Here is a 57,671-nt window from a genome sequence, read left to right as displayed (position 1 = left end):
CGGACACCCGGCCCCGCCATTGTCGCCGCCCGCCCGGCCGAGTCCACCCGGGGACCTCGCGCAGCCGGCCGGGGGGCGCCGGGCGTGCAGACCGAGCTACGCGGCCGGCCTCGCGGCATGTCGCGGATCAGGGGGAGGGGCGGTGAGCCGTGCAGCCCCGCGCGGCTGTCGTCGGTCATCCGCAAGGTCCCGGCTCACGGACGAACCTGGATGACGGTCTTGCCCTTGGCTCGCGCAGTGGGGTTCAAGGCGGCAACCGCGTCGTCTAGGACGGTGACGGTGCCGATGCTCGGTGTCAGCCGTCCGTCGCGCACTCGCTGGACGAGCTCCACCAGTTGCTCGCGGTTCGCTTCGACGACGAAGTCGACGGCCAGGCCGTTCGCCGGCGTTGCGCTCACCGGGCCGACGACCGACACCAGGGTGCCTCCGGCACGAACGAGACCGGCGGACCGCTTCTGGATGTCGCCGCCGATGACATCGAAGACCAGGTCGACCTTCCCGACGTCCTCCAGGACGTCGTTGTCGAGGTCGACGAACTCAGCCGCGCCGAGATCGAGCGCCTTCCCCCGGTCGGCCGCGCGGCCGGTACCGATGACGTGTGCGCCGGCTTCGCGGGCGAGCTGGATGACGAGAGACCCGACCGCGCCACCGGCCCCGTGTGCGAGGACCCTGTGCCCCGCCTCGAGGCGCCCGTGCTGGAACAGCCCCTGCCAGGCCGTCAGACCCGAGATCGGCAGCGAGGCGCCTGTCGTGAAGTCGACGTCGCCCGGCAGAGGGGCGAGGTTCCGCGCCTCGACGGCCGCCAGCTCGGCCAGGCTGCCGTCTCTGTACCAGTCGGCGAGCCCGAACACCCGCTGTCCTACCGACAGCCCCGTCGTTCCGTAGCCGAGGGCCGCGACCACACCAGCCAGCTCGTGGCCGGGGATCGACGGTGTCCGGTCCCCTCCGCGTCGGTCGCTCCACGTCGACGGCCACTCCAGCTCCGTCGACACGAACCCGGCGGCGTGGACCTCGACGATGACGTCGTTGATCGACGCCAGCGGCGCAGGCCTGTCGACCAGCTCCAATCCCGCGGTTCCAGCATTCCGATCCGTGACCACAAGCGCCTTCATCCGGTGTCTCCTTCGTGCGGCCGATCGCGCCAGGTTGGGGAAGGTTCGAATCGACGAGCCCACCCGGTCGACACAGGCAGGTCCGCCCAGTCCACGACCCACTCTCGGGTGACTTGGAGGAGATGAACATGGGCGGAGTGTCATCCGACCGCTCACGTTCCTGAGCGCTGGCCGGTGGCCCTACCTCGACGGGCGCCGGAGCGCCTCGATCAACCCCGCTTGCGAGTGAACCCCTGCCTTCGCGAAGGTCGACGACAGATGGTTGCGCACGGTGCTCTGGGACAGGTGCAGGGCTGCGGCGATCGCCGGCACCCGGCGTCCGCGCAGCAGCAGGCTCGCGATCTCCAGCTCGCGGAATGTCATGCGGGACATCAGGGTTCGGTCGATCGTCATTTCGGGAAACCTGCGGTAGAGCGCGACAGCTCGGTCTGCGCGCGCCACGGAGCGCATTGCCTGCTGACCCTGCGGCAGCCGCAGCAGTGGGTCGGCAGACGGCATGAGGGCGAATCCGAAGTCGGGAGCTGGGTGCAGAGCCCCGCACACCATGAAATCCACGGGGACTGGCGGCGATCCAGGTCGCGACACGGCGGCGACACCTGTGGCCCCGGCGCGCGTCTGCAGAGCTTGGGCCATCACCCACAAGGCAGATGGAACGGTCTCTTGAGAGAACAGGCTCAGCAACTGCGTACCGATCAACTCGTGCGCGGGCTGGCCGCACAACGTCCCGATGTCGGCCGTCACATGGGTGATCGTCAGGGACCCGTCGCAGACGCCGAGCACCATCGGTGCTTCCGGGGCTGCCGGTTCTGGTAACGACCCTTCATGTCGATCAGGCTCCAGCCGCAGCACCATCAGGGCGTACCGCCACGGGCGTTCGTCACCGATGGCCCGCATCCACCCTCTGATCGGCTGCGGGGGTCGTCCGGTCAGCCTGAGGGCGTTTCCCGCCTCGTAACCGTCTATAGCGCCCCGCGCGATCATGTCCAGCCCGCCGCTCGGGCGATGCGACATGTAGTCGTAGACCCTCGCGCCGAGCGGGTCGTTGTGCCGACCGGGGTCCAAGAGCGCACCCAGGGGTTCGCTGACCGCGGCAATCGTCAGATCGTCGAGGTTCACGATCAGCGCGAGCCCGTCGGTCTGCATGACGAGGGACACCCAGCCTGCCGCTTCTCGCGACAGCGCTCGCGGCGTGCGTCGGACTACCACAGTCACCCGGCCGAAGTGGCTCGAAGAGCCAGCGACGCCAAACTATCGCCGAATGCTCCTCAGAGGAAGCGCCCGGATGGCGCACCAGACTGCGGGACTCGGACCCCTCGTCGAGGGGGCTTCGTGCCGCGTGACACGCCTCCGCATCCGATGCTCGCGTCGTCGGACGTCGCCACTGGACATCGTCCGAGCCCTGGTCCATGGCACCCTAGAGCCGCCTGTGGCGTGCGGAGAGCCTTCCGAGACGAAGGTCGGCCCGTGCGTCAGAGGCTCCGGTTGCTCCACTCGCGGTCGGTCTCGGACCTCGCGCCCGCCGACATGGCCCGTGAACAGGAGAACCGCAGATGGAGGGCTCGCATAGTGGCCGAGTGCGGCGGTCTTGAAAACCGCTGGGTGGCAACACCCCGAGGGTTCGAATCCCTCGCCCTCCGCTCACCCGCTCCTCGGTCGGCCCACCCACCACAGTCGGTCGGGACGTCGGCCGCGGCGTCGTCGGCACAGTGCGTGGCCATCCTGCGGCAGCCGTGCGTTCGCGAGCGCGTTGGCGTGCGGCACCGCGTGCGCGCACTGCTCTCAGGTGCGGGCGCACGTGTGCGATCGGGTCAGACGGGCGGTCGCTCCGGCGGGTCGGTCGTGCGTGGGTCGGGGTGGACGTCCGGGTCGCCGGTGTCGGGGCGTGCATCCACGACGCCGGGCGGGGCGGGCGGTTCGGCCGTCGGCGGTGTCGTCCGTCGTGGTGGCTCGAGGACAGGTTGGGCCGGGATGCGGATGCGTTGCCGCCATCGGGTGACCCAGGTGCCCGACCCGTCGGCCGCGCTGTCCTCGATGGTGGCGTGGCCTGCCGTCTTCACCTGGTGGCAGCGCGAGCACAGGCCGCCGCAGTTCGCGGTGTCGCTCGCGCCCTCGGGGAACGGGAGGGCGTGGTCCATCTCCTGGGCGCGGCGGGTGCAGCCGGGTCGTCGGCAGATGGGGTCACGGTGCAGGACGTGCTCCCGCAGGGCGGCGGGCAGGTACCGGCGGGTGCCGTAGTCGAGGAGGTGCCCGTCGACCGGGTCGACGACCACGCGTCGCCACCAGTCGGCGACCGCGGCGACCTCACGCGCGATCGGTGCAGGGATCGGCGTGCCGTTCACGAGCGCCAGGCCGTCGCGCTCGCCGCGGAGAGTGTCGAGGTCCATCACCACGTGCAGCTCGGTCTGCGTGCGCGACGCCTCGTAGACGAGTTCGCCGTCCTCGCCTCGTTCGCCGAGGACCAGAGCGGCCAGGGCGTCCGCGCGGCACGCACCCGATGCGGCGTCCTCGTTCCCCGCGCGCACGGCCTCGGCCCCACCGCGCTGCGCGCGCAGCGCCTTGCCGGCGGCTTCGATCGCGTCGAACACCGCGTCGATCACCGGCGCCCGGTGCGTGACGCCGAGGAACGCCATCCCGTCGCCGATCGGCTGCCGGTACACGTCGCGCGTGGCAGCAGCTCGGTTGGCACGGACGGTCGCGTCCGGGTCGTGGCGGGCGATGAGCTTGTCGAGCAGCTTGCGCAGCTCGGACGGGGTCGCGGTGCGCGCCTCGTCCAGAGCCGCCGCCTCGATGGCTGCCAGCGCGTCGACGTCGGCCACGAACCGGGTCTGGTCCACGAGGACCGCGCAGTGCCGCTCGGTGATCTCGCCCGCGGCCAGCGCCGCGCCGAACGACGGGAACGTCTCGGTCAGCGCCCGGGCGCGGTCGATCTCCTTCGCCGCGCCGTAGGCGCTGACATGGGTGGCGTAGGCGACCTCCTGCGCCGCGGCGGCGTCCTCGTACGAGTTACGGAGCGCGGAGTCCGGCCACGCCTTCGCGGCGAACGCGGCCTCGGCGGCGAGGCGCATCGAGGCCAGCCGGGCCTCGAGCCGGGCGGTCATCGCGAGGTAGTCGATCAGCTCGGCCGGCTCGGTGATCGCGTCGACGTCGATGTGGTCGAGCAGCAGGAGGTCGGTGGCATCCACCGGCTGCTCGAGCACTGCGGCCAGTGCGCTCGCATCGCCGCGGAGCCACGCCGGAGGCTGGTGGTACAGGGAGTCCAGGAGGAACGCGACGCTGAGAGGACGGAAGCCCGGGGTGGTGCCCGCGTCGTCGACGGCAGTCATCCGGGCACCTCCCACGGGTCGATCGGTCTCGGTCGTGTGCCGCGAGCCTAGCGTCGACCTCCGACAGTCGTGGTTCGCGATCCACAGCAGTACCAAGGGGTTTCGCCGATCAGCCATCCACACCCTGTGGACACCGGAGGAGTCACCAGGTGACGTGCAGCGCGGTCGGCGCGCGGAACTCCCAGCCGCGGAAGACCACGTCGTGCGACGGGTCGAGACGCAGCTCCGGCAGCGCGTCCACCAGCATCCGCAGCGCGATGCGCTCCTGCCCGCGCGCGAACGCGTGCCCGGCGCAGAAGTGCGGGCCGTAGCCGAAGGCCGCGTTCGGCTCGCGGGTGCGTCGTACGTCGAAGCGGTCCGGATCGGCGAACACCCGCTCGTCGCGGCAGGCGCTGGCCACCACGCCGGCCACCGCGGCACCGGCCGGGATCACGGTCCCCGCGAGCTCGACGTCGTGGGTGGCCTGGCGCGTCTGCGTGCCGATCGGCGCGACCCACCGCAGGCCCTCGTGGACGGCGTCGTCCCAGCGCTCGGGGTCCTCGCGCACCCAGGCCAGCTGCTCGGGATCGGCGAGCAGCGCGGCCAGCGTGGAGGCGGCGCCGTGGCCCGGCTCCTGCATGCCGCCGAGGATGATCACCTTGAGCGAGGGCAGCACCGCGTCGACAGCCCGCGGCCGGCCGACCGGGCAGCCGCTGGTGAGCATCGAGGCGATCGTGGAGTCGTCCGGATCGTGCGCGAGCCGGGTCATGAGCGGGCGCAGCTCGGCGTCGATGAGGGCCGCGGTCTCGTCGTTGACGCGCTGCTTCTCGGGGTCGTTCTCGAAGTTGATCGCGCCCATCGCCAGGCCGTGGAACCACTGCTGGAGCGTCGCCTCGCTCAGGTGCCCGAGGCCGAGCACGGCACCGAGGCTGAGCACCGAGATCGGCTCGAAGTACTCGGCGACGAGCTCGGCCCGGCGCCCGGGGGAGGCGAGCAGCCGGTCGAGGAACCGCTGCGCGATCGGCGCGACGAGGTCGTCGATGTAGGTGGCCACCGTGCGCGGCCGGTACTTGGTGTCGAGGCTGCGGCGCAGGTCGAGGTGCGCCTCGCCGTCCACGGTGAGGATCGTCGGTCCGCCGAACGAGCGGTCGAGCGGTGAGTCGGTCACCTGCGCGCTGAACAGGTCGGGCTTCGTCGTCACCGTCTCGACGTCGGCGGCGCGCGTCACCAGCCAGAGGTTGACGGCGGGCACCCACTCGACGGGCTCTTCGGCCCGGAGGCGCGCGTAGACCGGGTACGGGTCGGCCTCGAGGTCCTCGACCGTGATCGTCTCGGCGTACGTCATGGAGGACACCCTCCAGTCGTTCGCCCCCGAACGGCAAGCGGCCTCGGGCGGGTGCAGCGCGGGCGGCGGGACCTCAGCCGCCGGCAGGCCCGGCGTCGCGACGCAGACCGAGCCCCATCATCGGCGCGGTCAGCGCGACGCCCGCGGCGGTGAGCGGCGTCAGGCGCGGGTCCCACCGCGTGAGGGCCGAGCGGCTCTCGCGCTCGAGCAGGTAGCCCGCGGCCATCACCGCACCGAGCGCGCCCAGCACGCGCGACGCGGGCGCGCTCGGCCGGCGCATCACGACGGAGCCGGCCGTGGCCTGCGCGGCCATCATCACGAGCGGCGGCGTGATGCCGGTACCGATGAACCACGCGTCGCGCGCGATGTCGCGGCCCTCGCGACGCACGCCGAGGGCGTCCATGGACAGCTCCCGCTCGACGGCGTAGCGCAGCGCCACGAACGCCGTCGCCACCTGGAGACCGGCCACCACGCCGAGCAGGCGGTGGCGCGTCATCGCGTGCCCCGTGTGGCGGCCAGCAGCCGCACGCAGACAGCGAGCGCGACGACGGCGCCCACGGCCATGAGGAACGAGGCCCACCCGGCCTGGCCGTCGGTGCGCACCACCCGGTCGCCGCACGCGAACGCGACCAGCAGCGACCCGAGCACGACGGCGGAGCGCACCACCCAGTACCCGTCCCGCGCCCGGGCGGACCCCACCAGCAGCGCGATCGCGAGCAGCGTCGCGAGCGCACCCACCGCGGCGTGGACGTCGAGCAGCCACGCGGGCTGCGGGTCGCCCGAGGTGAGCGACACGAACGCGACGGTGGCCGCGCCCAGGACCAGCTGGGCCAGCAGCACGGCCGTCAGCAGCGTCGTCTCGAGCCGCAGCACCGGCCGGAACGGCCGGGGTGCCGTGGGCGGCTTGACCAGGCGCGGCTGCGCGGTGGTGACCATGTCTCCCCCTCGAGACCGTCCCGACCGGCTCTCGGTCGGTGACGGCTCGAGCCTGCGCCCGCCGCGTTACGGCCTCGCTACGACGCCGTCCGCGACCACGCTCACGACGACGCCGCTCACGACGACGCCGCTCACGACGACGCCGCTCACGACGACGCCGCTCACGACGACGCCGCTCACGACGACGCCGCTCACGACGACGCCGCTCACGACGACGGCGCTCGCGACGACGGCGCTCGCCACGACGGCGCTCGCCACGAAGGCGCTCGCCACGACGGCGCTCGCCACGACGCACCCGGTGCCGGCTCACCGAGCCAGGACGCGCCTCGCGACACCCGCGCCGCACGCCGGCTCACCACGCGACGAGCTTCCACACCTCCGGCCGCCGCTCGTCCTCGCGGTCGACCGAGGCGAACAGCTCGGCGGCGCGCGCGAGGTGCTCCATCGCGTCGTCGGTGCGGCCGTCGGCGTGCAGGAGGTCGGCGAGGTTGGTGTGCAGCGCGGCGAGCCGGTGCCGGTCGCCGTGCCGCTCCCCGAGCTCGAGCGCGTGCCGCTGCGCGTCGAGCGCGGCGGCGACGTCGTCGGCCGTCCACTCCACGCGCGCCAGGTTGTTCCAGGCGGCGACGGCGTACGACGGGTCCGCGAGGTTGGCGGCGTAACTGAGGCTGGCGCGCAGGTGCCGGCGCGCCGCGTCCGCGTCGCCGCCCGCGGCGGCGAGCACGCCCGCGACGTCGTGCGCCTGGGCCAGCGCCGCCGCGTCCCCGGTGCGCTCGGCGGCCGCGAGCACCTCGGACAGCTCGGCGTCCGCGGCGGCGACGTCGCCCTCGCGCAGCCGCAGCAGCGCGTGGTCGGCGAGGCAGCGCGCCCGGAGCACGGCGGCGTCCGGCCCGTCCGGGGCGGCACCGAGCAGGTCGAGGGCGTGCTCCACGTGGGCGCGCGACGTCGTCCACGCGCCCAGGCGGTGGTGCACGTCGGCGAGCCGGTGCTCGATGGCGGCCAGCTCGGGGCCCTCGGCGAGCTGGGCCGCGAGCTCGAGCTCGTCGATCGCGTCGCGGTAGCGGCCCAGCGCGATGAGCGCCTCGCCGGAGGCGAGGTGGCAGGCGGCGGGGTCGTGGCCGAGCGCGACCGCGCGCTGCAGGTGCTGCAGCGCGATGCCGTGGGCCCACAGGTCCCGTGCCTCCAGTGCCGCGGTCCAGTACCAGGCCGCGGCCTCGTCCTCGCGCCCGGCGAGCTCGAGGTGCGTCGCGACGGCGGCAGCCGACGCCGGCGCCTGGCGCCGTGCGGCGAGGGCGTCCGCGGCCCGGCTGTGCAGCAGCCGCTCGCGCGCCCGGCTGAGGCGGCCGGTCGCCGCCAGCCGCACCGCGTCGTAGGGGACGTCGTACTCGCCGCTGTCGGCCAGCTCGACCAGCAGCCCGCGGCCCACGGCCTCCTCGATCGCGTCGACCACCTCGACGTCGGCCCGGCCGCTCACGGCGCGCAGCAGGTCGACGTCGGCGGCCCGCCCGAGCACGGCCGCGGCGGAGACGACCTGCCGCGTGGTCTCGCCCAGCGCGGACAGCCGCGACTCGAGCAGGCCGCGCAGCTCGAGGGTGGGCAGGTCGTCGTCGGAGGACGACGCGAGCGCGAACTCGCGTAGCAGGCGCGGCGATCCGCCGGTGCGGCGCACGAGGTCCTCGAGCGCCTCCGGGCCCACGCTCACGCCCATCGCCGCGAGCAGCCGGCCCGCCTCGTCCGCGGCCAGCGGCGGCACGGCGAGCCGCTCCACCTCGGCGCCCTGGAGCGCCTCGACCGCGTGGCGGTAGACGAGCAGCAGCGCGACGTGCGCCGGCAGCCTGCGGGCGAGGTAGCCGACGAAGTCCGCCGACGCCTCGTCGAGCAGGTCGACGTCGTCCACCACGAGGAGCGTGCGCGCGGCGTCCGGCACGGGGGCGGGGAGCGCGAGCGCAGCGACCACGCTGTCGAAGAGCCGGGCCTGCGCGCCGGGGCTGTCCAGCGGCGGCAGCGGCGACTGGTCGGTCTCCGGGGCCAGCCGGCCGAGCTCGGCCCGCACGCCGAAGGGGAGGTCGTCCAGGGGCACGGCGTCGTCGGCGAGCAGCTGGCGCACGAGCGCCGTGACGGCGCCCAGCGCGATCCCGCGCTCCGCCTCGAGCCCGCGCATCGTGAGCACCCGGCCGCCGGCGTCGGCGCGCTCCCGGCACACCGCGGCGGCCACCGACGACCGCCCCGACCCGGGCTCGCCCACCAGGGCCACGGCGGGTCCGGCCTGCGGCCCGTCGAGCGCCGCGGCCACCCGTGCCACCAGCTCGTCCCGCCCCACGAGGTCGGGCAGCGGCGGGACGGCCACGCCGGCGGACGTCGGCGCGGGCGCGGGGCGCGCCACCGCACGTGGGCGCGGCTCGGGAGGGTCGAGGCCCTCGTCGCGGATGAGGTCGTAGAGCCGGTGCGTCTCGGGCAGCGGCCGCACGCCCAGCTCGCGGTCGAGGGTGCGCGCGCACACGCGGAACTGGTCCATCGCCGCGGAGCGGTCGCCGGTCCAGGCCAGCAGGCGCATGAGCGCCTGGTGCGCCGGCTCGTGCAGCGGGTCGAGCGCGAGCCGCCGGCGGGCGAGGCCGAGAGCGACGTCGAGCCTGCCGTCCTCGGTCTCCGCCGCCACCAGCCGGTCGAGCACCGTGCCCACCTGCCGCTCGTAGTCCGCGGCCGTCTGCGACTGCCAGTCGTCGAACTCCGGTGCGTCGCGCAGGGCGAGGCCGTCGAGGAAGCGCCCGCCCGCGAGCTCTACGGCACGGCGCCATCCCGCGGGGTCGTCGCCGGCGGCGAGGGCCTCGAACTCCCAGGCGTCGACGTCGACGAGCGTCGGGTCCACGCTCACGGCGCTGCGGTCGACGACGAGGCACGGCCCCACCGCGCCGGTCACCGACAGCGTGCGGCGCAGCGCGCTGCGCGCGCGGTCCGGGTCGGCCTCGGGCCACAGGAGCGCGGCCAGCGCGTCGCGCGACACCGGCCGCCGCGCCAGCGCCACCCGGGCGAGCACGGCGTACGACTTGCGCGTGTCGAACGCGACGGGCGCGCCCGCGCGCACCGCGCTCGGCGGCCCGAACAGCGTGAGCCGTGAGCTGCTGCCGCTGGTGTCTCCCCGTCCTGGCACGCACGGCACCGTACTGCTGTGCCGCCGCCTCCCGGAGGGCTAGCGTCACGATCCGAGGCCGGCCGATCGGTTCCGTAACGATCCCGGAACGGCGCCGGCGCAGCATCGTCGTGGTCCGGGGAGTCCGGGCCCGAGGGGGAGGTGCCGATGGCCAGCTCGACCGCGCTGGGCCCGTCCGTCGCCCGGGCCGACCAGAGCGAGCCGGACGCCGCGGCGTCCGAGCGCCGCCCGCGCCGACGCTCCCGCTGGCGCCGCTCCGGCTCCGAGGCTCCGGCCCCGGCGATGGCCGACCTCGCCGCGGTCGTGGACGAGCCGGTCGACATCGCGCCCAACGACCCCGTGATCGCCTACTTCGCCGGCGCGCCGCACGCCGTCGAGCTGGACTCGCTCACGCTCGACTCGCCGGCGGTGGACCGCATGCGCGAGGCCGGAGTGGTGCTGGTGGTCCCGCTCGTCACCAACGGCGAGCTCGTGGGCCTGCTCCAGCTCGGGCCGCGGCTGTCCGAGCGCGGCTACAGCAAGGACGACCGGCAGCTGCTGGAGAGCCTCGCCCGCTACGCCGCCCCGGCGCTGCGCCTCGGCCAGCTCGTGCGGCAGCAGGAGGTCGAGGCCCGCGAGCGGGAGCGCATCGACCAGGAGCTCAAGGTCGCGCAGCTGATCCAGCAGCAGTTCCTGCCCGAGAACCTGCCCGACCTCCCCACGTGGCACGTGGCCGCCTTCTACCGCCCGGCCCGCACGGTGGGCGGCGACTTCTACGACTTCATCACGATGCCCGACGGCCGCGTGATGATCGTCGTCGGCGACGTCACCGACAAGGGCGTCCCCGCGGCGCTCGTGATGGCCAGCACCCACGCCCTGCTGCGCGAGACCGGGTCGCGCCTGTCGTCGCCGTCCGAGGTCCTCTCGCGCGTGAACGACCTGCTGTGCGCGGACATCCCGGCGCACATGTTCGTCACCTGCCTCGTGCTCGTGATCGACGCGCGCACCGGCACCGTGCAGTTCGCCAACGCCGGCCACAACCTGCCCTACGTGCGCGCCACCGACGGCACCGTGCGCGAGCTGCGGGCCACCGGCATGCCGCTCGGACTGATGCCGGGCCTGCGCTACGACGAGGAGACCGCGACGGTCGCGCCGGGCGAGCAGGTGCTGCTCTACAGCGACGGCCTCACCGAGCAGCACGACGGCGACGGCGAGATGTTCGGCTTCGGCCGCACCCGCGACGTCGTGGGACGCGCGAGGTCCGCCGCCGAGCTCGCCGACCTGTGCGTGAGCGAGCTGGCCCGGTTCACCGGGCCGGGCGTCGAGCAGGAGGACGACATCACGATGGTCGCCCTCGAGCGCTCGGAGGGCGCCGGCTACGGCGACGCCGCCGACGACGCGGTCGAGCTGGCCCGGTTCAGCGTCCGCAGCGAGGCCGGCAACGAGCGCGAGGCGGTGCGCCGGCTCGAGGCCGCCCTCGAGGACGTGCCGCTCACCGACGACCAGCGCTCGCGGCTGTCGACCGCCGTCGCGGAGACCGCGATGAACGGCATCGAGCACGGCAACGGCCTCGACGCGCGGCTGCTCGTCGACGTCGTCGTGCGCCGGACGGCGACGTCCGTCGAGGTGCTCGTGAGCGACGCGGGCGGCGCGGCACCGGGCACCCGCACCGAGGAGCCGGACCTCGAGCTCAAGCTCGCGGGTCTCCAGACGCCGCGCGGCTGGGGCCTGTTCCTCATCGACCACATGGTCGACGCCGTCGAGCACGAGGTCGACGGCTCCCGGCACACGGTCCGGCTCAGGCTCGATCTCGAGGAGAGTGCGTGATGTCCCGCTACCCCGTCCACGTGGAGGGCGAGCCGCCGGTGGCGGTCATGTCGCTGTCGGGCCAGGTCGACCGCTCCGCGCTCGACGCGCTCAACGCCGCGTACGACGACGTCGACGCCACCGGCGCCGGCTCCGTGCTGCTCGACTTCCACGACGTCGACTACATCAACTCCACGGGCATCGCCCTGATCGTCGGGATCCTCGGGCGCGCCCGCGCGCACGGGCGCTCGGTGCTGGCCACCGGGCTCTCGGAGCACTACCAGCACATCTTCTCCATCACCCGGCTGTCCGACTTCATCGCCGTGTTCCCCGACACGCCCGCCGCGCTCGCGGGTGCGACGCCGTCCTGACCGTCCGACCGTCCCGAGGGGGGACCCATGCCCACACCCGTCGCGACCATGACCGTGCGGCACGAACGCTCGCACGTCGCGGTGATCGACATCGGCGGCGAGGTCACGTCGCACTGCGACGACGTGCTCGCCGAAGCCTACGAGGAGGCGAGCACCGGGGGCACGACGGGCATCGTGCTCAACTTCGCCGGCCTCGACTACATGAACAGCGGCGGCATCGGGATGCTCGTGACGCTCCTGGTGCGCGCCAACCGGAACAAGCAGCGGCTGGCCGCGTGCGGCCTCACCCCGCACTACCGCCAGATCTTCGAGCTGACCCGCCTCGACGAGGCGATCAGCCTGCACCCCGACGAGGACGCCGCGATCGCGGCGCTGTGAACACGAGGTCGTCATGAGCAGCAGGGACGAGAGCAACTGGGCCGCGAAGGTCGAGCGGCTCGAGGTGAGCGACGAGCTCGCCGCGGCAGGGTTCAACGTCGCCGGCCGGCGCCTGGCCGGCGCGCAGCAGGGGTTCGGGCGCCTCTGGCAGCGCCGGTACGCCGTCGACCTCGGCGACGCCGTGACACCGGAGCAGGTGGTGGCGGACTGGAAGCAGCGGTTCCCCACGTACTGGCCGGACGGAGCCACCTTCCACGTGGCGCTCACCGGGCTGCGCCCGGGGGTCGTCTCGCCCATCGCGATCGCCAGCGGCGCCCCCGGGCTGACGGTGTCGACGGGGATCATGGTGCTCTACATGGACGACACGTCGTTCACCTTCATGTGCCCCGAGGGCCACATGTTCGCGGGCTGGATCACCTTCGAGTCCGAGCGGAGCGACGCCGGCACGACGGTCGCCGAGGTGCAGATCCTCATCCGCACCAGCGACCCGCTCTACGAGCTCGGCTGGCCGGTCATGAAGCGCAAGGAGGACGCGTTCTGGTCCGCCACCCTGCGCAACCTCGCGAAGGACCACGGCGTCGCGGACGTCCCGGTGTGGGAGACGACGACGTGCGTCGACCGCCGACGGCTCTGGCGCAACTGGCGCAACGTGCGGCACAACTCCGGCATGCGCTCGGCCTGGCACTCCGCGACCTCCCCGTTCCGTGGGACGAGGGCGGCCTGAGCCGTGCGCCGCCGGCCCCTGCCTGCCACCGGGCGCCCATGACGGCCCCGTCCGGCGACCTCGCGCGGCTTCCTGGGCGCCCGCGCCTGGTCCGCGCGTGCTGGTGGACCCTGGTGGTGCTGGCCGTCAGCGGTGCGGTCGTGGGGATCCCCGCGGTGCACGCGCTGCAGAACTCCGCCTTCGGGGCCGCCGTGCTGGCCTACCTGCTCGTGGGCGCCGTCGTGGCCTACCGGAGGCCCGAGAGCCCGATCGGCTGGATCTTCCTCGGGCTCGCGGCGCTGTCCGGGCTCGTCGGCGGCGCGAACACGTTCGTCATCCTCGGCCTCGACGAGCACGCCGCGCAGCTGGCGGGCGACCCGACCGGGGCCGGCGTCGGCTGGCACTGGTGGACCCTCGTCGCCGCGTCCTTCCTCACCTGGTCGTGGTACGTCCAGCTGTACCTGATGACCTTCGTGACCTTCCTGCTCTACCCCTCGGGCCTGCCGTCGCCGCGCTGGCGCTGGTTCCTGCGGCTCGGCACCGCGCTCACCGGCGTGATCGTGCTCGTGACCCTCCTCTGGCCGACGCTGCAGCTCGACGACTACTCCGCCGACGTGCACGTCACGACGCCGAACCCGCTCTCGCCGTCGTGGATGTCGGCGCTCGCCGGGCGCTCGGACGTGTTCGGCGCGGTGGGCGGGGTGATCGTGACCGTCCTGCTCATCGGCTCGGTGTCGGCCCCGTTCGTGCGCGCGCGCCGGGCCGGCGCGACCGAGCGGGCGCAGCTGCGCTGGTTCGCGTACGCGGCCGCGCTGTTCGTCGTCGCGATGTTCGGCACCAACGCGCTTCCGGGCGGTGGCGACGGCCAGCTCGCCAACCTCGTCATGGTCGCGGCGTTCTCGTTCATCCCGCTGGCGTGCGGTCTCGCGGTGGTGCGCTACCACCTCTACGACATCGACCGGATCATCAGCCGCACCGCTGCCTACGCCATCGTCACCGCCGTCGTCGTCGGCGTGTACGCCGCCGTCGTCACGTCCGCGACGCGCCTGCTGCCCGAGGGGTCCTCGTCGCTCGCCGTCGCGGCGGCCACCCTGGCGGCGGCCGCCGTGGTGCGGCCGCTGCTCACACGGGTGCAGCGCTGGGTGGACCGCCGCTTCAACCGCGAGAAGGTCGACGCGCAGCGCACCGTCGAGGAGTACGGCAGCCGGCTGGTCGACGAGGTCGACCCCGAGCGGGCCGAGCTCGAGCTGCTGCAGCTCACCCGGCAGGCGTTCGGCTCGAGCAGCGCCGCCCTGTGGGTCAAGGGGGCGGCGTCGTGAGCGCCGCGGTCCGCGGCAGGGCCGCGTGGACGTGGTGGGCGGCTGTGGCGGTGACGGCCGTGTCGACCCTCGTGGCGCTGCCCGCGGCGTTCGACCTGCGCGGCGCCTCGTTGATGATCCCCACCGTCGCCTGCCTCGCCGTGGGCGCCGTCGTGGCGCGGCGTCGCCCGGAGAACCCGGTGGGCTGGATCTTCCTGGCCGTGGCCACGCTGAGCTCCCTGGACGCCGCGACCAGGTCGCTGCTCCAGCTGGCCCTGCGCCAGCAGTCCGACGCGCTGGCGCTCGACCCCACGGGGGGCAGCGTCGTCTGGCCGTGGTGGGTGGTGCCGCTGGCGCTGTTCTGGTCGACGGCGTGGTTCGTGATGCTCTACCTGATGCCGTTCCTGATCTGCCTGATGTTCCCCTCGGGCCTTCCGTCGCGGCGGTGGCGTCCGCTGCTCGCCGCGGGCACGACCGTGCTGGTCGTCGTCGTGTCCGCCCTGACGCTCAAGCCCACGATCGACATCAGCGACGGCACCCGTGCGGTGCCGGTGCTGCTGGCCAACCCGATCTCGCCCGCGTGGACCTCGACGGTCGACCCGACGAGCGGCGCCATGGGAGTGCTGCTCCCGCTGGCCGTGGTCGCGTGCCTCGTGGGGGCTGTGGCCGCACCCTTCGTGCGGGTCCGCAGGGCGTCTGTCGTGGAGCGCGCGCAGCTGCGCTGGTTCGGGTTCTCCGCCGCGCTGTTCGTCCTCGTCATGCTGCTGGTGAGCTTCGTCCCGGTACTCGTCCCCGGGGGCCCGGACGGCACCGCAGCCAACGCCGCCTTCGCCGTGTCGACGGCATTCATCCCGCTGGGCTGCGGCATCGCGATCCTGCGCTACCGGCTCTTCGACATCGACCGCATCATCAGCCGCACGGCGTCGTACTCGATCGTCACGGCGCTCGCGCTCGCGGTCTACGCGGTCGTCGTCGCCTCCGCGTCGAACCTGCTGCCGGAGGGCTCCTCGTCGCTGGCCGTGGCCGCCGCCACGCTGGCCGCGGCGGCGATGGTGCGGCCCGCGCTGCGCCGCGTGCAGCGCTGGGTCGACCGGCGCTTCAACCGCGAGAAGGTCGACGCGCAGGCCGCCGTGGACGCCTTCGGCGCGAGCCTGGTGGACGACGTCGACCCCGAGCACGGCCGCGCGCAGCTCGAGGCGGTCGCGCGACGGCTCCTCGCGCCGAGCACGGTCGCGGTCGGGATGGTCCGCCGATGAGCACGGTCGCCCACGCCGCGGCGCCCACGGTCGCGACCGCGCGGCTCAGCGGGGGCCGGCGCGCCGTGTGGTGGGTCCTCGTGGTCGCGACCGTGCTGGGCATGGCGCTCTCGGTGCCCGCGTCCGGCGGGCTTCAGGACCCGTCGCTGCTGCTCCCGCTGCTGGGCTACTTCGCGATGGGCGCGCTCGTGGCGCACCGCCGTCCGCACAACCCCATCGGGTGGGTGTTCCTGGGCGTCGCCGTCGTGGCCAGCGCCGTCGGCACCAGCAACGCCGCCGTGCAAGCAGGGCTCGACCAGCAGGCGGCGGCCCTCGCCGCCGACCCCAGCGGCGCCGGCATCGCCTGGCCGCGGTGGGTCGTGCTGGCCGCGCTGGCGGGCGGGTCGCTGTGGTTCCTGCTGCTCTACCTCATGACCTTCCTGACCTTCCTGCTGTTCCCGGACGGGCTGCCCTCGCGTCGCTGGCGGCCGCTGCTCTGGACCGGCACCGTGGCGGTGGCGCTGGTCGTCGTCGGGAGCGCCACCGCGGCCACGGTCACGATCGACGCGTCGGCGGACGGCCCGTCCGTGGTGATCGCCAACCCGTGGGCGCCGCCCTGGGTGGACGCGCTGCGACCGCTCGAGCAGCCGGTGGGAGCGGTGGGCGCCGGGGTCGCGCTGCTGGGCCTGGGCGCCGCTGCCTGCGCACCGTTCGTGCGCGCGCGTCGCGGCACCGCCATGGAGCGGGCGCAGCTGCGCTGGTTCGGCTTCGCCGCCGCGATCCTCGTCGTCTTCTTCTTCGTCGGCGACTGGCTGCCCGGGGGGAACTCCGGCCTCGCGGCGCAGCTGGGCTTCACCGTCGCCGCCGCGTTCGTGCCCACGGCCTGCGGTGTCGCCGTGCTGCGCTACCGCCTCTACGACATCGACCGGATCATCAGCCGTACCGCGGCCTACACCGTCGTCACGGCGGTCGTCGTGGGCGTCTACGCGCTCGTGGTCACCTCGGCCTCGGCCCTGCTGCCCGACGGATCGTCGTCGTGGGTGGTGGCCGCGGCCACCCTGGCCGCCGCCGGGCTCGTCCGCCCGCTGCACTCGCGGGTGCGGCGCGTGGTGGACCGCCGCTTCAACCGGGAGAAGGTCGACGCCCAGCGGGCCGTGGACGCGTTCGGTGCGCGCCTGGCCGACGACGTGGATCCCGACCACGCACGGGCCCAGCTCCTCGGCGTCGTGACGCGGCTCTTCGCGCCGGCGGCGAGCAGTCTGTGGACCACGGACCGATGACCGCCCGCGCACCGAGGGCCCGGTGGCCGTGGGCGGTGTACCTGTCCGCGCTGACGGCGATGCTGTGCGTGGACGCCGTGGTCGTGTGGCAGTGGCACTCGGGCCAGCCGTGGACCTATCCGTTCTGGCTGGAGTCGACGGCGGGCGCCGCGGCGTACGGCGCCGCGGGCGCCCTGATCGCGTCGCGCGTGCCGGGCAACCGGCTCGGCCCGCTCATGCTGCTGGTCCCGGTCGCCGCCGCGGTGCAGGGGACGAGCGGAGTGCTGGCCCAGGTGGGTGCCTCGCACGGCTGGCCGGTCGCCGTCGTCGCCGTGGCCGGCGGCCTGTTCGCCGCGGCGCAGACCTCGGTCGTGGGCCTGGCCTCGATCATGCTGTTCCTGGCTCCCGACGGCCGTGCCTCGAACCGGTTCTGGCGCGCCCTGCTGCGCGTGTACGTCCCCGTGGTCGTCACGGCGGTGGCGTTCGGGTTCCTGGCCGGGCCGGATCCGGGTGAGCCGGGCCGGCCGGACACCGACCCGCTCCCCGGCTACCCGCAGGCTGTGTCCGTCGTGCCGGCGCTGCACGACGTCGGCTACCTGGTCACCCACGTCGGGCTCGGCTGGGCCGTGGTGATGGTGCCGGTGTCGATGGTGTCGCTCGTGCAGCGGTGGTGGCAGTCGCCCCCCGCGGTCCGCAAGCAGGTGACCTGGCCGGTGCTCGGCGCGCTCGCCACGCCGCTGGTGATCGTGGCCGGACGCCTGGTGCCCTACCCGACCCTCTACCACGGCGACCCGGTGTGGGCGCTCGCGGTCACGATGCTCCCGCTGGGCATCGCCGTCGGCGTCTTCCGCCACGGCCTCTACGGCCTCGACCGCGTGGTGAGCCGCACCGTGGCCTACACGATCGTCACCGGCCTCGTGCTCGCGGTGTACGCCGGCACCGTCACGGCCGTGTCCACGGCGCTTCCGGTCACGAGCGAGTTCGCCGTCGCCGCCGCGACGCTCACGGCCGCGGCGGTGGTGCGGCCCGCGCTCTCCGGCGTGCAGCGCGTGATCGACCGGCGCTTCGACCGCGAGAAGGTCGACGCGCAGCGCGCCGTCGACGCGTTCGCGGCGCGGCTGGCCGACGAGGTCGACCCGGACCTCGTGGGCGCCGAGCTGCTCGCGGTGACGCGCCGCCTGCTGGCGCCCTCGGCCGCCTCGCTGTGGGCGGAGCGGTCGTGAGCGTGGCGGCGGCGCCGGACGTGGGTACGGTCGGCGGGTGAGCCAGGGCCGGTGGACGGTGGCGCGGCGCGGCGACGTGGACGCCGTCGTCGTGGGCTCCGGGCCCAACGGGCTGGTGGCCGCGGCGCGGCTGGCGGAGGCGGGCCTGCGCGTCCTGGTGCTCGAGGCGCAGCCGACGTACGGCGGCGGGCTGCGCACCGAGGAGCTGACGCTGCCGGGCTTTCGGCACGACGTGTGCTCGTCGGTGCACCCTCTCGCGCTGGCGTCGCCCGCGTTCCGGGCGCTCGACCTTGCGCGGGAGGGGCTCGCGTTCGCCCACCCCGAGGTCCCGCTGGCGCACCCGCTCGACGGCACCACGGCGCTGCTCCACCGCGACCTCGGCCTGACGGCGGAGGGCCTCGGCCGCGACGGCGCGGCGTGGCGGCGGCTCGTGGGCGGAGTCGCGCGCGGCGAGGGCGCGCTCGTCGACGGCATCCTCGACCCCTTGCGGCTGCCGCCCCGCCATCCCGTGGCGATGGCCGGCTACGGACTGCTCGGCGTCTGGCCGGCCGCCCCGCTCGGCCGCGCGCTGTTCCGCGACGAGCCGGCGCGCGCGCTGCTCGCCGGCGTCGCAGCGCACGCGATCCTGCCGCTCGAGGCGGCGGCCACCACGGCGTACGCCATGCTGCTCGCCGGTCTCGCCCACGCGGTGGGCTGGCCGGTGGCCGTGGGCGGCTCGGCGTCGATCGCCGACGCGCTCGTGGCGCGGATCACCGCGCTCGGCGGCGAGGTGCGCACGGGGACGCCGGTCTCCTCGCTCGACGAGCTGCCGCCCGCCCGTGCCGTGCTGCTGGACCTCACCCCGCGACAGGTGCTGCGCGTCGCGGGGGGTGCGTTCCCCCCGCGCTACCGGGACCGGCTCGCGCGGTTCCGCTACGGCTCGGGCGTGTTCAAGGTCGACTGGGCGCTCGACGGTCCCGTGCCCTGGCGCGACCCGGACGTCGGCCGCTCGGCCACGGTGCACCTGGGCGGCTCGCTGCGCAGCATCGCGGCCAGCGAGGCGGCGATCGCGCAGGGGGAGCACCCTGACGAGCCGTACGTGCTGTTCGTCCAGGCGACGGTGGCCGACCCCACCCGCGCCCCGGCCGGCCGGCACACGGGCTGGGCGTACTGCCACGTGCCGCACGGGTCGCGCGTGGACATGACCGAGACGATCGAGCGGGTGGTGGAGCGCGCGGCGCCGGGGTTCCGGGACCGGATCCTGGCCCGCAGCACCCTGGACACGGCCGCGCTGCACGCGCACGACGCCAACGAGATCGGCGGCGACATCGCGGGCGGCGCCGGCGACTGGCGCCAGCTGCTCACCCGGCCCGTCGCGTCGCTGTCGCCGTGGCGCACGCCGGTCGACGGGCTCTACCTCTGCTCCGCGTCGACCCCGCCCGGCGGCGGGGTGCACGGCATGTGCGGGTGGAACGCCGCCGAGCTGGCGCTGCGCGACCTCTGAGCGGCGTCGCCGTCGCCGGAACTCCGTGGCCGTCCCGCGCCACCGGCGTCACACTCGCTCGGTGAGCACCCAGGACCGCACGTACCCACGCCGCGACGTCGGCCGACCCTCCGGGTCCGTCGTCGTCCGGTCCGTCGTGCTGTCCTGAAAGGTGAGTTCCCATGTCCCGCAGGCGTTCCCGCCGCCTGTTCTACCGTCGCACGTTCCTCAACCGTCCCGGCTTCCACGCCGGCGCCCACGTGATCGCCGAGGTCACCGTGCGGCCCGGCGGCTGGGTCGACGCCGACCTGGTCATCGCCGACTGCCGCTCGGTGGTGCTGGACTTCTCCGCCGAGGAGGACTCCAGCGCCGGCGCGCGGCGCAACGCCGTCCGCAAGGCGCGCCTGCTCGCGCAGGTCGCGACCGAGTTCGCCGACCGGCTCGACGACGCGATCGAGGAGGTGTTCGGGACGCCGTCGGCCCGCTGACGGCACGTCCCGAAGCGGTCGCAGCAGCCTCGGCCCGGTTTGAGCGCGGCCGCCGACGGTTAGGGCGGCACCGAGCGGGAGGTGGGTCATGGGAGCGGCACCGTCGCGGTCCGTGCTGCGCTGGTCGGCGTTGCGCGACCGCGTCCGCAGCAGCCTGTTCGTCACGCCGCTGCTGTTCGTGGTGGGAGGCTTCGTCCTCGCCGAGCTGATGCTCGCCGTCGACGGCAGGCTCGACGGCGTGCCGCAGCGGCTGACGGCGACGGTCGACAGCGCCCGTGCGGTGCTCACCGTGGTCGCGAGCGCGACGCTCGCGTTCGCCGGCATCGCGTTCTCGGTCTCGCTGCTGCTCGTCTCGGCGGCGTCCGGGCAATACTCGCCGCGAGTGGTGCACGGGCTGTTCCGCGACCCGGCGAACCGGCGCGCGATGGGTGTCGTCATGGGCACCTTCACCTACAGCCTCGTGGTGCTCCAGGCGGTGCGCGGACCGGTCGGCTCCGGCGGCGAGGCCGTGGTGCCGAGCGCGGCGACGATGGTGGCGCTCGTGCTCGGCGTCGTCGCGATCCTCTCGACCGTGGCGTTCATCAGCCACAGCGCGCACGCCCTCGACGTGTCGGAGGTGCTGCACCGGGTCACGCTCGAGGCGCTGAGCGCCGTTCGCGCGCAGGTGGGTGCGCTCGACCCCCTCGCGGCAGGTGCGTCGTCCGTGCCCGAGGCCGACGACGACGAGGGGCACGCCGTCGACTTCGTCCGGCACGGGTGGGTGCAGCAGCTCGACCATGCGAGCCTGCTCGCCGCGCTGCCGTCCGGCGCCCGCCTCGTGGTCACCACGGCACCGGGCCGCTACGCCGTGCCCGGCACGCCGATCGGCCGGGTCGTGCCCGAGCCCGACGACCCCGAGGCCGTGGCCGAGGCCGTGCGCGACGCCGTGGTGCTCGGGCCCACGCGCACGCTGCTCCAGGACCCCACCTATGGCGTCCGGCAGCTCGCCGACGTCGCGCTGCGCGCGCTCTCGCCCGGCGTGAACGACCCGACGACCGCCCAGGACGCGCTGTTCCACCAGGCGGCAGTGCTGCGCGAGCTGCTCGTGCGCCCGGCGCCGCCGCGGGTGCTCGAGGACGGCGACCGCTCGCTCGTGCTCTCGCACGCGCCCACGCACCGCGAGGTCGTCGACCTGGCCTTCGACGAGGTGCGGCTGGCCGCGACCGGTCAGCCGACCGTGCTGGTGTACCTGCTGGAGATCCTCGAGACGCTGCACGACGCTCTGCCCGAGGGGTCGGAGGAGGCGCGCGCCGCCCTGCGCCTTCAGGCCGGGCTCGTGCTGGCCACCGGCGAGCGCGGCGAGCTCCCCGAGCCCGACCGCGAACGCGTGCGCATCGCCTACCGCGACCGCTTCGCCGAGTCGGCCCCGCCGGCGCCGGCGTCCCCCTCCGCATCGGCCCCGGGGTCCTCGTCGTCGTCCCGCGATCTCGACCCGGTCTGACACCGGCGGTCGATCCGGATCCGGTCGGGGGTGCGACGTCGACGGCGCACCCGACGTCACCGGCTCGCACAGGGGAGGCCAGCCATGGCGGCGGCACGGGAGGCCGCACGGCCGGTCATGGCGTCGTCCGGTCGCCGCGGGCGCGCTAGAACGGCGGGCGCTCGGGTGGGTCGTCGCGGGTCGCACCGCAGTCAGGGCCGTCGCCGCCGGGCTCGGCCGCCGCGTCATCGGCATGCGGACCCGGCGGTCCCACGTCCGATGCAGCAGCGGGCGGCACGACGGGAGACGCCGTACGTGGCGGTGGTTCGAGGACGGGTTGGGCCGGGATGCGGATGCGTTGGCGCCATCGGGTCACCCAGGTGCCGGATCCGTCCGGCGCGCTGTCCTCGATGGTCGCGTGCCCGGCGGTCTTGACCTGGTGGCAGCGGGAGCACAGGCCGCCGCAGTTGGCGGTGTCGCTGGCTCCCTCCGGGAACGGGAGCGCGTGGTCCATCTCCTGCGCGCGGCGGGTGCAGCCGGGACGGCGGCAGACCGGGTCGCGGTGCAGCACGTGCTCACGCAGCGCGGCCGGGAGGTACTGGCGGGTGCCGTAGTCGAGCAGGTGCCCGTCGACCGGATCCACCACCAGCCGGCGCCAGAACTCCGCGCCGCCGGCGACCTCCCGCGCGATCTGCGCCGGGATCGGCGTGCCGTTCAGCAGTGCCAGTCCGTCGCGCTCCCCGCGCAGGGTGTCGAGGTCCATCACCACGTGCAGCTCGGTCTGCGTCCGCGAGGACTCGTAGACCAACGTCCCGTCCTCGCCACGGTCACCGAGCACGAGAGCAGCGAGCGCGTCGGCGCGGCAGGCACCCGACGCAGCGTCCTCGTTCCCGGCGCGCAGGGCCTCGGCGCCGCCGCGCTGCGCGCGCAGTGCCTTGCCCGCGGCCGCGATCGCGTCGAACACCGCGTCGATCACCGGCGCCTGATGGGTCACGCCGAGGAACGCCATCCCATCGCCGATCGGCTGCCGGTACACGTCCCGGGTCGCGACGGCCTTGTGCGCGCGGACGGTCGCGTCCGGGTCATGCCGCGCGATCAGCTTGTCGAGGAACTTGCGCAGCTCCGAGGCAGTCAGGGTGCGGGCCTTCTCCAGCGCCTGGGTCTCGATCGTCGCGAGGACCTCGGGATCCGTGAGGTAGCGGGTCTGGTCCACGAGGACCGCGCAGTGCCGCTCGGTGATCTCACCCGCAGCCATCGCCGCGCCGAACCCCGGGAAGAGCTCCTTCAGGGCCCGGGCGCGGTCGATCTCCTTCGACGCGGCGTAGACGCTGTTGTGGGTGGCGTAGGCGACCTCCTGCTCGGCCGCCGCGTCCGCGTACGACGCGTGCGCGCTCGTCGAGTCCGGGCACGCCTTCACCGCGAACGCCGCCTCCGCCGCCAACCGCAGGGACGCGAGCCGGGCTTCGAGCCGGGTCGCCACGGACAGGTAGTCGATCAGCTCGGCCGGCTCGGTGATCGCCTCGACGTCAACCTGCTCGAGCAGGATCAGATCGGTCGCGTCCACCGGCTGGTCGAGCACGACGAGCAGCGCGCCTGGGTCGCCGGTCAGCCACGCAATCGGGTCATGCACGTCCCAGTCCGGGTGAAAGCCCACACCCACCGGGCCGAAGGAAGAGGTGGTGCCCCGGTCGTCGACGGCGGTCATCGGGCACCTCCTACGGGTTCGGCTGGGGTTCGAACGAATGTAGGAATGCTATCGGAGACCACTGACAGGCACAACCCCCAATCCCTAGCAATCCCAACGGATTTCGCCACTTCATCATCCACAGGCTGTGGACGGCGGGGCGGCCCGAGCCTCAGCGCCTGCCCCGTCGTGCCCGGGCGTCCGGGCCGGTCATCACCGCCACGACGACCAGAGCCGCAGCAGGCTGTCGAGCGGCGAGAGCCCCTCCGCGCGCCCCTCGCGCACGGCGGTCAGCACCGCGCTACCCGCGAGCAGCACGACCGCAGCGGCACCCGCGGCCCAGGCGAGGCGAGCCAGCGCGGACGACCCCGTCGTCCAGGCCGCCGCGGCGAGCAGCACGACGCCGAGGACGACCAGCAGCGGTCCGGACCACCCCGCCGGCCGCACGGCCCCGCTCCCCCGCGATGCGTGCGTCAGGGACGGATCGCGATGCCGTCGATGACGACGGGGCGACCGGAGCTCAGCACCTTCACCACCACCGGCTTGCTGTGCGTCGGTCCCACGCGGATGTCGATCTGCTGCTTGTAGCGCGTCGTCGTCGAGGCGAGGCTCGTCGTGCGCACCAGCCGGCCGCCGACGTAGACCCCGATCGTGCCTCCGCCGCGCAGCTTCTCGGCCAGCACGATGACGTGCGTGCCCCAGGCTGCGCGCAGCGTGAGGTAGGCGCCCTTGGTCCTCGAGACGGTGAGGGTCCGTGCGTACGACGACGCCGAGGTCACGGACACCCAGGAGCCGTGACGCCGCAGGCCGCGGTCGTCGGTGGGCACCGTGACGCACCGGGTGGCCGAGCTGCTCGGGCCGCTCGGCTGCACCGTGGTGGTGACCGCCACACAGGTCTTGCCGCCGCCGGAGACGAGCGGCACGCGGATGATCCCGTTGGAGGGAGCCGCGTACGACGACGACCACGCCCCGAACGGCAGCCCGGGCGCGGCCTTGCGGACGCGGTAGGTGGTCGTCGGGTGCAGGTCGTTCGGCGTGACCACGAGGTTGGTCGTGCCGAGCGCGACCGTCGGCGGCGTCGACAGGTTGAGCAGCGGGGCGCAGCCGTAGATCTTCACGTCGTCGACGAACCAGCCGTAGTCGCCGACGGTCCGGTTGGTCAGGATGCGGAAGCGGAACTTCACCGTCTTGCCCGCCAGGCTGGTGAGCACCGCCCGCGAGGCGACGTAGCCCTGGCTGTGCCGGGTGAACGCCGCGGCCCCGTGCAGCGGGTTGTCGCTCGCCAGCTTGCTGGAGGCGGCGCCGCCGGTGTTGAAGCCGTAGCCGTTGTCACCCGCGCCGGCCATGAGCGGCCCGGCGTCCTTCCACGACCGGCCGCCGTCGGTGGAGTACTCCACCCGGCCGCCGTCGTGGTTGCCGAGCGCCGTCCCGCTCGTCTGGAAGCCGAAGGCGTGCTCGAAGCGCAGGTAGCTGGCGCCCGGCGGCAGCTTCACCCCGCGCGTCATGGCCATCTGCGCGTCGTAGGTGGTGCGCTGGTAGGTGTTCTGCCAGAGCCCGCTGGAGAGGTCGGGGTCGTCGCCCCACAGGTTGTCCGTGCCGCTGGTGGCGTACACCTGCGGGGCGGCGTAGGGGTTGAGCGGGTCGCTGCCGTAGTACCACAGCGGCGCGACCACGAGCGGCCCGACGACGCCCTGGTAGTACTTCATGCCGTTGCCGGTGGCCGTCCAGCGGCCGCTGTTGGGGTTCTCCATGGAGTCGGAGAACACCGTGTTGGTCACCGTTCCCGCCGGGCACACCGAGGCGTCGTGGTTCCCGACCGCCGCCGGCTCCTGGTCCATCTGCGTCGCGAGCAGCGCCGCGTTCACCTGGTCGCAGTCGCCCGCGGCGAGGGGCGTGGTGGCCGACGACGAGCCCACCAGCGCGGAGCACGAGGCGCGCAGCGCGGTGGCGAACGCGCGGTAGTCGGCGCCGCTGGTGAGCAGCTTGCTGGCGCCGTAGACCACCTCGGCCGCCTTCTCGATCCCGATGCCGGTCACGGCCTGGCCGGTGAAGGTCACCGACCCCGCCGAGGGGTCGCGGCCGATGAGGTAGCCGAACTTGTTGCCCACACCGCTGTTGACGTGTACCCCACCCGAGTCGAAGTTCGGCCCGTACGTGTTTGTCTCGACGTCCCACAAGGGGTCACCCATCCGCTCGGGCTGGGCCCCTTGGTCGGACAGGTGCGGCGCGGCCATGTTGCGGAAGCCGGACGGGTAGCCGGGGATGTCCTCCCCGATGAGCCAGTCGACCGACGGCCCGTCGGTGCCGTGCCGGGCGTACTTGTCGGCGTCCCACTGGTCGATGTACTCGCCGAAGATGTCCGAGAGCGACTCGTTGATCGCGCCCGACTGGAAGAAGTAGTACAGGTTGTTGTTGTACTGCGTCACCCCGTGGGTGAGCTCGTGCGCCACCACGTCGTCGGCGTTGGCGAAGCCCGAGCCGTAGTACATCTGGGTGCCGTCCCAGAACGCGTTCGGGTAGTTGGGGCAGGGGTCCGAGGAGACGTTGTCGCAGTAGCGCACGGTCGACCGGATCGGCAGCCCCGCGCCGTCGATGGAGTCGCGGCCGAGCACCTGCGAGTAGAAGTCGTAGGTGACCCCGGCGTAGTCGTAGGCGACGTTGATGTCGTCGTCGGGCGAGCCGACGACTGCCTCACTCTCCGAGCGGACCGGTGTGGTGCAGTCCGGCGGGTTGTCGGACCGGATGTTGCCCTGGTCGCACACCCGGCGGTCGAGGGCCTTCTCGGTCTGGTCGACGTCGAGGGTGACGACGCCGTGCAGCGCGTCGACGAGCACGAGGTGCTTGAGGCTCGGGTCGGTGGGGCTGGTGACGTCGAGCTTCCACACGAGGCTCGAGCGCTGCAGGCCCGGCGCACCGAAGATGCGCGGGTCGTACACGGTGAGCTCCGGCGTGGACGCCACCAGTGCACCGGTGTGCGCCGACAGGCGCACCGAGGCCAGCGCGCGGCTGGTCGCGAGCGACGCGGGCACCGCGGCCCTCGTGGCGGCCGGCGTCTGCGTGAGCGTCTCGCTGGCCACCGAGCGGGTGTTGCCGTCCTGGTCGAGGTCGACCACGACCTCGCCGCCCATCACGGGCACCCCGGCCACGGTCTGCTGGAGCCGCACCACGTGCCCGGCGGCCACACCGGGGTGCACCGACTCGGTGCGGAACGTCGCGCCCTGCGCGTGCAGCGCGCCCGCGTACTCGCGCACGACGGCCGCGGCGATCCCGGCCGGGGACGCCGACGACGACACGCCGCTCGGGCGGGCCAGCGGGCGGCCGGGCACGGTGCGCAGGCTGCGCGCGGACCCGTGCGGGTCGTCGGTGCCGAGGATGTAGGTGTGCCCGGGCCGCGAGGGCGTCGAGGACGGCACCGCGCCCACCGGGGTGCCCGTCGCCGCGAGGGTGCCCGCCGTCAGGGCGGTGACCGACAGCGCGGCCGTCCAGGTCCGTGCTCGCACGTGGGGCTCCTCGGTCGTCCCGGTCGGTGAGATCGGGGCGGTGCCCGGGCACGCCGTCACTCCTGTGTCCGGCACAGGGTAGGCGAGCCCGCGGGGCCGGCGCGCCCCCCGGCCCGCGTGTCCGACCACGAGTCATCCGAACGAGTCAGCCCAGGTGAGGGGTGCCCACCCCCAGGTGCGGGGTCGCGGCCCGGTACGGACGGCCGCCGGGCACGAGGGACCTGTCGCGCTCAGCCCGCGGCGGAGGGAGCCAGGTGGCGCACCACGGCCAGCCCGAGCGCCACCGACTGGCCGATGAGCAGGGCGAACAACGCGGTGCCCACCCCGACGGTGCCGCCGAGCAGCCACCCGGCCACGAGCACCGTCACCTCGATGGCCAGCCGCACCCGCCCCACCGGGTGGCCGGTGCGCCGGTGCAGCCCCGTCATCCAGCCGTCGCGCGGACCCGGCCCGTGCCCCGCCGTGAGGTAGAAGCCGCTGCCGAGCCCGATCGAGGCGATGCCCAGCAGCACCAGCGCGAGCCGCGCCGCCAGTGCGCTCGGCGCCGGTACGAGGTCGTACATCACCTGGATCGCCACGGAGATCACGACGATGTTCAGCACGGTGCCCAGGCCGGGCCGCTGGCGCAGCGGGATCCAGAGCAGCAGCACCGCGAGCCCGACGAGCAGCGTGGTGGTGCCGATGGGCAGCCCCGTGCGCAGGCTCACGCCCTGGGCCAGGACCGTCCAGGGCGTGGCGCCGAGGTCGGCGGTGAGCAGCAGCGCCTCCCCGGTGCCGAACAGCCACAGCCCCACGAGCAGCGACACCAGCGAGCCGGGCGTGGGCCGCCAGACGGCGGACGCCGTCCAGCGCGTCTGCGGGATCGTCCGCGAGCCGCGCAGCAGCGCGCGCGCCCGCGCGAGCCCTGAGGGCTCGGGGGCCGGCACGGCGGCGGGGGCGGCGTCCACGCCCGCACTCTGGCACCGTCCGGACCGGACGCGCCGCAGCGTTCCGTCACGTGGACGCCGGGCGACGGGGTGGGACGGCGGCTCAGCCGGCCAGCAGCGCGTCGAGCGAGCGACGGATGCGCTTCTCGCTCACGGGGTGCCGCGTGCCGAGGTTCTGCGCGAACAGGTTCACGCGCAGCTCCTCGATCATCCAGCGCACCGCGCGCGCGTCGTCGGTGTCGCGCTCGGCCGGTGCGAGGGCCTCGAGCGTGGCCTCCCAGTCCGCGGTGACCGCGTCGATCTCGGCCTGGCGGACGGCGTCGCGGGCGGTGTCCTGCGGCGCGGTGTCGAGCCGGCGCAGCACCGCCCGCAGGTAGCGCTGGAGGTCGGCCAGCCGGTCCGTCCCGGCCAGCGCGAGGAAGCCGTCGGGCAGCAGCGCGTCGAGCTGCGCGGTGACGTCGTACTTCATCGCCATCAGCTTCGGCGAGGTCACCGCCGCCAGGCGCATGCGCGCCTCGGTGGCCAGCTCGAGCGACGCGGCGGCCGAGCGCACGACGCGCAGCAGGTCGTCGCCCGCGCGGTCGCGCAGGCCTTCGAGCACGGCGTCGTAGGCGGCGCGGTCCCAGGGCAGCCCCCCGGCCCGGCGCACCGCGTCGTCGAGCACCGCGTCGTAGGCGTCGTCTACCAGCGCGGGCACCGAGCCGTGCGGGGTGTGGCCCAGCGCGAGCTTCTCGCGCGTGGTGAGGACGCCGACGACGTACTTGCGCGGCGGCGGCACGGCCAGGCGCAGCAAGCGCCGCACGCCGGCCCGCATGGCGACCGCCTGCTCCGCCGGCGTGACGAGCACGCGCAGGTCGACGTGGTCGCCGCGGTCGACGAGCGCGGGGTGGCCCACCACGACGTGCTCGCCCACCTGCTGCTCCACCACGCGGCGCACGCCGTCGGCCGGGAAGTCGGTGAGGCCGGGCTGCTCCGCCCACCGGGCCACGTGCGACACGGCCTCCTCCACCACGGGGGCGAGGCGCGCCTGGAGGTCCTCGACGTCCTTGCCGCGGCCGAGCTCCGCACCCTCGTCGTCGACCACGCGCACGGTCACCCTCAGGTGCTCCGGCAGCGACGACGGCGACCACGCGTCGTAGGGCACCACCACGCCGGTGAGCCGGGTCAGCGCGCGGCCCAGGGACTCCAGCAGCCCGCCCTGGGCCGGGTCGAGCTCGGGCAGCACGCGGCGGGCGGTGTCGGGCACGGGCACGAACGAGGTGCGCAGTCCCTTGGGCAGGCCGCGGATGAGCGCCGTCACCACCTCCTCGCGCCGCCCCGGCACCTGCCAGAGGAGGTCGTCGTCGTGCAGGCGCGGGAGCAGCGCGACCGGGACGTCGACCGTGACGCCGTCGGCCCGGCTGCCGGGCTCGAACGCGTAGGACAGCGGCAGGTCGGCGTCGAAGGAGCCGAACGACCACACGCGGGGGAACTCGGAGTCGACGTCGTCCGAGCCGTCGCGCAGCAGCAGCTCGCGCGGGTAGGTGAGCAGCTGCGGGTCGTCCCGCCGCGCCGTCTTCCACCAGCGGTCGAACGAGCGCACGTCGGTGACGTCGCGAGGCACCCGGGCGTCGAAGAAGTCCACGAGCGTCTCGTCGTCGGCGAGCAGGTCGCGCCGGCGCACCCGGTCCTCGAGGTCGGCGACCTCCCCGACGAGCCGCGCGTTGTCGCGCACGAACGCGTGGTGGCTGCGCCACTCGCCGCCGACGAGGGCGTGCCGGATGAACAGGTCGCGGCACAGCGCCGGGTCGATCCGCGAGAACTGCACCTGCCGCGCGGCCACCAGCGGCACGCCGAGCAGCGTCACGCGCTCATCGGCGACCACGGCGCCGCGCTTCTGCGACCACCGCGGCTCGGAGTACGTGCGCTGCACCAGGTCGCCCGCGACCTTCTCGACGTCGAGCGGGTCGACCCGCGCCACGATGCGGCCGAACAGCCGCGAGGTCTCCACGAGCTCCGCCGCCACCGCGAACGCCGGTGGACGTCGCGACAGCGCGGAGCTCGGGTGCACCGACCAGCGCGCGCCGCGCGCCCCGAGGTAGTCGCGGCGCGCGGTGTCGTAGGAGCCCACGTGGGAGAGAAGCCCCGCGAGCAGCGAGCGGTGCACCGCGGCCGGGTCCGCGGCGGACTCCCCGGGCCGGCGCGACGACACCGGGATGCCGAGGTCCTTGCAGGCCTGACGCAGCTGGGAGTGCACGTCCTGCCACTCGCGGACCCGCAGGTAGTGCAGGTACTCGTCCTTGCACCGGCGGCGGAACGCGTTGCCGGACAGCGCGCGCTGCTGCTCGCGCAGGTAGCGCCACAGGCCGAGGAACGCGAGGAAGTCGCTGCTCGGGTCGACGAAGCGGGCGTGCTGCTGGTCGGCCTGCGCCTGCTTGTCCGAGGGGCGCTCGCGCGGGTCCTGGATCGAGAGCGCGGAGGCGATCACGAGCACCTCGTCGACGACGCCCTGCTTCTCCGCCTCGAGCACCATGCGACCGAGCCGAGGGTCGAGCGGCAGCCGCGAGAGCCGGCGTCCCACCTCGGTGAGCTTCAGCTCGCGCCCGGGGTCGAGCGCGCCGAGCTCGCGCAGCAGGTCGACGCCGTCCTTCACCTGCCGCGCGTCCGGTGGCTCCACGAACGGGAAGCGCGCCACGTCGCCGAGCCCGAGCGCGGTCATCTGGAGGATGACCGAGGCCAGGTTGGTGCGCAGGATCTCGGGCTCGGTGAACTCCGGCCGCGCCTCGAACGAGTCCTCGGAGTAGAGCCGGATGGCGATGCCCGGCGCGACGCGGCCGCAGCGCCCCGCCCGCTGGTCGGCCGACGCCCGCGACACCGCCTCGATCGGCAGTCGCTGCACCTTGAGCCGCGCGGAGTACCGCGAGATGCGCGCGGTGCCGGGATCGACGACGTAGCGGATGCCCGGCACGGTGAGCGAGGTCTCGGCGACGTTCGTGGCGAGCACCACCCGCCGGCCGCTGTGCGGCTCGAACACGCGGTGCTGCTCCTGCGCGGACAGCCGCGCGTAGAGCGGGAGGATCTCGGTGTCGCGAAGCCCGAGGCCGCGCAGCGCGTCGGCGGTGTCGCGGATCTCCCGCTCGCCGGAGAGGAACACCAGGACGTCGCCGGGCCCCTCGTGCTGCAGCGACGCGACGGCGTCGCAGATCGCCTGCACCTGGTCGCGGTCGTCGGCGTCCTCGCCGTAGGGCTCGTAGCGGACCTCCACCGGGTAGGTGCGGCCGGACACCTCGACCACGGGGGCGGGCACGCCGGACGCGTCGGCGAAGTGCGCCGCGAAGCGCTCGGTGTCGATGGTGGCCGACGTCACGACCACCTTGAGGTCCGGGCGCCGGGGCAGGATCTCCTTGAGGTAGCCGAGGAGGAAGTCGATCGTGAGGCTGCGCTCGTGCGCCTCGTCGATCACGATCGTGTCGTAGCGCTCGAGCAGGCGGTCGTCCTGGATCTCCGCGAGCAGGATCCCGTCGGTCATCACCTTGACCAGCGTGCGGTCGCTCGAGTGGTCGGTGAAGCGCACCTGGTAGCCGACGGCCTCCCCCACCTCCACCCCGAGCTCCTCCGCCACGCGGTCGGCCACGGACCGCGCCGCGATCCGGCGGGGCTGGGTGTGCCCGATCTGGCCGGTGATGCCGCGCCCGAGCTCGAGCAGGATCTTCGGCAGCTGCGTGGTCTTGCCGCTGCCCGTCTCGCCCGCGACGACCACGACCTGGTGGTCGCGCACGGCCGCCGCGATGTCGTCGCGCCGCTCGCTCACCGGCAGGTCCGGGTAGCGGATCTCGGGCACCGACGCCCGGCGCGCCGCCACGCGCGCCTCGGCGGCCGCGACGTCGACACCGATGCGGGCCAGCGTCGCGTCGCGCTTCGCCGTGTCGCGGATCCCGCGCGTGCCGTCGAGCCGTCGCGCGAGCCGCCGGCGGTCGCGCAGCATCACGTCGTCGAGCCGCGCGCGCAGCTCGGCCGGGGACGGAGGGGACGCCGTCGGCTCGGAGGCGGGCGGCGCGGCGTCGGACATGGCCCGCCCAGGATAGGTGCGCCGGCCGCAGGCGCCCCCGGCGTTACCTGCGGCACATCCCGCACCCCCGGCTCCGGCCGCCGCGACGCGTGGGAGAGCATGCCCGGGTGGACATCGACTGGGTCGGCAGCATCCGCCTGTTCCTGCACATCGTCTCGGCGACCATCTGGGTCGGCGGCCAGCTCGTGCTCGCGGGGCTCGTCCCCGTGCTGCGCGCCCGCGACCCCGAGCTGCCCCGCCTCGCGGCGCGCGCGTTCAACCGCATCGCGTGGCCGGCGTACGGCGTGCTGCTCGTCACGGGCGCGTGGAACGTCGCGGCCGAGCAGGCGAACGCGACCTCGACCTGGAACGCGGTGCTCGGGCTGAAGGTGCTGCTCGTGCTGCTCTCCGGCGTCGCCGCCTGGCTGCACACCCGGGCCACCACCACGGCCGGCCTCGCGGTGTGGGGCGCCCTCTCGGGCCTGTCGGCGGTCGCCGCCGTCTACGTGGGCGTCCTGCTCGCGGGCTGAGCGCGCGTCGGCTCCCGGGCGTCAGGCCTCGGCCGAGCGCTCGTTGTAGACGCCGGCGGCCTCCTGGCCGGACAGCGCCTGGATCGCCGCCATCACCTCGTCGGTGGCCCGGCGCCGCGCGCGTCCCGGCGGCTCGCCCTCGAACCGGCCGGCGAAGTCGATCGGCTCGCCGAAGCGCACGGTGACGCGCACGAACCGGGGAACGCGTGTGCCGATCGGCTGGAGCCGGTCGGTGCCCACCAGCCCGACCGGCACCACCGGTGCACCCGACGTGAGCGCCAGGTGCGCGACGCCGGTGCGGCCGCGGTAGAGCCGGCCGTCGCGCGAGCGCGACCCCTCCGGGTAGATGCCGAACGCGAGCCCGCGACGCAGCACGTCCAGCGCGACGTCGAGCGAGCCGAGCGCCGACTGCGTGTCGTCGCGGTCGACCGGCACCATCCCGATGCCCTCGAACCACGCGCGCACGAGCGCGCCCTTCACGCCGGTGCCGGTGAAGTAGTCCTGCTTGGCGAGGAACGCCACGCGCCGCGGCACCACGAACGGGATCACGACGCTGTCGACGAACGACAGGTGGTTGCTGGCGACGATGACCGGGCCGGTCGCGGGGATGTTGTCGAGGCCCTCCACGTGCGGGCGCCACAGCAGCTTCGCGACAGGGGGCACCGTGGCGTGCACCGCCTCGTAGAGCATCGGCGTCCTCCGTTCCCGGAGCCGCCAGCCTCCCAGGTGCGGGCCGCCGGGCACGCACCGGGTGGCGCGTGTCGCGCACGACCGCTCAGACGCCCGGCCGCTCGCGCAGCCAGGGCGAGGGCGCCATGGGGTCGTCGCGCTCGAGCTCGCGTGCCAGCCGGTGCCCGTCGAACACGGCCTCGCTCGGCATGCGCGGCGCCACCGCGTCGCCGATGGCGTGCACCGCACGGATGCCGGCCGCGGCGAGCGCCTCCGGATCGGCCAGCAGCGCGGAGTACAACTCGTCGTCGCTGCGCTGCTGCGTGACGAGCACCACCCCCGCGGCATCCAGCGACCACGGGTCGCCCAGCGTGGTGCGGCCCGTCGCGCCGGTCGAGGTCACCTCGTGCAGCACCGCGCCGGTGACGGCCGTGATGCCGATGTCGTGCAGATGGCGGCGCAGCATGTCGCCCTCGAGCGTGTCGTCCGACACCGGCGAGACGCGGTCGAACGGCGTCACCACCACCACCTCGCGCCCCTCCGTCGCGAGCAGCTCGGCGATCCCGACGCCGACGTAGTAGCCGTCGGCGTCGTAGACCACCACGCGGCCCGGCGCGGGCCGCTCGCCGGCCATGACGCGCTCGGGGGTCAGCGCCGCTGCCGCGCCGAGCACCGGCGGGCCGTGGTGCGCCTGCGTGCCGTCGTCGCACCACGACGAGCCGGTCGCCACCACCACGGTGTCGGCGCCGTAGTCGAGGACGTCGGCCACCGACAGCCTCCGGCCGAGCACCACCTGCACCTGCGGCAGCTTCGAGAGGCCCACCACGCGGTGGTCGATCACGCGGCCCCAGTCGCCCAGGGTGGGCAGGCGCCGGGTCCAGCGCAGCTTGCCCCCGAGCTCCGGGCCGGCCTCCACCAGGTGGACGGCGGCGAAGCCGCGGCGCCCCAGCACCAGGGCGCACTCCATGCCGGCCGGGCCGCCGCCCACCACGAGCACGGCGCGGTCCGGGTCCGCGGGCGGATCGAACGACTCGGGGTGCCAGCCGCGGCGGTACTCCTCCCCCGCCGTCGCGTTCTGGAGGCAGCCGATCTGGCCGAACGTCTCCTCGCGCAGGATGCAGACGTTGGCGCCGGTGCACTCGCGGATCTCGTCGAGGCGGCCCTCGCGGATCTTCGCCGGCAGGAACGGGTCCGCGATCGCGGGTCGCGCCGCGCCGATGAGGTCGAGCTCCCCGCTGCGCACCAGGGACGCCATGAGGTCGGGGTCGGTGTAGCGCCCCACGCCCACGATCGGCTTGGACGTCGCCTCCCGCACGCGCGAGGTCCACGGCCGCTCGTGGCCCTGCGGGTGGTAGCGCGACGTGCCGGAGTTCTCCGGCCAGCTGCCCGTGGTGACGTCCACGAGGTCGACCAGCGGGTCGATCGAGCGGACGAACTCGAGCATCTCGTCCACCTGGATGCCGGGCCAGCCCTCGCGCCCGTGCAGCATGAGCCGCACCGCCACGGCGCAGTCGTCGCCCACCGCGTCGCGCACGGACTCGAGCACCTCGCGCCAGAACCGCCCGCGGTTCTCCAGGCTGCCGCCGTAGGCGTCATTGCGCAGGTTGGTGTCGGGTGAGAGCAGCTGCGTCATGAGGTAGCCGTGGGCGCCGTAGACGTACACGATGTCGAACCCGACGTCGCGCGCCCGCACGGCGGCGGTGACGAAGTCGCGGCGGATGCGCGCGAGGTCGTCGGCCGTGGCCGTCTTCGCCAGGCTCGACCACATCGGCAGCGACCGCGACTGCGTGGGCGCGACGCGGACGTTGCGCGACTCGCCGTTCTTCGACTCCGCACCGCCGTGGTAGAGCTCGATGCCGGCGAGGGAGCCGTGCGCGTGGATCGCCTCGACCACGACGCCGAGGCGCCGCACGTCGTCGGCGTCCCACGCGTCGGAGGCGAACGTGGGGGTGTCGTCGGCGTCGAGGGACACCGGTGCGTAGTCGACGTTGACGCCGCCCCAGCCGCCCTCCGCCTTCACCCCGCGGAAGGCCGCGTGCGTGCGCGGCCGGTGCGAGCCGAAGCCGGACGCGTGCGGCACCTGGTAGAAGCGGTTGGGCAGGGTCTTGGGGCCGATGCGCACCGGCTCGAAGAGGATCGCGTGCCGGGGGTCCATCGCTCACGTCCCGAGGGAGATGCTGACCGGTCGGTCAGCAGGTCTAGCACACGCCGGGCGCCGCGCCCCGGGCACGACCCGCCCCGGAACGGGACGAGGGGCCCCGCGTGAGCGGGACCCCTCGAAGAGTGGGGCACCGGCCCGCGTTCGCGGGCCAGGTGCGGTGGGACTCAGTCGTCCCAAGGACCGAAGTCGTCCATGGCCTTACCTGCTTTCCTTTGCCGGTCCCGATCGGGCGGGGTGCGGAGCACCGCCGCGCCTGCTCGGAACCGTGGGTTCCCGTGGGGAGAGTCACCGTCACGGGGGTCGGTGCGGGCCGCGCTGGGTTTCAGCGTTCTGCTGATCCCATCGGTTGCGCTAGGGCCGAACTTGACACCGACGCTGAGCGCAACGGTACAGCAGCGGCGTCGTATTCCCGAATCCTGGGTGAACACGCGGTGGCGCCCCGCGGCGGGAGGCCGGCCCCGGGCGCGTGATATCACCGGGTGACCCGGTGCGGCGCGCACCGGCGGGCGGGAGGGCACGAGCCGATGACCGAGCACGCCGACCTGGTGATCCACGGCGCCGTCTACCGCGGCGACGCCGTGCGCGGCTGGTCGCGCTCGATCGCGCTGCGCGGCGACCGCGTGGTGGCCCTCGGCACGCCCGACCGCACGGCGCCGCTGGTCGGGCCGGGCACGCGCGTGGTCGACGCGGGCGAGGGCATCGTGGTGCCCGGCTTCCAGGACTCCCACATCCACGCGCCGTTCGCCGGCCGCAACCGGCTGCACCTCTGGCTCAACGACCTGCCCGGCCGGGAGGCGTACCTCGAGGCGCTGCGCGCGTACGCCGAGGCGCACCCGGAGCGCCCGTGGATCGTCGGCGGCGGCTGGGCCATGGAGCACTTCCCCGGCGGCACCCCGGACCGCGCCGACCTCGACGCCGTCGTCCCGGACCGGCCGGTGTTCCTCTACAACCGCGACGTGCACGGCGCCTGGGTCAACTCCCGCGCGCTCGAGCTCGGCGGCATCGACGCCGCGACGCCCGATCCCGACGACGGCCGCATCGAGCGCGACGCCGACGGCGCGCCCACGGGGATGCTGCACGAGGGTGCGGCGTACTCCTTCGAGCAGCGGTTCGTGCCGGCCCCGGACCTCGACGAGTGGCGCGCGGCCATCCTCGAGTCGCAGCGCTACCTGCACTCGCTCGGCATCACCGGCTGGCAGGACGCGTGGGTGACGCCGCAGACGCTGGACGCCTACGTCTCGCTCGCCCGCGAGGACGCGCTGACCGCGCGGGTGGTCGGCGCCCTGTGGTGGGACCGCCACCGCGGGCTCGAGCAGGTGGACGACCTGCTCGAGCAGCGCGAGCGCGGCGGCGTCGGGCGCTTCTCCCCCACGACCGTGAAGGTGATGCTCGACGGCGTCCTGGAGAACTACACCGGGGCGCTGCGCGAGCCCTACTGCGACGGCTGCGGCGGCACCACGGAGAACCACGGCCTGTCCTTCGTCGACCACGACGCCCTCGTCGAGACGGTGACCACGCTGACCGGCCACGGCTTCCAGGTGCACATGCACGCGATCGGCGACCGCGCGGTGCGCGACGCGCTCGACGCCGTGGAGGCCGCCCGCGCGGTGCACGGCCCGCACGACCTGCGCCACCACGTGGCGCACATCCAGGTGGTGCAGCCCGAGGACGTGCCGCGGTTCCGCGCGCTCGACGTGGTCGCCAACTGCCAGACGTTCTGGGCGCAGAACGAGCCGCAGATGACCGAGCTGACGGTGCCGTTCCTGGGCCAGGAGCGCGTGGACCTCATGTACCCCTTCGGCGACCTCGCCCGGGCCGGCACCGTGCTCGCGATGGGGTCGGACTGGGCCGTCACCACGGCCGACCCGCTCGCCCAGATGGAGGTCGCCGTCACGCGCGTCGGCCCCGAGCACCGCGACCTCGAGCCCTTCCTGCCCGCGCAGCGGCTGTCCGTGGCCGACGCGCTCGCCGGGTTCACCAGCGGCTCGGCGTACGTCAACCACGACGAGCACGACGCCGGCAGCCTCGAGGTGGGCAAGCGGGCCGACGTCGTCGTGCTCGACCGCGACATCCTCGACCCGCGCACCGGGCCGATCGGCGACGCGCGGGTGCGCCTGACCGTCAGCAACGGCCGCGTCGTCCACGACGAGCTCGGCTGACCTCTCCGCTCCGCCATCGACCGGATTCCGGACCGGACGCCGCGGCCCGGGTCCCGACCCGGCCAACACGGTTGGCGGTGTCGGAGGGCGGCGCTACGGTCCACGGGTCCGCTCGCCTGCGCTCGGGTTGGGAGCCGTCATGACCGTCCTGCTCGCCATCGGCACGCGCAAGGGGCTCTGGCTCGCCCGCAGCGACGACCGCCGCACCTGGACCATCGAGGGCCCGCACTTCCTCGCCCAGGAGATCGCCGCCGTGGCGGTCGACACCCGGCGCGAGCCGGTGCGGCTGCTGGCCGGGATCCAGAGCATGCACTGGGGCCCCACGGTCACGTACTCCGACGACCTCGGCGCGACGTGGCACGAGCCGGCGAAGGGCGCGATCGCGTTCCCCGACGACACCGGCGCCGCGCTGGCCCGGGTGTGGCAGCTCCAGCCCGACACCGCCGGGCGACCCGACGTCGTCTGGGCCGGGTGCGAGCCCACCTCGCTGTGGCGCAGCGACGACGGCGGGGAGTCCTTCCAGCTGGTGCGCGGGCTGTGGGACCACCCGCACCGCGAGAAGTGGGAGCCCGGGTTCGGCGGCGCCGCGGTGCACACGGTGCTGCCCCACCCCGACACCGACGAGGTGCTGGTCGCCATGAGCACCGGCGGCGTCTACGTCAGCGACGACGGCAGCGAGGGCTGGACCCCGCGCAACAAGGGCATCTCGGCGTACTTCTTCCCCGACCCCTACCCCGAGTTCGGCCAGTGCGTGCATAAGGTGGCGGCCGACGCCGCGAGCCCGGACGTGCTCTACGCGCAGAACCACCACGGCGTCTACCGCAGCGACGACCGCGGCCGGCAGTGGAGCTCGATCGCCGAGGGCCTGCCCAGCGACTTCGGCTTCGTCGCCCTCGCCTCGCCGATCACCCCGGGCACCGCCTGGGTGATCCCGCTGGAGGCCGACGCCCGGCGGGTGCCTCCCGGCGGCCGGCTGCGGGTGCACCGCACCCGCGACGGCGGGGCCACGTGGTCGGAGAGCGCCTCCGGCCTGCCCGACGACGCGTGGACCGTCACCCTGCGCGACGCCGCCTGCGTCGACGCGGCGGACCCCACCGGCGTCTACCTCGGCACCCGCGACGGCAGCGTGTACGCCAGCGCCGACGACGGCGAGACCTTCGCCCTGGTGGCCGAGCACCTGCCCGACGTCCTCTCGCTGCGCGCGGCCATCGTCCCGTGACGCCGCGCCGCGGGTGACCCCCGTGCCCGCTCCCGTCACCGTGCGGCTGCCCGGGGCGCTGGCCGACCTCGCCGGCGGACGGCGCACGCTGTCGGTGGACCCGGCCCCCGCGACCGTCGGCGACGTCCTCGACCGGCTCGAGCCCGAGCTGCCGGTGCTCGTGCGCCGGATCCGCGACGAGACCGGGTCCGTGCGCCGGTTCGTCAACGTCTACGTCGACGGCGAGGACATCCGCCACGGGGCCGGGCTCGCCACGGCGCTGCGCCCGGGCGCCGAGGTGCACGTGCTGCCCTCCGTCGCCGGCGGCTGAGCCGCCGCTCCGCCGCGCACGACCGGCACATCCGGGCCTGTCCCACGGCGTTGCCTCCCGGGAGCCGTCGGACCCTCGACCTACCCTCGCCGTGAGGGCGGAGCCGCCGCCCGCGGGGAGGTGCCGGGGTGCGTCTGCTGCACACCTCCGACTGGCACCTGGGCCGCTCGCTGGCCTCGGCCCCGCAGCTCGACGCGCAGGCCGAGTTCCTCACCTGGCTGCTCGAGCTCGCGGTCGAGCGCGAGGTCGACGCCGTGCTCGTCGCCGGCGACGTCTACGACCGCGCCGTCCCGCCCGTGGAGGCGGTGCGGCTGCTCGACGACACCTTCCTCGCCTTCGCCTCCGCGGGCGTCCCCCTGGTGGTCGTCAGCGGCAACCACGACTCCGCGGTGCGCCTCGGCTTCGGCCGCGGGCTCGCCCGTGCCTCCGGCATCCACCTGCGCACCACGCTCGACGCCCTGACCGATCCCGTCGTGCTGGCCGACGAGCACGGCGACGTCGGCGTCTACGGCATCCCCTACCTGCTGCCCGACGCCGTCATGGCCGAGCTCGCCGCGGAGCGCTCGCACACCTCGGTGCTGCGGGCCGCCGCGGACCGCATCCGCGCCGACGCCGCCCAGCGGGGCCTGTCGCGCACGGTGGTGCTCAGCCACGCGTTCGTGGCCGGTGGCGCGGGGGCCGACTCCGAGCGCGACATCCGCGTCGGCGGCATCGGCGACGCGCACGCGGCCGTCTTCGACGGCATCACCTACGTCGCGCTCGGGCACCTGCACCGCCCGCAGGACATCCGTCTCGGCGGGTCGTCCACCGTCCTGCGCTACAGCGGATCCCCGCTGCCCTACAGCTTCTCCGAGTCCGGCGACGTGAAGTCCGTGACACTGCTCGAGCTCGACGACGCCGGCGTCGCAGTCGTGGAGGCGGTGCCGGTGCCTGCGGGGCGCCCGCTGCGCGAGGTGCGGGGGCGCCTCGAGGAGCTGCTGGCCCGCGCCGGCACCGATCTCGCCGGGCTCGCCGAGTGCTACGTCCGCGTCGTGCTCAGCGACCCGAGCCGCCCCGCCTCGCCGATGGAACGGCTGCGGGCCGTGTGGCCGCACACGCTCGTGCTCGACTTCGAGCCCGACGGCGTGCGCCCGGACCCGGACACCGACCTCGCCCGCCTCACGCGCACCACCGACCCGGTCGAGGTCTGCTCGCTGTTCGTGGAGTTCGTCGACCGCGTGCCGCCCACCGCCGACGAGGTGCGCGTGCTGCGCGAGGTCGTCGAGCTCGCGCAGCGCGGCGAGGAGGCCGGCGTCTGATGCGGCTGCACTCGCTCACGATCACCGCGTTCGGCCCGTTCGCCGGCACCGAGACGATCGACCTCGAGCGGCTGGCCGCCAGCGGGCTGTTCCTGCTCGAAGGGCCGACCGGGGCGGGCAAGTCGACCGTGCTCGACGCGATCACGTTCGCCCTCTACGGCGGCACTGCCAGCGCCGAGGCCTCCGACGACCGGCTGCACTCGCAGTTCGCCGCGCCCGGCACGGTGCCCTCGGTCTCCCTCGAGCTCAGCATCGGCGGCACCGGCTACCGCGTGCACCGCGTGCCGGCGCACCGGCGGCCCAAGAAGCGCGGCGACGGCGTCACCCTCGAGCGCGCCACCGTGCGCCTCGAGCGACGCCGGCCGGGCGGCGCGTGGGAGCACCTCGACCACAGCCACCAGGAGGTCGCCGAGCTGCTGCGCGACGCCCTCGGCCTGTCCCGGGCCCAGTTCACCCAGGTGGTGCTGCTCCCCCAGGGCGAGTTCGCCACGTTCCTGCGCGCGCCGGACGACGAGCGGCGCGCGCTGCTCACCACGATCTTCGGCACGGGCCTCTACGACGCCGTCACCGCCGAGCTCGAGGCGCGCCGCACCGACGCCTCGCGGCGGCGCCTGGAGGCCCGTGCCGGGGTGGCGGCCGCCGTCGCGGCAGCGGCCGAGGCGGCCGGCCTCGAGGGCGAGCCGGCGTCCGACCTCGTCGCGCTCGACGACGCCGGCCGGGCCACCGCCCTCGACGGGCTGGTCGCGAGCGTGGCGGCGGAGCTGGCCCTGGCCACGGCCGCCCGCGACGAACGGCACACCGCCCTCACGCTGGCCGAGGCCCAGCTGCGGCAGGCGGCCTCCGTGCACGAGCTGCACGCCGAGCTCGCCGCCGCGGTGGCCGCCCTCGCCGACCACGAGGCCGGTGCCGAGGCGCACCGCGCCCGCGAGCACGAGCTCGAGCACGCCCGCGCCGCGGCGCCGGTCGCTCCCCTGCTCGCCGGGCTCGACCGCGCCGACGCCGAGGTCGCCCGGGCCCGGCAGCGGCTCGAGAGCGCGCAGGCGGAGGTCCCCACGCTCGACGGTGCGGCCGCGGTCCTCGGCCGCACCGAGGCCACCGACGACACCGAGGACTCCGGGGACCCCGCCGTCTGGACCGCCCGCGCCGGCCTGCTCGAGGACCGCTCGCGCGAGCTCGACGCCGCAGCCACGGCGCTCGAGCCGCTGGTGGCCCTCGAGCGCTCCCGGCCGGACACCGGCCGGGAGCTCGAGCGGCTGCGCACGGAGAGCCTCGAGGCGCAGCAGCGCCTCGCCGCGCTCGCCGAGCTCGAGACCGCGCTGCCCGCCCGCCTCGCCGCCGCCGAGACCGCGCTCACCGAGGCGGTGACCGCGGCTGCCGGCCTCGACGAGGCCGAGGCCCGCCTGGCGGCGCTGCAGGACCGCGGCGAGGCGCTGCTCGAGCTCGAGGCGCTCGACGCGCGGCTCGCGGAGGCGGCCGCGGCGGTGCAGCGGGCCACCACCGCGCACCACGCAGCGGTCGACCGGCACCAGGCCCTGCTCCAGCGTCACCTCGACGGCATCGCCGCGGTGCTCGCGGGCACCCTCGTCGACGGCGCCCCGTGCGCGGTCTGCGGTGCGACCGAGCACCCGGTCCCGGCGCGGCCCGCACTCGACGCGGTCTCGGCCGACGACGTCGAGGCCGCCCTCGTGGTGCGCGACGCGGCCGCGGCGGAGCTCGACCTCGCGCGGGCCGGCCACGAGCAGCTGCTGCTCGACCGGTCCGCACTGCTGGGCCGCACCGGCGGCACCGAGGTCGCCGCCCTCGTCGACGACATGGCCCGCGCCCAGGACTCGCTCGCGCGGGCCCGCACCGCCGCGGCCGCCGTCCCGGGTCTCACCGGCGAGCGCGACGAGCTGCGGGCCCGCGCGCAGGAGCTGCGCACCGGGTCCGCCGGCCTCGCCGCCGACGCGGCCCGGGCCGCCGCGCGCCTCGAGGCGGCCGAGGCGTCGTGGGCCGCGGGCTCCACCGCGCTCGACGAGGCCCGTGCGGGTGCGACGTCGGTCCTCGCCCGGCGCGACGAGCTGGCCGCCGCGGCCGCGGGGATCCGCCGGGTGGCCGCCGCCGCGCGCGAGTGCGCCACGGCCGTCGCGGCGCGGGCCGCGCTGCTGGCCGACGTGCGCGCCGCGGTCGCCGACGCCGGGTTCGCCGACGTCGAGGACGCCCGCGACGCCGTCCGGACCCCCGCGGCCCTCGCGGCGCTGGACGCCGAGGTCCGGGCCTGGGTGCGCACCCGCGACCTGCTGGCCGCCACGCTCGACGACGACCGCTTCCGCGATCTCGGCGTCGACCCCGCCGACCCGGCCGCGCTCACCGCCCGGCTGCGCGCCTGCGCCGAGGCGCTGGACGAGGCGACGCTGGTCCGCTCCGCGGCCGCGGCGGCCCACGAGCGCGCGGTGGAGGCACGGGCGCGCGCGGCCACCCGCGACGAGCAGCTGGCCAAGCGCCGGCTCGACGTCGAGCTCGCCGAGGAGCGCCTCGAGCACGTGGTGTCCTCCACCGAGGCCGTGGTGCGGCTGGCCGGCCTGGCCAAGGGCGTCTCCGGCGAGCTGCGCATGTCGCTCACGACGTACGTGCTGCGCCGGTGGTTCGAGCGCGTGGTGGACGCGGCCAACCTCCGCCTGCTCACGATGTCCAGCGGCCGCTACGAGCTCCAGCGCGTCGACGAGGCCGAGAGCCGGCGCGACCGCTCCGGCCTCTCGCTGCGGGTGCTCGACCGGCACTCGGGCGAGAGCCGCAGCCCGCGGTCGCTGTCGGGCGGCGAGACCTTCTACACCAGCCTCGCGCTGGCCCTCGGCCTCGCCGACGTCGTGCGCGCGGAGGCCGGCGGCGTCGACCTCGACACGCTGTTCATCGACGAGGGCTTCGGCAGCCTCGATCCGGACACCCTCGACACCGTGATGTCGGTGATCGACGACCTGCGCCAGGGCGGTCGTGCCGTGGGCGTGGTGAGCCACGTGGCCGAGCTCAAGGACCGCATCCCCGAGCGGCTGGAGATCCGGCCGGTCGAGGGCGGCGGCTCGACAACCCGCGTCGTCGCCTGAGCGCCGCTCAGTCCTGCCGGTGCACCCGGCGCCGTCCCTCGCGCTTGGCCCGCAGGAGCGCACGGTCGGCGCGGGCGAGCACCTCGTCGGCGTCGTCCTGAGGGTCGGCCAGGGTGGCGCCCACGCTCACCGACAGCGGCACCCGGACGCCAGCGACGTCGAGCTCGCCGACCACCGACTGCAGGCACCGGTCCGCGAGCTGCGCGAGCTGGTCGGCGTCGGCCACCTCGTGCAGCAGCACGACGAACTCGTCGCCACCCACGCGGGCCACCACGTCCTGGGCGCGCAGCGCCGACGTGAGCCGCTGCGCCACCTCGGTGAGCACCGCGTCGCCCGCGGGGTGGCCGTGCTCGTCGTTGACCTGCTTGAGGTTGTCGACGTCGCAGTAGAGGACGCCGACCCGGCCCGGCGCCAGCGCCGGCAGCGCCAGCCGCTCCCGCAGCCGCGAGACCATGTCGTCGCGGTTGGGCACCCCGGTGAGCGAGTCGTGGCTGGCCCGGAACGCGAGCTCGCGACGGATCCGCTGCTCCTCGGTCACGTCGCGCAGGCCGACGACGATGCCGCTCACCCCGCCGCCGTCGTGCGCCGGGATGGGGTGGCCCGAGCCGGAGAGCTCCCGCACCTGCCCGTCGACGGTCAGGTAGCGCACGAGCACCCGATGGTGGTGCACGCCCTCCAGCGCCGTCGCGCGGGTGCGCAGCACGAGCTCGCGATCGTCCGGGTGCACGATCGAGAGCACGGGCGTGCCGACGAGCAGCTGCGCGTCCCACCCGAGCACCTGACGCACCGAGGGCGACACCCAGTCGATCGCGCCGGTCGGGTCGATCCGCATCACCACGTCCGACGCGTGCTCGGCGAGCAGGCGGAAGTCCTGGACCGAGCGCTGGAGCGCCTCGAACGCGGCCACCTCGGCCGTCACGTCCACCGCCTGGCCGATCGTGTGCACGTGGCGTCCCTCGCCGTCGTGCACCGCCGCCACCGAGAGGTCGACCCACACGGTGGCGCCTTCGGCCGTCAGGTAGCGCTTGCGCCACGCGACGCGCTGCTCCTCGCCGGAGCGCAGGCGCGCGATCACCTCGACGCTGCGCTCGACGTCGTCGGGGTGGGTGACGTCCGCGAAGCCCAGCCCGACGAGGTCCTCGTGGCTGCGGTAGCCCAGCATCGAGCACAGGGCAGGGTTCACCCGCTCGAAGACGCCGTCGGGACGGCAGATGAACATGCCGATCGAGGCGGATTCCATCGCGAGGCGGAACATCTGCTCGGACGCCTCGAGCGCTTCGAGCCCCTGCTCCGGCAGGCCGTCGCCCGCGCGGGACTCCGACATGCGCGCACTCCTGTTCACCCCGTGGTGGGGACACGGTAGGGCGCCGGGACCCGCGATGCTCGTCGGACGACCGGTCCGGCCCCTCGCCCGCGGGTCGTAGGACCACCGCTCGCCCTGCCCCGGCCGGACACCGGGCGGACATCCCGGCGTTCCCGATGCGCCCCACCGGTTCACGCGGCCGACACGCCCCGTTCGCCGGGGCCGCGGAGCCTGTCGTCCGTTGGACGAACCTTGGACGTCCGTCACCCGACCGGAGCAGTAGGACCCATCAGGGTGCATCCGACGTCTTGGGGGTGAGTGGCAGCCGCCACGTGCTCCGGGGCAGCCAGATCCGGGCGCTGAGCAGCAGGGGAGTGTGACGTGCGGTCGACGACGGGATCTCGTCCGGCGCGCGGGGCGCAGGGGATGTCAGGGGTTCGGGCGCTCCGTAGCGGGCGCTCCGGACGCGGCGCCGCCCTCGCGGTCGCGGCGGGCATGGGCGCGACCCTCGCCCTGAGCGCCGCGCCGTCGGCGTACGCCGCCGCGAACCCGGGCCAGTCGGTCTACAACGACTACGGCCAGTCCGACGCCGAGGTGGCCGTCGAGATCCGCACCCAGGTCGAGGCGAGCACGTACGTGAAGGCGGCCCTGGCCACCTACACGAAGGCCCGCGCCACCACCGCCGCCAAGCGCAAGGCCCTCGCCACCGCCAAGTCGGCCTACCTCGCGGCGGTGCGCTCGAAGGTCCGCATCCGCATCGACCGGACGCACGCGGCGTACGTGGCCGCCTACCGCGCCTACGGCAAGGCGCTGTTCGCCGAGAAGTCCGCGCGCATCAAGCTGGCCAACATCCGCGCGGCCAAGACGGCGGCCGTCACGGCGCTGCACTACCGCCCCAAGGACGGCGTGTTCACCGGCCGGCTCGTCAACTACCTGGTGCCCACCATCCCGTTCTCGTTCGAGCCCCTCCAGGTGCGCATCACCGTCTACGGCGGCCACGTGAGCGACGTCGAGGTGACCCAGCAGGCGCCCGTCGACAGCGACTCGTACGGCTACAACGAGATGTCGCTGAGCACTCTGATGCTCGAGACGATGCAGGCGCACGACACCGCGAACATCGCCGCCGTCACCGGCGCCTCGCTCTCGTCGGAGGCCTTCCAGCAGTCCCTCGAGTCGGCCCTGGTCGCCGCCGGATACCGGCTCTGAGGCGGCGACCATGAGCCACCGCATCACGCACTCGCCCGGGGTCCGGCTTACCGCCGCCGCCGCAGGCATCGGTGCCGTCGCCTCCACGCTCGGCGGCCTCGTGCTGGCCCAGGCGCCGGTCGCCGACGCCGCGATCAACCCGGTGTCGCCGCCCGCGGACACCGACCCCAACAACGACTGGGGCCAGACCGCCGCGCAGGTGCAGGAGGAGATCAACCTCGCCGTCGACGCCGACCCGGGCGTCATCGCGGCCCGCACCCGCTACCTGCACGCGCTGGCGTCGTACGCGACGCTCAAGCACGCGCAGAAGGTCGCCCTCGACGCCGCTCGCAAGGCGAAGGCGACGCCGTCGAAGCTGGACGACGCCCGCACGCTCAAGGCCTACCAGGCGGTGAGCGCCAAGGTGTACGCCGCCGCGCGCGAGGTGGTGGCCTCGCAGCTGGCGATGGTGAAGACCGTCGACGCCGTCACCGCGCGCGTGAAGGCGCAGCACTACGTGCAGGCGCCCTACGTCGCCCTCCCGGCCGCCCCCACCGGGCTGCAGACCGTCGGCGCCACGGGACAGGTGACGCTCACCTGGGCCGCCGTCGACGGCGCGACCGGCTACCGCGTGTACCGCGACGGGGTCCAGATCGCGCTCACCGTGTCGACCACGTACCTCGACACCGGTCTGGACAACGGCGTCGCCTACTCCTACCAGGTGCTCGCCACGAACGTCGCCGGCTGGTCGCCGCAGTCCGCCGCCGTGACCGGGACGCCGACCGCGCTCGCACCCGCCGCGCCGTCGTCGCTGGTGACCTCGCCCGGCGACGGGACGGCCACGCTGGCCTGGCAGGCGTCGGCGGCCGCGACGTCGTACACCGTCTACCGCGACGGCGTGGCCGTGGGCACGGTCACCGACGCCACGTTCCTCGACACCGGCCTGGTGGACGGCACCACGTACCTCTACACCGTGGTGGCCCTCAACGGCACCGCGGCCTCGTCGCCCTCGGCGGCGGTGCCGTGCACGCCGGTGGCCACCGCGCCGGACGCGCCGACCAACCTCGTCGCCTCCCCCGGCGACCGCCAGGTGTCGCTCACCTGGACCGCGAGCGCCGGGGCGACGTCCTACGGCGTCTACCGCGGGTCCACGAAGATCGCGACCGTCACGACGACGTCGTACGTGAACACCGGGCTGACCAACGGGACGTCGTACACGTACAAGGTCGTGGCCTACCGGCTCAACTCGCCAGCCTCGCCGTTCTCCTCGACCGCGAGCGCCACGCCGGTCGCGCCGCCCCTCGCGACCCCCGCCGGCCTGGCCGCCACGCCGGGCGACGCGCAGGTGCAGCTGACGTGGGGCACGGTGTCCGGCGCGACGAGCTACGTCGTCTACCGCAACGGCACGCAGCTCACCACCGTGACGACGCCGTCGTACCTGGACACCACGGTGACGAACGGGACGTCGTACAGCTACTACGTGGTGGCGAGGTCGAGCACCTCCACGTCGGCCGCGAGCGCCACGGCGACGGCGACACCCCAGGCCGCGGCCACCGGCGCCCCCACGGGGCTGTCCGCGACCGCCGGCGACGGCATCGTGTCGCTGTCGTGGAACGTGGTGAGCGGCGCCACGGGCTACAACGTCTACCGCAACGGAACGCTGCTGCAGGGCGGCCTCAGCGGCAACAGCCTCACCGACAGCACTGTCACCAACGGCACGACGTACTCCTACTACGTCACCGCGCTCAACGGCGGCACGGAGTCCGCGGCCTCGGCCACCGTCACCGCGACACCGTTCGTGCTGACGCCGGCGCAGCCCACGGGACTCACCGCCACGGCGGGCAACGCGCAGGTGGCACTGTCGTGGAGCGCGTCCGCGAACGCGACCGGCTACCGCGTGTACCGCGGCTCCACGCTGGTCTCCACGCAGGCCGGGACGACGTTCACCGACACCGGGCTCACCAACGGCACGGCGTACTCCTACTACGTCGTGGCCACCAACGGGGCGGCGCTCTCGCCGGCGTCGAGCACCGTGACCGCGACGCCGATGGCGCCTGCGCCGCCGGCTCCCACGGGCGTGGCCGCCACCGCGGGCAACGCCCAGGTGGTGCTGACCTGGAACGCCGTGACACCGGCCACGGGGTACCGGGTGTACCGCGGCGGCGTGCTCGTCGGGTCGCCCACCGCGGCGACGTTCACCGACACCGGCCTCACCAACGGTGCGACGTACACCTACTACGTCACGGCCGTGAACCAGACCACCGAGGGACCGGCGTCCGCGTCGGTCACGGGGACCCCGGCGAAGCCGCCGGTGAACGGCACGTTCACCGGCGCGATCGGCACGATCGCCAGCGGTCACGGGACGATCCGCGTCGTCATCGTCGTGACCAACAGCGTGATCACGAGCTCCAAGGGAACCCTGGTCACCAGCGATGGGCAGAGTGAGACGGTGAAGATCAACAACACGGCGCTGCCGCAGTACGACACGAAGACGGTGGCCGCCAACTCCGCGAGCATCACCAAGGTGTCGGGGGCCACGCTGAGCTGGTCGGCGTACAAGACGTCGCTCCAGTCGGCCATCACGCAGGCGGGGCTGTGAGCACCGGCGCGGGCCGCGACCCGTTCACCGAGCTCGGCTCCGGCCGCCACGCGTTCGTGGACGCCGGCACGCTCACGGGCGCGCCCGAGCTGGCGCCCCGTTACCTGCCGGGTCCGGACGCCGTGGGCACGCTCCTGGCACCGCCGCCCGCGACCCCGCCGGTCGCGCTGCCGGTGCCGCACGCGGTTCCGGCGCCCGTGGCCACCGTCGCCCCCACCGCGCCGCCCCCCGCGCCGTCGCGCCCGCGCCACGCGCGGCCGCCGATCACGCGAGGCCTCGCAGCCCGGGGCCGCACCCGCCACCGCGGCGACATCGCGCTCACCGCGGCCGCCATCGGCCTGGGCATCTCGCTGGGCATCGGCGTCTACGCGGTGAAGGACGGCCTCGACCTGCCCGGCGGGAAGATGCTCGCCGTCGGCACCATCGCTGCGCTGCTGGGCACCTACCTGTCGCTGGTGATGGTGCTGCTGATGGCGCGCATCCCGTGGATCGAGCGCGAGATCGGCCACGACCGCCTCGTCGCCCTGCACCGCACGGTGGCGCCGTACTCGCTGTTCCTGATCCTCGGCCACGTCGTGTTCACGACCATCAGCTACGCCCAGGCCGAGGAGCACTCGGTGCTCGGCCAGCTGTGGGACCTCGTGACCAAGTCCGCGTGGATGATGCCGGCGTTCACCGCCTTCGTGCTGATGATGGCGCTGGGCGTGATGTCCTACCGCCGCATCCGCAACCGCATGAAGTACGAGACCTGGTGGGTCGCGCACCTGTACTTCTACATCGCGGTGGCGCTCTCCTTCGGCCACCAGGTGGCGCTGGGGCCCATGTTCGTGGCGCACCCCTACCAGCGGTACTTCTGGACCGCGCTCTACCTGTTCGTGCTCGTCACGATCGTGGTGGGCCGCATCGTGATCCCGCTGGCCATGTCGCAGAAGCACCAGATGCGGATCGAGGCCGTCGTGCCCGAGGGCGACAACGTCGTCTCGCTCTACATCTCCGGCGTCGACCTCGACCTGCTCAAGGCCCGCGGCGGGCAGTTCTTCCAGTGGCGGTTCCTCACCCGCGACTGGTGGTGGCAGGCCCACCCCTACTCCCTGTCGGCCTCGCCGAACGACTCGTGGCTGCGCATCACCATCAAGGACCTCGGCGACCAGTCGCGGGCCGTGAAGCGACTGCGCCCAGGCACTCGTGTGTGGGCCGAGGGACCCTACGGCGTGTTCACCGCGGGCTCGCGGCACGGCGAGAGCATCGCCTGCTTCGCGGCCGGCGTGGGGATCACCCCGATCCGGGCCGTGCTCGAGGACCTGCCGGACGGCACCGCGGCCACGATCGTCTACCGGGTGCCCGACGTCGCCACCGCGGTGCTGCGCCAGGAGCTCGAGGACCTGGTCACCGCGCGCGGCTGGCGGCTGCACTACCTGCAGGGTCCGCGCCGGCTGCACCCGCTCGGCCCGGACTACCTCAACCAGCTGGTGCCCGGGCTGGCCGCGTCCGACGTCTACGTCTGCGGCCCGGTCGCCTTCACCGACACGATCATCGAGGCCGTCAAGGACGTCGGCGTCCCCGAGCACAAGATCCACCACGAGCTGTTCACGTTCTGACGAGCGGGTACGCCGACCCCCGCACCCTGGACCCGACCCCCCGCCGCACCTGCGGCACCTGCACGAGGAGCACGTCATGAAGCGCGCGATCCTGGTGTCCTCCGGCACCCTGGCCGGCCTCGTCGCCGTCCTCACCTACTCCGGTGCGGACGTGCCCGCGGCCATCGCCTCCGGTCCGGCCGACAGCGCGGCACTCGGCGGCCCGCCGCCGCTCGACGGCAGCAACGGCGCCGCCGACCCCAACGGCACCGGCGCGAGCCCCGCGGCGAGCACCTCGCCGTCCGCGAGCCCGTCCGCCTCGCCCACCAAGGCGGCCGCCAAGCCCGCGGCGAAGCCGACCAAGGCGGCGGCCAAGCCCGCCGCCAAGCCGGCCGCGTCGTCGGCGCCGCCGGCGGCCGCGCCCACGAAGAGCTCGGCCCCGGCACCCGCGCCGTCCAAGACCACGACGAAGCCCGCGCCCGCACCGACCCCGACCAAGACGTCGACGGCGCCCAAGGACTACGTGGGCTCCCTCCAGACGCACAAGTACGGCAAGGTGCAGGTGGCCATCCGCGTGCAGGGCGGCAAGATCATCGCCGTCTGGCCCACCGTTTACCCCAACGGCGACTCGCAGCCGTACTCGGACTTCTCGATCCCGATCCTCAAGTCCGAGACGCTCAAGGCGCAGGGGCCCAACATCGCCAACGTGAGCGGCGCGACGCTGACGTGGATCTCGTGGAAGGCCTCGCTCCAGTCGGCGATGTCGCAGGCCGGCATCTGACGCGCGGGACGCGCGGATGACCGGCGCAGCCGGCCCGGCCGTGGATCATGGCCCGGTGACCCCCGACGAGCACTCCCCCGCGGAGGGCGCGGAGCCCGAGGCGCCGCGCGTCACCTACGCCGGCCCCGGGCCCTGGGCCCAGAAGCTGCACGTGGAGCACGTGTGGGGCACGGCCGTGGTGATCGACCTGCGCGGCCCGCACCTGCCCCCCGACATGGACGAGCTGCTCGCCGACGGGATCGCCTACCTGCACCAGGTGGACGCCTGGTTCTCCACCTACCGCGTCGACACGCCGATCACGATGTACCGCAACGGGCTCATCGAGCTGCACCGCACTCCCGCCGTGGTGCAGGAGGTGCTCGAGACGTGCCAGTGGATCAAGACGCTCACCGAGGGCGCGTTCGACCCGTGGGCGGTCAAGGGCGGCGTCGACCCCTCGGGCTACGTCAAGGGCTGGGCTGCCGGCCAGCTGGCCGACCGCTTCGTGCGGGCCGGCGTCGCGAACGTGAGCATCAACGCCGCGGGCGACATCGCCTGCCGAGGGCGCCAGGCGCCCGACGAGCTGTGGGCCGTCGGCATCCTCAACCCCTACGACAACCAGCAGGTGGTCGAGGTGGTGCACCTCGGCGACGGCGCGGTCGCCACCAGCGGGCTCTACGAGCGGGGCGCGCACATCCGCAACCCGCGCACAGGCTCCACCGACGTCTACTACGACTCCACCACGGTGGTCGGGCCGGATGCGGGGCTGGCCGACGCGCTCGCCACGGCGGCCCTGCTGGAGGGACCGGGCGCCGCGCGGTGGTTCGCGTCGCTGCCGGGCTGGTCGGTGTACTTCATCAAGGACGGGCAGGCGTCCTTCTTCGGCCCGGCCTTCCCCCGCGACGGGGGATGACCCGGCGCTGCGCACCCACGGGCACTACCGGTGACCGGAGCGCCGCACCCGCACGCACAGGCGGCGGCTGTGCCGCACGGACCTCGGCGCGGTCCGGCGGTCGTAGCCGCGGGTCGGGGCGTGAGCCAGCAGCTCGACGCCGTAGACGGGGTGCGGTGAGGACTCGGGACGACGGTCCGGCGCCCACACGGAGGACATCATGACCACCTTTCGACACCTCCATCGTCCCACCGATGCACGCCCGACGCCGGGCCGGCGGAGCCCGGGTCCGCCGTCCGGGGGCGCCGGTGGCGGCGACCGTCAGGAGCCGACACAGTTCCGTAAGACCTGGCCGGAAGGCGCGGCGACGCCGCAGGGTTGCTAGGAGCACCATCTGCGAGGAGGAACCCGTGACCGACGACCCGATGCTCACCCTCTACGGCGCCGCCTGGTGCCCGGACTGCCGCCGCAGCAAGGCCTTCCTGGGCGAGCAGCGCGTGCCGTTCCACTACGTCGACCTCGAGGAGCACCCCGAGGAGAACGCGACGGTCGAGCGGTTCAACGACGGCCGGCGCATCATCCCGACCATCGTCTTCCCCGACGGCAGCCACCTCGCCGAGCCCAGCAACGAGGAGCTGGCCGACAAGCTGGGCCTGAGCCGCGAGGCCGCGATGACGTCGTACGACGTGGTGATCGTCGGCGGCGGTCCCACGGGTCTCACCACCGCGATCTACGCCGCGCGGGAGAACCTGCGCACCCTCGTGCTGGACCGGTCCGCCCTGGGCGGGCAGGCCGGGGTGACCGAGCGGCTGGACAACTACCCCGGCTTCCCGGAGGGCGTCGGCGGCGCCGAGCTGGCCGACCGCTTCGCCGCGCAGGCGCGCCGCTACGGCGTCGAGCTGCTGCCTGCCGTCGGCGCGGCACGGGTGAGCACCGAGGGCGGGACGTCCGTCGTCACCACGTCCACCGGGCAGGAGCTGCACGCCGGCGCCGTGCTCATCGCCACCGGGTCGACCTACCGCCGCACGGGGGCGCCGGGCGAGGATGACCTCATCGGCCGCGGGGTGCACTTCTGCGCCACCTGCGACGGACCGTTCTACCGCGACGCGGACGAGCTGGTGGTGATCGGCGGCGGCAACAGCGGGTTCGAGGAGGGGCTGTTCCTCACCCAGTTCGCCCGCCACGTGACCATCGTCGAGCGCGGCGGGATGCCCCGCGCCTCCCGCCTGCTCCAGGACAAGGTCGAGCACCACCCCGCGATGACCGTGCTCACCGAGACCGGCGTCACCCGCTTCGGCGCGGGCGAGGACGGGGCGCTGGAGTCGGTGTCGCTGGTGCCGCTCGACGCCGCGGGCGAGCCCGCGGGCGAGGAGTCGCGGCACGACGCGGACGCGGCCTTCGTCTTCGTGGGCCTCGACCCCAACACCGGCTGGCTCGACGGGCTCGTGGAGCTCGACGCCGCGGGGTTCGTCGTCACCGACCGCACCTTCGAGACCTCGCTGCCCGGGGTGTTCGCGGCCGGCGACGTCCGGTCCGGGTCCACCAAGCAGCTGGCCTCCGCTGTCGGCGAGGGGGCTGCGGTCGCCCTCCAGATCCGCCACCACCTCGACACCATCGCCGCCGGCCGCTGACCGCCCCGCTCACCCCCGCCCGCCCGCACGCACGCACGGCGCCCGGGCCCCGCGCTCGCTACCGTGACCCCATGCCCCCGTCGTTACTGCCCCAAGAACCGGAATCCGGGCCGGTCTCCGGTCATTCGGGCAGTAACGACGGGGGCGTCGGGGTGCGGCGGGCGACGGTCGACGACCGCGAGGGCGTCCTGGCCACGGTGCTCGCGGCCTTCGTGGCCGACCCGGCGTGGGACTTCATGACCGAGCGCGACCCCGCCGTGTCGCGCGCGTTCGCGGAGGCGCTGTTCGACTCGCGCGTCGGACGCGGCACGGTGTGGGTGAGCGATGACCTGCTCTCGGCGTCGCTCTGGGAGCGCCGCGACGGCGAGCACGACCTCGAGGGCGCCGGCGTGTGGCGCGAGTTCCGCGCCGCCGTGGCGCCCCGCGGTCTGGGCGCGCATCGAGGGCTATGACGCCGCCCTCGCGGAGGTGGGGCCGCTGCCGCCCTACTGGTACCTCGGGGTGCTGGCCACCCACCCCACGGCGCAGCGCCGCGGCCTGGCCCAGGCCGTCATCGCCCCGGCGCTCGCCCTCGCCGACGCCGAGGGGCTCGACTGCTGGCTCGAGACGTCCAAGCCCGCGAACACCGGGTTCTACGAGCGGCGCGGCTTCACCGAGCGCATCGAGGTGGCCGTGCCGGCGGGGCCGCTCACGTGGTGGATGCGGCGTCCCGCGCGGCCGGCGGGCGGCTGAGCGCGCTGCGCTAGCGTGACGGTCCCGCACCCGTCGACGTCGCTGGAGGGCCCGTGCCGATCTTCGACCTGCCGCTCGAGGAGCTGCGGCACTACGTCGGGCGCAACCCCCGCCCCGACGACCTCGACGCGTACTGGGCCGAGGCGCTGGCCGAGCTCGACGCCGTGATGGCGGCTTCCGACGGCGTCCCCGAGGCGGACGTGCGCCTCGACCGGGTCGAGCACGTGGCCCCCTACGCCGAGTGCTTCGACCTGTGGTTCACCGGGGTGCGCGGTGCCCGGGTGTACGCGAAGTACCTGCGGCCCGCGGGGTCGGCGTCCGGCGAGGTGGAGCAGCGCCCTGCGGTGGTGGTGTTCCACGGCTACTCGGGGATGAGCCCGGACTGGTTCGCCCTGCTCCCCTACGTCGCGCAGGGCTACACCGTGGCCGCGCTGGACTGCCGCGGCCAGGGCGGGCGCAGCCAGGACGTCGGCGGCGCGCTCGGCACCACGCTCAACGGGCACATCGTGCGCGGCCTGGACGACGACCCCCAGCACCTCGCGTTCCGCCACATCTACCTCGACACCGTGCAGCTCACCCGGATCGTCATGGCGATGCCGCAGGTGGACGCCGACCGCGTCGGGGTCACCGGGGCCTCGCAGGGCGGCGCCCTCTCGCTGGCGTGCGCGGCGCTCGAGCCGCGCGTGCGCGCCTGCGCGTCCGTGTACCCGTTCCTGTCGGACTTCCTGCGGGTGTGGGAGATGGACCTCGCCACCGACGCCTACGTCGAGCTGCGCGAGTACCTGCGCCGGTTCGACCCGCGGCACGAGCGGGTCGACGAGATGTTCCGCCGGCTCGGCTACATCGACGTCCAGCACCTCGCGCCGCGGATCCGCGGCGACGTCCTCATGGTCACCGGCCTCATGGACACCGTGTGCCCGCCGTCGACCCAGTTCGCGGCGTACAACAAGATCACCGCGCCGAAGGAGATGCTCGTCTACCCGGACTTCGAGCACGAGTCCATGCCCGAGCGCGACGACCGGATCCTGTCCTTCCTGGTCGACCGGCTCGCTCCCTGACCGCAGCGCCGGCGCCGCCCGGATGCCGTGTGCCGCACCGGTTCCCGGGCTGTGAGCTCCTGGTCAGCGCGGGAGACGGGCGGCCATGGACGACGCCGCCCACGCCACGCACTGGATCGGCGTGCCGCGACGGTGGCCGGGCACTCCGCACGTGCGCACCACGAGCGACGAGCGCGGCATCTCGACGGTGAACGCGACGCCGCCGACCGTCGAGGTGGCGGTGTACCAGTCGGTCATGTTGCCGTGGCACGGCCCGTTGCACGGCACGTTGTGCGCCGGCGTGATGCGCGAGAGCGCCGAGAACTGCCGGGCGAGCTCGGCCCGCCGTCCTCCCCCGGTGGTGTCGACCGCGGTCGAGAAGCCGTGCAGCGAGATCACGAGGTCCGGCTGCACCCAGGTGAGGAACGTCGCCATCGCCCGCGACTCGGGCTCGCTCAGCGGCCGCGGGCCGGTGTCGGCCATCCGCTTGAACTTCGCCGGGAAGTTGCCGTTGAGGTCGACGCCGTGGCTGTTGCGGCGCCGGCCGATGGCGCCGCCGTCCGGGTTCATCGTGCGCACGGTCCAGATGACGTAGCTCGCGGTGCGGGGGGTGGGCAGGTGCCGGATGACGTCGACCGAGCGCGGCCCCGGCCACTCCTCGCCGTGCTTCTGGCCGGACACCACGAGGACGCGCCGCGCGCCCGGGTTGCCCTGGCGCTCGGCGACGATCGGCCGGCCGTCGACCGAGCGCCCGATGACGCAGACGAGGTTGACCGACCCGGCCCGGGCGCCGCGGCAGGCCCACCCGGAGGGGTAGTCGCGGTTCGCCGCGAGGTGCGACACCCGGGACGGCGCGACCGACGCCGTCGCCCCCGCCACGGGCGAGGTGGCGGCGTACGCCGTGACGGCGACCGAGCCGGACAGCAGGGCGACGGCTGTGGCGGCGACGAGGGTGCGGGCGAGGAGCGGGCGCATCGCCCCATCATCACCGAGCACCCGCGGACCGAGAAGCGCCCCGCACCCGTTCGGAGTGTCGAGGCACCCGCCCACCGGAATCCGTGCGCCCGGCCGCGATGTCACTGGTGAAACGGCTGCTACCCGGGCCAGGAAGCGACCGTTTCACCAGTGACATCGGTCAGGGAGGGCTGGGACGGCGGTCCGCGCGGCGGGCGGCCAGCAGCAGGCCGAGCGCGGCGAGCGTGACGCCGGCGCAGCCCACCCACACGGCGCGCAGCCCCCACGACCCGACCGACCCGAGGCCGATGATCGACCCGGCGAAGATCGCGCCCACGCGCTGGGAGTTGGTGAGCATCCCCGAGGCCCTGCTCGGCCCGGCGATCCGTGCCTGGAACAGGGTGAGCCCCACGCCTGCGACCACGGCGTAGAAGGCGGCGTTGAGCACCTGGAGCGCCAGCAGCACCGGCCCGCTGGCCACGGCCGCGGCACCGAGGTAGTAGAGGACGCCGATCACCGTGGCCCCGGCGAGGAGGCGCAGGTCGTCCTGCGGGTTGCGGTAGAGCCGGGCGAGGGCGAACAGGGCGGGCACCTCGAGGGCGGCGGCGACGCCGAGCGCCGCACCGCCCCACACGGTCGGCAGGTGCAGGGTCTCGGTGACGTAGAGCGTCATCACCGACGTGCCCGCGATGTTCGCGGCCTGGAGCGCGGCGAAGGTCACCACGAGCAGCACCATCAGGGTGCGCGGCGACCGCGCCGGGTGCCCGGCCTCGACAGCCGGATCGACGTCGGGAGAGGCCCCCCGCACCACGCCCTCCTCGGCGCTCGGGGCGTCGGCGGGGAGCAGCCCGTCGGGCGCGCCCACCGGCTCCGCTCGGCCCTCGGCGTGGTGGCCGGCGTCGGCGGCGGGCAGGTTGCGCAGGCCGAAGCCGGCGACCGCGGTGAGGGCGCCGACGGCGCTCACCACGAGCAGCAGCGCGTGCGGGCCGGGCCCCGAGATCACCAGCGCCGCGACCGGCGGCCCGAGGAACCAGGCGAACGAGAACGCCGCGCGCGTGAGCACCACCTGCGACTGCGTCGCGCCGGTGCGCTTGGCGTAGCCGAAGGCCAGCGGCGTCCCCACCGCGGCCGGAGCACCGAGCAGCACCAGCGCCAGCAGCGCCGGGCCGAGCGACGGCGCGAGCCCGAGCGCGAGACCGAGCACCACCACGAGCGGGCCCGCGAGCACCACGAGCGTGCGGTAGCTCCCCCGCCGGTCGGCGAGCCGGCTGCCGGCCCACACCGTGACCAGACACGCGGCGTTGTAGACCATGAGCACGAGCGACACCTGCGCCACCGACGCGCCGTAGAGCGTCGTCAGCAGCAGCGCGAGCGAGGGCACGAGGAAGGCGAACTGAAGGCCCTGCAGCATCGCCACGACCGCGACGTCGAGGCGGTAACGGCTCGCGCCGATGGACGCGCCGGCCTCGGTGCTCATCGCCACCAGGCTATTCACGCCGTCCGGTCCCGATGTCACTGGTGGAACGGTCGCTTCCCGGCGCCGGTAGCAACCTTTTCACCAGTGACATCGCGTCCGTGGTGGGAGGTCAGCCGACGGCGGTGAGGTCGCGGGCGCGGCGCACCGCCTCGAGCCGCGAGGCCACGCCGAGCTTGGCCAGGATCGCCGACACGTGGTGCCCGACCGTCTTCTCCGACAGGTGCAGCCGGGCCGCGATCTCGGCGTTGCGCAGCCCCTCGTCGAGCAGGGCGAGGACGTCGAGCTCGCGGTCGGTGAGGCCGCCCGGGTTGGCCCGGGTGCTGGCTCGTGCGCCGCGCGGCACCTTCGCGCCGATCGAGCGCAGCTTGTCGTCGCAGCGCGCCACGAGCACGGCCGCCCCGAGCTGGTCGAAGCGCGCCCTGGCCTCGCGGATGTCCACCTCGTCGTCGCTGTCGAGCAG

The 57,671-nt window shown here is 74.5% G+C and carries 45 protein-coding genes and 1 tRNA gene (2 of these 46 cut by a window edge); 26 read left to right on the top strand and 20 right to left on the bottom strand.

Features of this window, described 5'->3' with window-relative positions:
• The 3 genes from GC157_10385 to GC157_10375 all read right to left on the bottom strand — a co-directional run.
• Window positions 1-179 carry the start of a S8 family serine peptidase gene (locus GC157_10385; GenBank protein MBI1377873.1) on the bottom strand. 1,936 nt of this gene lie to the left of the window's left edge, so 179 of the gene's 2,115 nt are visible here — the first part of the coding sequence; it begins with the start codon at window positions 177-179; its stop codon lies beyond the left edge, outside the window.
• A 15-nt stretch (window positions 180-194) separates the two neighbouring features.
• A complete protein-coding gene (locus tag GC157_10380) occupies window positions 195-1,112 on the bottom strand; it encodes a zinc-binding dehydrogenase (protein MBI1377872.1) in 918 nt (305 codons plus the stop codon).
• 180 nt (window positions 1,113-1,292) lie between these two features.
• Window positions 1,293-2,267: a hypothetical protein gene (locus GC157_10375; GenBank protein MBI1377871.1), complete on the bottom strand. Its 975-nt coding sequence runs from the start codon at window positions 2,265-2,267 to the stop codon at window positions 1,293-1,295.
• 397 nt (window positions 2,268-2,664) lie between these two features.
• On the opposite strand from GC157_10375, the gene GC157_10370 reads away from it, so the two are divergent.
• Window positions 2,665-2,749, top strand: a tRNA-Ser gene (locus tag GC157_10370).
• Between the two features lie 171 nt (window positions 2,750-2,920).
• On the opposite strand, the gene GC157_10365 is transcribed toward GC157_10370, so the two are convergent.
• The 6 genes from GC157_10365 to GC157_10340 form a co-directional block, all read right to left on the bottom strand.
• Window positions 2,921-4,552 carry a DUF222 domain-containing protein gene (locus GC157_10365; protein MBI1377870.1) on the bottom strand — a complete coding sequence of 544 codons (1,632 nt, stop codon included), beginning with the start codon at window positions 4,550-4,552 and terminating at the stop codon, window positions 2,921-2,923.
• A gap of 25 nt (window positions 4,553-4,577) precedes the next feature.
• Window positions 4,578-5,759 (bottom strand): cytochrome P450, encoded by a 1,182-nt coding sequence (locus GC157_10360; protein ID MBI1377869.1) that lies wholly within the window; start codon window positions 5,757-5,759, stop codon window positions 4,578-4,580.
• Window positions 5,760-5,832: 73 nt separating this feature from the next.
• Window positions 5,833-6,255 (bottom strand): hypothetical protein, encoded by a 423-nt coding sequence (locus GC157_10355; GenBank protein ID MBI1377868.1) that lies wholly within the window; start codon window positions 6,253-6,255, stop codon window positions 5,833-5,835.
• On the bottom strand, window positions 6,252-6,695 hold the full coding sequence (locus GC157_10350; protein ID MBI1377867.1) for a hypothetical protein: 444 nt from the start codon (window positions 6,693-6,695) through the stop codon (window positions 6,252-6,254). Before GC157_10350 ends, GC157_10355 begins: the two co-directional genes overlap by 4 nt.
• A 66-nt stretch (window positions 6,696-6,761) precedes the next feature.
• Entirely contained in the window at window positions 6,762-6,983 is a 222-nt protein-coding gene (locus GC157_10345) for a hypothetical protein (protein MBI1377866.1), read from the bottom strand.
• 64 nt (window positions 6,984-7,047) lie between these two features.
• Window positions 7,048-9,849: an AAA family ATPase gene (locus GC157_10340; GenBank protein ID MBI1377865.1), complete on the bottom strand. Its 2,802-nt coding sequence runs from the start codon at window positions 9,847-9,849 to the stop codon at window positions 7,048-7,050.
• A 138-nt stretch (window positions 9,850-9,987) separates the two neighbouring features.
• Here GC157_10340 and GC157_10335 point away from each other — a divergent pair, with 138 nt between their 5' ends.
• The 11 genes from GC157_10335 (at window position 9,988) to GC157_10285 (ending at window position 21,522) form a co-directional block, all read left to right on the top strand.
• Window positions 9,988-11,646: a SpoIIE family protein phosphatase gene (locus GC157_10335; GenBank protein MBI1377864.1), complete on the top strand. Its 1,659-nt coding sequence runs from the start codon at window positions 9,988-9,990 to the stop codon at window positions 11,644-11,646.
• Window positions 11,646-11,996, top strand: coding sequence for an STAS domain-containing protein (locus GC157_10330; GenBank protein MBI1377863.1), 351 nt, complete (start codon window positions 11,646-11,648; stop codon window positions 11,994-11,996). Before GC157_10335 ends, GC157_10330 begins: the two co-directional genes overlap by 1 nt.
• Before the next feature lie 27 nt (window positions 11,997-12,023).
• Window positions 12,024-12,374 carry an anti-sigma factor antagonist gene (locus tag GC157_10325; GenBank protein MBI1377862.1) on the top strand — a complete coding sequence of 117 codons (351 nt, stop codon included), beginning with the start codon at window positions 12,024-12,026 and terminating at the stop codon, window positions 12,372-12,374.
• Between the two features lie 13 nt (window positions 12,375-12,387).
• Entirely contained in the window at window positions 12,388-13,098 is a 711-nt protein-coding gene (locus GC157_10320) for a hypothetical protein (GenBank protein ID MBI1377861.1), read from the top strand.
• Between the two features lie 38 nt (window positions 13,099-13,136).
• Window positions 13,137-14,396: a hypothetical protein gene (locus GC157_10315; protein ID MBI1377860.1), complete on the top strand. Its 1,260-nt coding sequence runs from the start codon at window positions 13,137-13,139 to the stop codon at window positions 14,394-14,396.
• Window positions 14,393-15,631, top strand: a complete 1,239-nt coding sequence (locus GC157_10310) for a hypothetical protein (GenBank protein ID MBI1377859.1) — start codon at window positions 14,393-14,395, stop codon at window positions 15,629-15,631. Before GC157_10315 ends, GC157_10310 begins: the two co-directional genes overlap by 4 nt.
• Window positions 15,628-16,890 (top strand): hypothetical protein, encoded by a 1,263-nt coding sequence (locus GC157_10305; protein ID MBI1377858.1) that lies wholly within the window; start codon window positions 15,628-15,630, stop codon window positions 16,888-16,890. Before GC157_10310 ends, GC157_10305 begins: the two co-directional genes overlap by 4 nt.
• Entirely contained in the window at window positions 16,887-18,092 is a 1,206-nt protein-coding gene (locus GC157_10300; protein MBI1377857.1) for a hypothetical protein, read from the top strand. Before GC157_10305 ends, GC157_10300 begins: the two co-directional genes overlap by 4 nt.
• 58 nt (window positions 18,093-18,150) lie before the next feature.
• Window positions 18,151-19,575 (top strand): FAD-dependent oxidoreductase, encoded by a 1,425-nt coding sequence (locus GC157_10295; GenBank protein MBI1377856.1) that lies wholly within the window; start codon window positions 18,151-18,153, stop codon window positions 19,573-19,575.
• Window positions 19,576-19,736: 161 nt separating this feature from the next.
• Entirely contained in the window at window positions 19,737-20,042 is a 306-nt protein-coding gene (locus GC157_10290) for a hypothetical protein (GenBank protein ID MBI1377855.1), read from the top strand.
• A gap of 88 nt (window positions 20,043-20,130) precedes the next feature.
• A complete protein-coding gene (locus tag GC157_10285; GenBank protein ID MBI1377854.1) occupies window positions 20,131-21,522 on the top strand; it encodes a DUF2254 domain-containing protein in 1,392 nt (463 codons plus the stop codon).
• A gap of 145 nt (window positions 21,523-21,667) precedes the next feature.
• On the opposite strand, the gene GC157_10280 is transcribed toward GC157_10285, so the two are convergent.
• From GC157_10280 to hrpA, 5 genes are all read right to left on the bottom strand, one after another.
• Window positions 21,668-23,206, bottom strand: coding sequence for a DUF222 domain-containing protein (locus GC157_10280; protein ID MBI1377853.1), 1,539 nt, complete (start codon window positions 23,204-23,206; stop codon window positions 21,668-21,670).
• A 192-nt stretch (window positions 23,207-23,398) separates the two neighbouring features.
• Window positions 23,399-23,632: a hypothetical protein gene (locus GC157_10275; protein ID MBI1377852.1), complete on the bottom strand. Its 234-nt coding sequence runs from the start codon at window positions 23,630-23,632 to the stop codon at window positions 23,399-23,401.
• Between the two features lie 26 nt (window positions 23,633-23,658).
• The gene (locus GC157_10270) at window positions 23,659-26,814 is read right to left on the bottom strand and encodes a hypothetical protein (GenBank protein ID MBI1377851.1); all 3,156 of its coding nucleotides are present in this window, start codon (window positions 26,812-26,814) and stop codon (window positions 23,659-23,661) included.
• A gap of 101 nt (window positions 26,815-26,915) precedes the next feature.
• Entirely contained in the window at window positions 26,916-27,611 is a 696-nt protein-coding gene (locus tag GC157_10265; GenBank protein ID MBI1377850.1) for a hypothetical protein, read from the bottom strand.
• A 103-nt stretch (window positions 27,612-27,714) separates the two neighbouring features.
• Complete coding sequence (gene hrpA, locus GC157_10260; protein MBI1377849.1) at window positions 27,715-31,659, bottom strand: ATP-dependent RNA helicase HrpA; 3,945 nt, start codon at window positions 31,657-31,659, stop codon at window positions 27,715-27,717.
• A 107-nt stretch (window positions 31,660-31,766) separates the two neighbouring features.
• Here hrpA and GC157_10255 point away from each other — a divergent pair, with 107 nt between their 5' ends.
• A complete protein-coding gene (locus tag GC157_10255) occupies window positions 31,767-32,168 on the top strand; it encodes a hypothetical protein (GenBank protein ID MBI1377848.1) in 402 nt (133 codons plus the stop codon).
• A 21-nt stretch (window positions 32,169-32,189) separates the two neighbouring features.
• On the opposite strand, the gene GC157_10250 is transcribed toward GC157_10255, so the two are convergent.
• Together GC157_10250 and GC157_10245 are read right to left on the bottom strand one after the other, a co-directional pair.
• Window positions 32,190-32,858 (bottom strand): 1-acyl-sn-glycerol-3-phosphate acyltransferase, encoded by a 669-nt coding sequence (locus GC157_10250; GenBank protein ID MBI1377847.1) that lies wholly within the window; start codon window positions 32,856-32,858, stop codon window positions 32,190-32,192.
• A gap of 85 nt (window positions 32,859-32,943) precedes the next feature.
• Complete coding sequence (locus tag GC157_10245) at window positions 32,944-34,992, bottom strand: NAD(P)-binding protein (GenBank protein ID MBI1377846.1); 2,049 nt, start codon at window positions 34,990-34,992, stop codon at window positions 32,944-32,946.
• A gap of 530 nt (window positions 34,993-35,522) precedes the next feature.
• Between GC157_10245 and GC157_10240 the strand changes: the two genes are divergently transcribed.
• From GC157_10240 to GC157_10220, 5 genes are all read left to right on the top strand, one after another.
• Window positions 35,523-37,157 (top strand): amidohydrolase family protein, encoded by a 1,635-nt coding sequence (locus GC157_10240; GenBank protein MBI1377845.1) that lies wholly within the window; start codon window positions 35,523-35,525, stop codon window positions 37,155-37,157.
• Between the two features lie 139 nt (window positions 37,158-37,296).
• Window positions 37,297-38,376, top strand: a complete 1,080-nt coding sequence (locus GC157_10235) for an exo-alpha-sialidase (protein MBI1377844.1) — start codon at window positions 37,297-37,299, stop codon at window positions 38,374-38,376.
• Between the two features lie 22 nt (window positions 38,377-38,398).
• Window positions 38,399-38,686 carry a molybdopterin synthase sulfur carrier subunit gene (locus GC157_10230; GenBank protein MBI1377843.1) on the top strand — a complete coding sequence of 96 codons (288 nt, stop codon included), beginning with the start codon at window positions 38,399-38,401 and terminating at the stop codon, window positions 38,684-38,686.
• Between the two features lie 128 nt (window positions 38,687-38,814).
• Window positions 38,815-39,984 carry an exonuclease subunit SbcD gene (gene sbcD, locus GC157_10225; protein ID MBI1377842.1) on the top strand — a complete coding sequence of 390 codons (1,170 nt, stop codon included), beginning with the start codon at window positions 38,815-38,817 and terminating at the stop codon, window positions 39,982-39,984.
• On the top strand, window positions 39,984-43,064 hold the full coding sequence (locus GC157_10220; protein ID MBI1377841.1) for an AAA family ATPase: 3,081 nt from the start codon (window positions 39,984-39,986) through the stop codon (window positions 43,062-43,064). The genes sbcD and GC157_10220 overlap by 1 nt, the downstream gene beginning before the upstream one ends.
• A 7-nt stretch (window positions 43,065-43,071) precedes the next feature.
• Here GC157_10220 and GC157_10215 read toward each other — a convergent pair whose 3' ends face one another.
• A complete protein-coding gene (locus tag GC157_10215) occupies window positions 43,072-44,667 on the bottom strand; it encodes a diguanylate cyclase (protein ID MBI1377840.1) in 1,596 nt (531 codons plus the stop codon).
• Window positions 44,668-44,793: 126 nt separating this feature from the next.
• On the opposite strand from GC157_10215, the gene GC157_10210 reads away from it, so the two are divergent.
• The 8 genes from GC157_10210 to GC157_10175 all read left to right on the top strand — a co-directional run bounded on the left by GC157_10210 (window position 44,794) and on the right by GC157_10175 (window position 54,801).
• Window positions 44,794-45,573 (top strand): FMN-binding protein, encoded by a 780-nt coding sequence (locus tag GC157_10210; GenBank protein ID MBI1377839.1) that lies wholly within the window; start codon window positions 44,794-44,796, stop codon window positions 45,571-45,573.
• 10 nt (window positions 45,574-45,583) lie between these two features.
• Entirely contained in the window at window positions 45,584-48,151 is a 2,568-nt protein-coding gene (locus GC157_10205) for a hypothetical protein (GenBank protein MBI1377838.1), read from the top strand.
• Entirely contained in the window at window positions 48,148-49,749 is a 1,602-nt protein-coding gene (locus GC157_10200; protein ID MBI1377837.1) for a hypothetical protein, read from the top strand. Before GC157_10205 ends, GC157_10200 begins: the two co-directional genes overlap by 4 nt.
• A 76-nt stretch (window positions 49,750-49,825) precedes the next feature.
• Complete coding sequence (locus GC157_10195; GenBank protein ID MBI1377836.1) at window positions 49,826-50,509, top strand: hypothetical protein; 684 nt, start codon at window positions 49,826-49,828, stop codon at window positions 50,507-50,509.
• Window positions 50,510-50,525: 16 nt separating this feature from the next.
• A complete protein-coding gene (locus tag GC157_10190; GenBank protein MBI1377835.1) occupies window positions 50,526-51,401 on the top strand; it encodes a hypothetical protein in 876 nt (291 codons plus the stop codon).
• Window positions 51,402-51,805: 404 nt separating this feature from the next.
• Window positions 51,806-53,011, top strand: coding sequence for an FAD-dependent oxidoreductase (locus tag GC157_10185; protein ID MBI1377834.1), 1,206 nt, complete (start codon window positions 51,806-51,808; stop codon window positions 53,009-53,011).
• Window positions 53,012-53,335: 324 nt separating this feature from the next.
• Window positions 53,336-53,743, top strand: coding sequence for a GNAT family N-acetyltransferase (locus GC157_10180; GenBank protein ID MBI1377833.1), 408 nt, complete (start codon window positions 53,336-53,338; stop codon window positions 53,741-53,743).
• Window positions 53,744-53,796: 53 nt separating this feature from the next.
• Window positions 53,797-54,801: an alpha/beta fold hydrolase gene (locus GC157_10175; protein ID MBI1377832.1), complete on the top strand. Its 1,005-nt coding sequence runs from the start codon at window positions 53,797-53,799 to the stop codon at window positions 54,799-54,801.
• Window positions 54,802-54,864: 63 nt separating this feature from the next.
• On the opposite strand, the gene GC157_10170 is transcribed toward GC157_10175, so the two are convergent.
• The 3 genes from GC157_10170 to GC157_10160 form a co-directional block, all read right to left on the bottom strand.
• Window positions 54,865-55,755, bottom strand: a complete 891-nt coding sequence (locus tag GC157_10170) for a hypothetical protein (protein ID MBI1377831.1) — start codon at window positions 55,753-55,755, stop codon at window positions 54,865-54,867.
• 160 nt (window positions 55,756-55,915) lie between these two features.
• Window positions 55,916-57,211 (bottom strand): MFS transporter, encoded by a 1,296-nt coding sequence (locus tag GC157_10165; protein MBI1377830.1) that lies wholly within the window; start codon window positions 57,209-57,211, stop codon window positions 55,916-55,918.
• 109 nt (window positions 57,212-57,320) lie between these two features.
• A protein-coding gene (locus GC157_10160) for an AAA family ATPase (GenBank protein ID MBI1377829.1) crosses the window boundary here: on the bottom strand, window positions 57,321-57,671 show its 3' portion. 3,264 nt of this gene lie beyond the right edge of the window; the window shows 351 of its 3,615 coding nt (coding positions 3,265-3,615); its start codon lies beyond the right edge, outside the window — the gene reads right to left on this strand; the stop codon is at window positions 57,321-57,323.

This window comes from Frankiales bacterium, from assembly GCA_016125335.1.
Taxonomy (GTDB): domain Bacteria; phylum Actinomycetota; class Actinomycetes; order S36-B12; family CAIYMF01; genus Longivirga.
Note: the sequence above shows the minus strand (reverse complement) of the source record. Positions and strands in the feature narration are given on the sequence as shown.

What these genes read in the sequence shown, in the direction of transcription:
- GC157_10330 (MBI1377863.1), top strand. Translation starts at nt 11,646, where the DNA reads ATGTCCCGCTACCCCGTCCACGTGGAGGGCGAGCCGCCGGTGGCGGTC.
- GC157_10300 (MBI1377857.1), top strand. Translation starts at nt 16,887, where the DNA reads ATGACCGCCCGCGCACCGAGGGCCCGGTGGCCGTGGGCGGTGTACCTG.
- GC157_10215 (MBI1377840.1), bottom strand. Translation starts at nt 44,667, where the DNA reads ATGCACCCTGATGGGTCCTACTGCTCCGGTCGGGTGACGGACGTCCAA.
- GC157_10355 (MBI1377868.1), bottom strand. Translation starts at nt 6,255, where the DNA reads ATGACGCGCCACCGCCTGCTCGGCGTGGTGGCCGGTCTCCAGGTGGCG.
- GC157_10320 (MBI1377861.1), top strand. Translation starts at nt 12,388, where the DNA reads ATGAGCAGCAGGGACGAGAGCAACTGGGCCGCGAAGGTCGAGCGGCTC.
- hrpA (MBI1377849.1), bottom strand. Translation starts at nt 31,659, where the DNA reads ATGTCCGACGCCGCGCCGCCCGCCTCCGAGCCGACGGCGTCCCCTCCG.
- GC157_10180 (MBI1377833.1), top strand. Translation starts at nt 53,336, where the DNA reads ATGACCTGCTCTCGGCGTCGCTCTGGGAGCGCCGCGACGGCGAGCACG.
- GC157_10195 (MBI1377836.1), top strand. Translation starts at nt 49,826, where the DNA reads ATGAAGCGCGCGATCCTGGTGTCCTCCGGCACCCTGGCCGGCCTCGTC.
- GC157_10170 (MBI1377831.1), bottom strand. Translation starts at nt 55,755, where the DNA reads ATGCGCCCGCTCCTCGCCCGCACCCTCGTCGCCGCCACAGCCGTCGCC.
- GC157_10360 (MBI1377869.1), bottom strand. Translation starts at nt 5,759, where the DNA reads ATGACGTACGCCGAGACGATCACGGTCGAGGACCTCGAGGCCGACCCG.
- GC157_10250 (MBI1377847.1), bottom strand. Translation starts at nt 32,858, where the DNA reads ATGCTCTACGAGGCGGTGCACGCCACGGTGCCCCCTGTCGCGAAGCTG.
- GC157_10380 (MBI1377872.1), bottom strand. Translation starts at nt 1,112, where the DNA reads ATGAAGGCGCTTGTGGTCACGGATCGGAATGCTGGAACCGCGGGATTG.
- GC157_10245 (MBI1377846.1), bottom strand. Translation starts at nt 34,992, where the DNA reads ATGGACCCCCGGCACGCGATCCTCTTCGAGCCGGTGCGCATCGGCCCC.
- GC157_10165 (MBI1377830.1), bottom strand. Translation starts at nt 57,211, where the DNA reads ATGAGCACCGAGGCCGGCGCGTCCATCGGCGCGAGCCGTTACCGCCTC.
- GC157_10205 (MBI1377838.1), top strand. Translation starts at nt 45,584, where the DNA reads ATGAGCCACCGCATCACGCACTCGCCCGGGGTCCGGCTTACCGCCGCC.
- GC157_10280 (MBI1377853.1), bottom strand. Translation starts at nt 23,206, where the DNA reads ATGACCGCCGTCGACGACCGGGGCACCACCTCTTCCTTCGGCCCGGTG.
- GC157_10335 (MBI1377864.1), top strand. Translation starts at nt 9,988, where the DNA reads ATGGCCAGCTCGACCGCGCTGGGCCCGTCCGTCGCCCGGGCCGACCAG.
- GC157_10365 (MBI1377870.1), bottom strand. Translation starts at nt 4,552, where the DNA reads ATGGCTGATCGGCGAAACCCCTTGGTACTGCTGTGGATCGCGAACCAC.
- GC157_10350 (MBI1377867.1), bottom strand. Translation starts at nt 6,695, where the DNA reads ATGGTCACCACCGCGCAGCCGCGCCTGGTCAAGCCGCCCACGGCACCC.
- GC157_10235 (MBI1377844.1), top strand. Translation starts at nt 37,297, where the DNA reads ATGACCGTCCTGCTCGCCATCGGCACGCGCAAGGGGCTCTGGCTCGCC.
- GC157_10290 (MBI1377855.1), top strand. Translation starts at nt 19,737, where the DNA reads ATGTCCCGCAGGCGTTCCCGCCGCCTGTTCTACCGTCGCACGTTCCTC.
- GC157_10305 (MBI1377858.1), top strand. Translation starts at nt 15,628, where the DNA reads ATGAGCACGGTCGCCCACGCCGCGGCGCCCACGGTCGCGACCGCGCGG.
- GC157_10285 (MBI1377854.1), top strand. Translation starts at nt 20,131, where the DNA reads ATGGGAGCGGCACCGTCGCGGTCCGTGCTGCGCTGGTCGGCGTTGCGC.
- GC157_10325 (MBI1377862.1), top strand. Translation starts at nt 12,024, where the DNA reads ATGCCCACACCCGTCGCGACCATGACCGTGCGGCACGAACGCTCGCAC.
- GC157_10210 (MBI1377839.1), top strand. Translation starts at nt 44,794, where the DNA reads ATGTCAGGGGTTCGGGCGCTCCGTAGCGGGCGCTCCGGACGCGGCGCC.
- GC157_10315 (MBI1377860.1), top strand. Translation starts at nt 13,137, where the DNA reads ATGACGGCCCCGTCCGGCGACCTCGCGCGGCTTCCTGGGCGCCCGCGC.
- GC157_10240 (MBI1377845.1), top strand. Translation starts at nt 35,523, where the DNA reads ATGACCGAGCACGCCGACCTGGTGATCCACGGCGCCGTCTACCGCGGC.
- GC157_10185 (MBI1377834.1), top strand. Translation starts at nt 51,806, where the DNA reads ATGCTCACCCTCTACGGCGCCGCCTGGTGCCCGGACTGCCGCCGCAGC.
- GC157_10190 (MBI1377835.1), top strand. Translation starts at nt 50,526, where the DNA reads ATGACCGGCGCAGCCGGCCCGGCCGTGGATCATGGCCCGGTGACCCCC.
- GC157_10220 (MBI1377841.1), top strand. Translation starts at nt 39,984, where the DNA reads ATGCGGCTGCACTCGCTCACGATCACCGCGTTCGGCCCGTTCGCCGGC.